The sequence below is a fragment of the Maridesulfovibrio pacificus (SeqCode) genome (assembly GCF_048612815.1).
GTDB lineage: Bacteria > Desulfobacterota > Desulfovibrionia > Desulfovibrionales > Desulfovibrionaceae > Maridesulfovibrio > Maridesulfovibrio pacificus.
The window spans coordinates 2,785,001-2,842,671 of sequence record NZ_JBLZNE010000001.1; the positions used below are offsets into that span (position 1 = coordinate 2,785,001).

The window sequence follows — 57,671 nt, forward strand, 5'->3', positions numbered from 1 at the left end:
ACCGACCACGGTTCCATGTTCGGTGCTGTTACCTTTTACATGACCGCAATGGACATGGGCATCAAGCCCATCATCGGCTGTGAGGTATATGTTGCCCCCGGAGAGATTGATGATGAACTGGCCCACACACGCAAAGATAAGAAAGTCCGCTACCACTTGGTATTACTGGCCAAAAACCAGCAGGGCTACAAAAATATCATCAAGCTTTGCTCCCTCGGTTTTCTTGAAGGTTTCCACTACAAACCGCGAGTCAGCAAATACCTGCTCAACAAATACAGCGAAGGGGTTATCGCCCTTTCGGCCTGTCTTGCAGGTGAGGTTCCCCGCGTCCTGATGAATGAAGGCCTTGATGCCGGGATTGAGATGGCTAAGACCTACGAATCCATTTTTCCCGGCAACTTCTACCTTGAGGTTCAGGCCAACGGACTTAAGGAACAGGCAGACCTTAACGAACGGATCTTCAAGTGCGCCGAACAGACCGGGCTGCCGCTTGTTGCAACCAACGACTGTCACTACCTGACCAAAGAAGACTACGAAGCACACGACCTGCTGCTCTGCATCCAGACACAGACCACGGTTGATGCGGAGAAACGTTTCCGCATGGAAACCGACCAGCTTTACTTCAAGCCGCAGGAAGAGTTTGAAGAATATTTCGCCCATGTGCCGGAAGCCATTGCCAACACCCAGAAGATTGCCGAGATGTGCAACCTCGAAATCGAGTTGGGCAACTACTATTTCCCGGAATATGAACTTCCCGAAGGCATGACCATTGAGACCGAGTTTGTAAAACTCTGCAAAGAAGGTCTGCAAAAACGCATCGAAAGCGCACCCTACGAAATTGACGAAGAAAAATACTGGGAGCGTCTTGATTACGAACTTGGCGTCATTAATGAAATGGGCTTCCCAGCATACTTCCTTATCGTTCAGGACTTCATTAACTGGGCAAAAGACAATAGGATTCCCGTTGGTCCGGGCCGAGGTTCGGCAGCGGGTTCTATCGTTGCATGGGCACTTCGAATCACCAACCTCGACCCCATCCCCTATGACCTGCTCTTTGAAAGGTTCCTTAACGTTGAGCGTGTCTCCATGCCTGATATCGATGTCGACTTCTGTGAACGACGTCGTCTCGAAGTAGTTAAATACTGCTCCGAAAAGTACGGCTGGGACCACGTAGCTCAGATCACTACCTACGGAACAATGAAAACCAAAGCGGTAATCAAGGACGTTGGTCGAGCAATGGGCATGCATTTTTCAGAGACCGACCCCATAGCCAAGCTCGTTCCCGATGACCCTGCGGTCATCGCGCAGGGACTGGGAGTCAAGAAAGCCAAGATCACCGTGCCCAACGCGGTTGAAGCTATTCCGGAACTGAGCAACATGGTTGCCACCGATCCAAAGATCGCCAAGCTCATGGATATCGCCACCCGTCTGGAAGGCATGTCCCGCCATGCGTCGACCCACGCGGCCGGAGTTGTCATCTCCGATAAGCCCATGACCGATTATCTCCCTCTTTACAAAGGTAAAAAAGGCGAAATCGTGACCCAGTACGACATGAAAAAGGTCGAAAAAGTCGGCCTGATCAAGTTCGACTTTCTGGGACTGCGTACCATGACTGTTATCGAGGACTGCCTCGATATCATCCGTCTTCAGGGCAAGGAAGCACCGGATCTCGATACCCTTACCCTTGATGATCAGGACACTTTTGATATTTTCTGTAAAGGGGACACCGACGGGGTCTTTCAGGTTGAATCTTCCGGTATGCGTAAATACCTGCGCATGCTCCGCCCCAGTTGCTTTGAAGACATCATCGCTATGCTCGCTCTGTACCGTCCGGGTCCGCTGGGTTCCGGTATGGTTGATGAATTCATTAAACGTAAGCACGGTGAAATCGAAGTAACCTACCTATGGCCGACCCTTGAACCGAGCCTTAAGCCGACTTACGGGGTTATCGTATATCAGGAACAGGTTATGGGCGCGGCAATGACCATCGCCAACTACTCACTCGGTGAGGGTGACCTGCTCCGCCGAGCCATGGGTAAAAAGATTCCCGAAGAGATGGCCAAACACAGGGTCCGCTTTGTTGACGGTGCTAAGGAAAACAACATTCCGGAGCAGACCGCCAACGATATCTTCGACCTTATGGAGCAGTTCGCGGCCTACGGTTTCAACAAATCGCACTCCGCAGCATACGCACTGATTTCATACTACACAGCTTACCTCAAAGCACATTTCCCGGTGGAATTCATGGCGGCACTCATGAGTACTGAAATGAACAACACCGAAAAGATCATCATGTACATTAACGCCTGCCGAGACATGGACGTTACTGTACGGCAGCCGGACATCAACCTCGGTGTGGCCCGTTTCTCAGTGTACGAAGGCGACATCATTTACGGTATGGCCGGGATCAAGAACGTAGGAGAAGAAGCGATTGATGAAATTGTCGCTGAACGTAGGGCTAATGGTCCTTTCAAAGATTTCATCGACTTCATTACCCGCGTAAACCTGCGCCGTGTTACCAAGCGTGTAATTGAATATTTGATCCGGGCCGGGGCATTTGATTCCATGGGCTTAACCCGTTCCGGTCTGATTGCGTCTCTTGATAAGGCTGTTTCCTACGGTCAGAAGAAAAATAAAGAGAAAGAATCCGGCATGATCAACATGCTCGACATGCTCGGCGGAGGCGGTGAAGCTGAAGAACCGGCAGTGGTCAGCTTTGAAGAATTCAACATGCCGGAAATGGATGATAAGGAAATGCAGCGTCTTGAAAAAGAAGCACTCGGCTTCTACCTGACCTGTCATCCCCTGCTTTCTTACCGTAACGAAATGAGCCGACTCGGTTTGCAGACCATTGAAAACTGCCCGAACATGGCCCACGAAGCCACGGTTAAACTGGGTGCCATCATCACCGGATACAAAGAGATCATCACCAAAAAGTCCGGTAAGAAGATGGCCTTTGCCACCATTGAAGACATGACCGGGTCCGGAGAACTTATCATTTTTCCCAAAACCTATGAAGAGGTGCACCAATACCTCGGGCAGGATATCCCCTTGCTGATCAAGGGCAAGGTGGACAACCCGCCGCCGGAAGAAGGCCAAGAAGAGGCTATGCCGGAATCCAAGGTCATGTGCGATGAAATTTCACCCTTGGAAAATGCGCAGGCAGGTTGTCAGGAAGCGGTGCCGCTTTCCGTACACCATTCCCTGTGCTCTGATGAAGGCATCGCCGAGCTGAAAGCTATCCTCGCGGGATACCCCGGTTCAGCACCGATAACCTTACAGATGTTTCTTCCCGATTCCATCTGCACCCTGCGCCTCGGACATGGTTACAACATCAAGCCCAATGGGGATTTCTGGAAAGAATTCAACCTGTGGCGCAAGAACGGAAACGGCAAGAACTCATTAATTCAATAAATTCATGGAGAATAGATATATGTCTAAAGGTAAATGGAAACTCAAGGTAAAGAAGGATTTCAGCTCCGCACACCAGCTCCGCAATTACGGTGGAAAGTGCGAAAACATGCACGGTCATAACTTCGGTGTTGAGGTAGAGATTGAGGGAGACCGCCTCGACCAGAAAGTTGAAATTCTCATGGACTTCAAAGAGCTGAAGAAAGAACTCAATGAAGTGCTGGACACTCTGGACCACAAGCACCTGAACAGCCTTGAATATTTTGAGCACCGCAACCCTTCTTCTGAGAACATTGCCCGTTACATCTATGAAGAAATGAAGAAACGCGTTGAGAACGAGCATGTACGCATGGTGTTTGCCTCAGTTTCAGAAAAAGAAAGTTCCGTAGCAACATACTTCGAGGACTAGAATGAAACTGGTCATTCAAAGAACAAGCGGCGGAAAAGTTGAAGTAGAAGGTAAAACAGTTGGCGAAATCGGCCCCGGTATCATGGTGCTGGCCGGATTCGGTAAGGAGGACACGGAACAGCTTCCTGAATCCAAAGTCTGGAATACACTGATAGATAAGATGCTCGGGCTGCGGATCTTTGAAGATGAAGAAGGCCGCATGAACCGCTCACTTGAGGACATTAAGGGCGACGTTCTTCTGGTTTCCCAGTTCACCCTTTATGCATCTTGCAAAAAAGGACGCAGACCATCATTTACCGGAGCTGCCGCGCCGCAACTGGCAAGCAACCTCTTTGACAGGCTGGTTGCGGATATTGCACAGAAGGCCCCTGCAAAAGTAGCTACAGGACAGTTCGGAGCTATGATGAATGTTGATTTCGTCAACTGGGGCCCGGTCACAATTATTCTGGATTCCAAGGATTTTGTCTAAATTTTCAGGTTTTACCTTGACTTCCTTTGCGAAAAAGGGAGGATTAGGTATATTAAAATTTATTAGTTGTGGCATCCAGAAGTTGTAACGTCGGACAGGACGACTATTTGTCTCTGACAATAAACATGGAGCAATCATGCATCGCTTTGTGCTGGAAGCAATTCCGACCCCTGAAGAAAGCAGGGAAGTAGCCCGCAAGGCAATAATCATTCTTAAGGATTTTGTAGCGGATGAAAACCTCCTCCACGACATGGATCTTGTCCTTACAGAAGGTTGCTCCAATGTGGCACGACACGCCTATGACAAAATCGAAGACTGCAACAAACTTGAACTAACCATCAAAGTACATCCCGGCGAGCATATCATCTTTGAGATTGCAGACTGGGGGAAAGGCCTCTGTTCAAAGTCTATCGATTTTTCCATGCCCTCTCCGGAAGCAGTAGGAGGGAGGGGTATGTTTATCATGTCAGAACTAATGGACTCTTTTGAATTAATTAAAGAAAATGACAAAAACATAATAAGACTGACCCGCAAGTTAAAGGAAGATCAATGGCGGAAGAAGTAATAAAAATTCAAGATGGAATTATGACCTTGAAATGTGGAAAAGAGGTCACCATTGAAACCATCTACGAATTCAAGGAACAGGTAGAAAAGGCCAGTGAATCTTCTGAAGTTGAAGTTATTGTTGCCGACCTTTCAGAAGCCCTTTTTCTTGATAGTTCAGGGATAGGCTTCCTTGTTTCACTGAATTCAAGACTTAAGAGCAATAACAAGAATATGTATCTTCTGCGCCCCAGTGAACAGATCTGCAAAACCCTTGAACTTGTAAGACTCATTTCCTTTTTCACTATCATTGAAGACGAAAGGGAAATCCCTTAACCGTCCCCGCATTTACGGAGCATCCGCATGCCCTGTCTCAAGCACTATTTTGACCCTGACTTCGATTACACAGATCTTAAACCGGTAGAAAAAAATGACGGGAGCGTAGATTATTACAATATGGGCTATGTGCAGAGCGTCATCATCGGTCAGGTCCTTGCGCAATGGGAAGAACCGGATGAAGACGGGAAATGTCCTCTGGGACAGCGCTATTACCCTGAAAAAGAATTCCCGCGCGGGCCTAACACTAAAATCAATCCCGAAAACACAAATCAACTGATTGCCACCCGCAACGGTTATGTCTTTTACAATGAAGAAGGCTTGATTACTGTAAAAGAATTGCTCAATGTACGTGGAGACGTAAACCTTTCCACCGGAAACATTTTTTTTGTCGGCGACATGGTTGTTCATGGCTCAATCAAATCCGGCTTGGATGTAAAAGCCAACAACATCAATGTCAAAGGGGTGATTGAACAGGCCAATGTGCATGCTGCCGGGTTCCTCAAGTGCGATGGAGGCATAAAAGGCAACACCAAAGGTCAGATTGAATCCAAAGAAACGCTTCGTACAACTTTTTGTGAGAACGCAACACTTGTCAGCAGCGGCAATATTATCATTGATAAGAACTGCATGCATACTACAGTGTATTGCGAAGGGAAGTTTGCGGTAAAAGGCCGCTTTGCCGGTGGCAGATGCTACAGTGGCCAAATTGTATTCATTGGTGAACAATTAGGTGGTGGCTTAAGTGCTGCTTCGCAGGTCATTGTGGGATACAACCCGCTGCTGCTTCTCCAGATAGACAAAATTTCTACTCAAATTTCTGTATTGGAACTGGACGTGAAAGACCTGCAGAAAGTCATGAGTAACGGCGCCTCAACAACTGCTGAATTCACAGGTAAAATTGAAAAATGCGAAATGAAGATTCGCTTTTTGAAAAACAAGAAGAAGCAGCTTTGGGGTAAAATCCAGCAGGCAGAAAAACTGGAAAGTTGTAGAATTATGGTTCAGGGCATTGTAAAATCGGGCGTGGAGATCAGCATCGGTCCCGCATATATGCAGGTGAATGAACCTCTGGAAAATGTTTTTTTCTACTATGAAAACAACGAAATCAAAGTGGGCTCTCCCGCATTAAAGAAATAGAGCAAGTATGGATATTGCAACTTTAATAGGAATTGTAGGCGGTTTCGGTCTGATCGCGGCAACCATTGTCATGGGTGGTAATGCAGCCGGTTTTATTGATCCTCCATCAATGGTTGTTGTTTTCGGGGGAACATTTGCCTCCTGCTTCATTATGTTTCCCATGGGAGTTGTACTTAAAGCATTCAAAATTGCTTTAAAGGGTTTCTTCGCCAAATCCGAAGACCCCAAAATCATGATCGACCAGATCGTAGCTCTCGCTGAAACAGCACGTAAAGAAAGCCTTGTTGCTCTTGAAAAAGTTGCCATTGACGATGAGTACCTTAAGAAAGGAGTCATTCTGGTAGCCGACGGTACAGACGGAGATTTAGTCCGATCCATCATGGAATTTGAAATTGACGCCATGAAAAAACGACATTTTCAAGGCCAGGCGGTCATGAAAGGGATGGGAGCCATGGCACCGGCTTTCGGAATGATCGGTACGCTGATCGGTCTGGTACAGATGCTTTCGAACCTCAGTGACCCTGACGCCATCGGCCCTGCAATGGCGGTTGCTTTGCTGACAACCCTTTACGGCTCCATCCTGGCCAACGTAATCTTTCTGCCTTTGGCTAAAAAGCTTGAAGAACGTTCCATTGAGGAAGCCTCATACATGGAAATTATGGTTGAAGGCGTTGTCGCCATTCAAAAAGGTGAACACCCCTCAATTGTTAAAGAAAAGCTGCAAGCATTCCTGTCTCCGGGTCTGCGTGATGCTACCGCATAAAGATAAGAGCGCGGCATGGCCAAAGTAGTTATCATCAAACCGAAGAATAATGATCCGCCGCCGGAAGAAGGGCTTCCGCCGTGGATGGCTACATTCGCGGATATGGTAACCCTTCTGCTCTGCTTTTTTGTCCTTCTGCTTTCTTTTGCGAACAATGACCTTGCAAAGTTCAAGGAATTGCTCGGCTCGCTCAAAGAAGCTTTCGGGGTGCAGATGGAACGCAAGGAAGAAGATAATCTTGCCCTGACTCCCTCAGACCTGAAGCGAAAAGAAGTCAAAATGGACAGCAACGATAAACGGTTGCTTGGTCTGGTCCTGCGAATCAAGGCTCTTTTGGATGAAGATGAAGCTACCCGCAAGTCATCCGGGGTAAAAGCAGATCAGGACGGTGTTCTGGTTAATACCGATTCGGCGACTCTTTTTGAGCCGGGGTCGGCAACACTCAGGCCTGAAGCGCACAAGGTGTTGGACAAAGTTATCAGTATCCTAAAGGATCACAACTATAACCTTGTGGTCCGGGGACATACGGACAATTCCGAAATACATTCCAAAAAATTTCCTACCAACTGGGAACTCTCGTCAGCAAGGGCCGCAAGTGCACTGCGTTATATTGTTGAACAAGGAGGAATAGCTCCCAAACGGCTCAAAGCCGTTGGCTATGCCGACACCCAGCCGTTGGTAAAAAACGACTCTCCTGAAAATAAGAGTAAAAACAGAAGACTTGAATTCTTCTACCATAAACCAGCCCGTGACTCGTGGTAGGTATCTTTGATGAGCACAACTTATATTGCGGAAGCCATACGAGACGGAGAGACTCTTACTGATATACGCATCACTGCTGACGGTAGGACAAAACATATGTGGGGCAAATACGGGTTGCGCCGTGAAGAAGAGCTGACCTCACAGCTTGATGACAACAAAATCCCCCTGCTGGTAGGTTCCGGCATCGGCGTGGCAGCAAAAGAACTTCTTAAACAAAATGACCGCCCCCTGCTCATCCTTGACTGCGAAAATGAGATACTCGCTGCCAGCGGTTTGAAAGACGAGCTTCGCAAAGATTCCAGAGTAATCTGGATCAATACCAGCTCCCCACAAAATGCAGCTGCGCACATTATGGAGCTGGAATCTACGTCCGGCAATAAAATCCAGCTGTTAAAAAATCCTTTCTACCTGCGCCTATCCCCCTTCTATGCCCAAACAGAAAAACTGCTCATTGAGCAGGAGGGCAAGACGGTTGAATTTCCTATCTGGCCCAAATTTCAAAATGAAAAGCCGCGAATCCTGCTCTTAACCAGCCAATATTTCCTCATGGGTGAAATCGTCGCCGCCTGCCAGCGTCAGGGTGTACCGCACATGTTTATCAACATGGACGCCAAAGAGATGGAGCTGGAGCAATTCGTGGCTAGAATTTCATCAGCTATCAACACCTTCAAGCCTGACTTTGTACTTACAGTCAACCATCTGGGAGTGGATCAGGAAGGTGTCTTGAACACCCTGCTCCATAAATTTCAATTGCCGCTGGCTTCATGGTTTGTTGACAACCCCCTATTGATTCTGCCCCTGTATCAGGCGCAGGCCAACGAGAACACAACCATTTTCACATGGGACGCAGACCGCATGGACTCCCTGCGTAAAATGGGTTTCAACAAAATCTTCCACTTACCGCTGGGCACAGACCAGACCAGATTCCTCCCCTCCAAGGGCTGCACGGAAAGTAAATGGGCGCAGGATATTTCTTTTGTGGGCAACTCTATGGTCCACAAGACCGCCAGAAGGATGGAGGCAGCCAGAATTTCCGGACTGCTGGCTGAAAAGTATCAAGAAGTCGCCCATGCATTCGGCGAAGGTAACGAACATTCAGTCGTAAATTTTCTTGAAAACAACTATCCTGAGCTTGTCCCGGAATACGAAGGGTTGGTAATTCCCCACCGTAAACTTGCCTTTGAAACTCTGGTTATCTGGCAGGCAACTCTCGAATACCGCCTTTCCTGCGTAAAACAGACTCTGGGTTTCAACCCACTGATCGTGGGTGATGACGGCTGGAAACAACTATTGGCAAACGAATCTACATGGGAATACCACAGCGAACTTTCCTATTACGATGACCTGCCCCGCTTTTATCCCTGCTCCAAAATCAACTTCAACTGTACCAGCCAGCAAATGAAAGGGGCTGTAAACCAGCGGGTCTTTGATGTCCCGGCCTGTAACGGATTTATCCTTACAGACCATCGCTACCAGATGGAAAAGTTGTTCGAACCGGGCAAAGAGTTAGCCGTTTACAATTCGTTGGAAGAAATTCCTCAGCTAATAGATAAATACTTGAACGACGAGGCTGCGCGCCTAAATATAGTGAAAGCAGCCCGTAAAAGAATACTGGCAGAGCATACCTATGACTGTCGAATCAAGACGCTTATCGGCTGCATGCGCCAAGCATACTGCTAATTTTCCAATAAAAAACAGTCCCCGATTCTTTTGAATCGGGGACTGTTTTTTATTGCTCTTCCGACCGGAAGAAATTCTTAGCCTCATGAAAAGCCGGACCCACCACAGCCTCCGGAAGGAGGAGCAGCCGGAACAGGGTCGACAAATGAAGCGCCGGAGCTGAATGAAGATAGGAGCTTTCCTGTATCCGGACTTTTGCATTCAGGGCACTCAGGATTTTCCGAACTGGATGCAAATACCAATTCCTCGAATTCATGCCCGCAAACATTGCATTTATATTCATAGATGGGCATCTGTTATTTGCCCCCGCAGCCGCCGTTTTTATCGTTGGAACCCTCACGGGGTCCCTTGCCGATCTGTCACGGAGATATTCCCATTTTGGGGATCACCACTTTCACGATGATGAGAACGACTGCGAACACCGCAATCAATCCAAGTAAATCTGACATCTGAACCTCACAGGTTGTTTTATCTACACTTCATTACCAGTTAAATCTTATATTGCCTGTGTCAATAACTAACCGCAAGAATAATCATGCGAATCAATACTTAGCGCTAAACACTGCCCAGATTTACATAAAACCGAAAAGTAGTTCCCTCTCCAACGCTACTGCATACAAAAATTTCTCCGCCCATCATGGAGACCAACTTACGAGAAATGGGCAAACCAAGTCCTGTTCCTCCATACTTGCGGGAAGTCGATGAATCCGCCTGAGTGAAACTCTCAAAAATATAGTTGATTTTATCTGCCGCGATCCCGATACCTTCATCTTTCACCGCAAAAATAAGCTTCTCGGCCTCCCAATAGACAGTGACCACGATTGTCCCTTTGCTGGTAAATTTTACTGCATTACTGATCAGATTATTCAAAACCTGCCTGATCCTGGTTGCATCACCAACAACTTTATCAGGTACGTTTTCATCAATATGACAAACCACCTTCAAGCCTTTACGAGCGGCATCCAAAGCAAAAACACTAACCACTCTTTCCACCATCTCGCGAAGTAAAAACTCATGCCTTTCTATCTGCAAATGTCCGGCTTCAATTTTCGAAATTTCAAGGACATCATTTATTATCTCAAGCAGACTTTCCCCGGCGGTCCCGGCAATATTTAAAAACTCCCGTTGTTCATCGTCAACGTTAGTTTCTTTAAGCAACTCCACCATTCCTAGAATCGAATGCATAGGAGTTCGAATCTCGTGGCTCATGTTGGCTAAAAATTCAGTTTTCACCCTGCTGGCAGTTTCTGCCTTGGCTTTTTCTTCCTGCAGCAATACCAAAATATCATTTATTGATTCAGATAAATCGCTAAGTTCGTCGTTTCCACTCAAACGAACTGTCCTTTGCTCGGGACCGGTAAAATATTCACCCCGCAGCTGCTCTTGCACTCTCTTCACCCGGGAGACAAAGTACCTGTTGAGCACGAAAGTGGCAGCAACCCCCAGCAGTAAAATGGCGGAACACATGAAAAACAGGAAAACCTTAAACATGGAACTCCCTACTTCATAAGCATCACGGTCCATGCCTAAACCTAAAAGCACCAGAGGTTTTCCGAAAACATCCCGCAGGACCATATACCCCTTAAGCTTACCCTCTCCACTTACCGGAGGATCAAAAAAAACATCCTCATCAGGAACATCTTTCAATTCCCTGAAAAAAAGATCCATCTGCAAAGCATTGCCCAGCTTTTCCAGATGTCGGTCCCCAAAATAGCGGCCCATAATCATAACTCCCGCAGGAGTTCCCTCCAGATCACTCTTTAGAATCTTTTGTACGCTGATCTGCATCAACCTGTGATCGATTCTGACAAGACCGGTCAAACCTTCATTACCGCATTTACGGATTATTTTGTTTCCCTGACAACCTTCGGTAGTAAAGCAAAGTTCTATAGAGTCAGTTCCTTCAGCAGAATGTGAGAAATAATATCCGCCCTCATTGTCAAAAAACATGATCATATCAAGATCAAGGTTGACCAGAACCTCCGGAGTTAAATTTGAAAGGACGTATTGTTCATTGAATTTTTTTAAAAATGAGTAGGTATCATCCCACCATGCCCAGTCACGGCAAAGACTTTTCAATGCTTGGGAATTTTCATTAACGGCAAATTCGGCACGGCTGAGGTTTTCTTCCACAAGCACTTTCTCAACCTTGGATATGGCGCGGCTGTTAAGCTTATATACCAGCAAGACACTGCCCGCAAAAACCAGCAGGCAAATCAAAGAGACAATCAAATAGCTTTTACCCTTCAACCCAATTCGCATGTACACCCCAAAAGAGATTAGTTTTTCTTTTATCTTACCCCTTTAACAAAAAAAAAGAAACCGGATCGAAATCCGGTTTCTTAAAAAAATGCATTTTTAAAAAATAAAGACTAAATCACGGACCAGACAGCTCCCTGCGGAGTATCCTTGACTTCCACACCGAGTTCAATCAGTTCATCCCTGATTTCATCAGAACGGGCAAAATCCTTGTTCTTGCGTGCTTCCTGACGTGCAGCAACAAGCTCTTCAACTTTTGCCACTTCAATTCCTTTACGCTCAAGCATGCAAAGCTTCAATTCTTCGAGGAATTCCTTAGGATCCCGGGTGAAAATACCGAGCACTTCACCCCATTTTTTCATGTCTTCAAGAATGCGAATCCATGCATCGCGTCCGCCTTCAGACTTACGCCATGATTTCTCTTCAGCGATACGTCCAGCCAGACGGATCAGAGTGAACATATGGCCCATTGCTCCGGCAGTGTTCATATCATCTTCCATGGCCTCGGCCCAACCCTTCTCAGCATCTTCGATTTCAGCCACTACCTCTTCGGGCAGAGCAGCCTTCGACCACTTGGCTTTGTTCAGGGCTTCACCGGTCTGCTCCAGTGCGGAGTATACGCGGCGGATACCTTTTTCCGCTTCTTCGAGAGCTTCAAATGAGAAATCGAGGGGGCTGCGGTAATGCATAGTCAGCAGGAAATAGCGCAGGGTTTCGGGCATGAACTTATCAAGAATATCCCGAATGGTGAAAAAGTTGCCCAGAGACTTGGACATTTTTTCGGAGTTGATCTGCACAAAACCGTTGTGAACCCAGAAACGAGCCATTTCCTTTCCGGTAGCTGCTTCACTCTGGGCAATTTCGTTTTCATGGTGGGGGAAACTAAGATCCTGTCCGCCACCATGAATATCGAAGGGAAGTTTGAAATATTTTTCACTCATGGCTGAACATTCAAGGTGCCAGCCGGGACGGCCCTGTCCCCAAGGGCTTTCCCAGGAAGGTTCACCGGGCTTGGCAGCTTTCCAGAGTGCGAAATCAAGAGGATCCTGCTTTTCTTCACCGGGCTGAATGCGCGCACCGGACTGCAGGTCTTCGATATTTCTGCCGGAAAGTTTCCCGTAGCCATCAAAAGAACGGACCTTGAAATAAACATCGCCGGACGGAGTAGCGTAAGCGTGATCCTTATCAATCAGAGTCTGGGTCAACTCGATCATCTCAGGAATATGCTCAGTGCATTTGGGTTCGATATCTGCGCGCAGGATATTCAGCTTATCCATGTCCACGTAAAATTCGCCGATAAATTTCTCGGCCAGTTCAGTGGCGGTGACCCCGGTTTCATTTGCCCTGTTGATGATCTTGTCATCAATATCGGTAAAGTTACGCACGAAGGTCACATCGTAACCCTTAAAGCGCAGATAACGGACCAGAATATCAAAAACAACGGAAGAGCGGGCATGGCCGATATGGCAGAGGTCGTAGGCGGTGATACCGCAGGCGTAAAGATTAACTTTGTTGCCGTTTAAAGGTACGAACTCTTCCTTCTTCCGATTGAGTGTATTGTAAAGGCGCATAGCCACTCCTTATTTTCGTGAATAAAAATTTGCCTCGACCGTAATCCCGTAAAGGTCAAGCAATTCTTCAAAACTGCGTCCCATAAACATATAAATCAGGGGCACAGGTTCGGTCGGTTCTACCCGGACAACCAACCTCTCGGGATTCTCAATAAATTTTATAAGTTCGGCATAAAAATTCTCAGCATAGCCATTCCCGAGACTTCTCGCCTCCTGCATTTCCAATTGCAGTGATTCCCGTAGCCTGTCCCGATAAGCATCAATTCCGACTCCTTCACTCTCTGCAGAAAGAGCCACAACTTTATTTGTAAGGGACATATCCTGCCAGACAAAGGAACCGTCAAGCATGCTGGTCCCGATAAATCCGCCGATCCCCGGGCCTCGCAGACTCACATCACCGAGACTGAAACCAGCACTTACCCGGCAAAGATCCGGGCCGTCAAAATTTATCGACTTAACTGAGAGCCGTTTGGTTTCGTCTTCATAGCTGTAGTCGGCAAAGAGGTCAAAATCCAGCTTTTCATAACCCATTTTCCGAAAATCACGGGCGAGAGTTCCCATATTTATGAACTCTACCGGAATGGAAACACCATGAACCCTGCCCCGGAAAAAACGAGGCGGGTTGTGTTCATGATCAAAAGAATCGACTTCCAGTTTTCGGACGGTGCATCCTGCCCCGTTGGCAAGGCGGCATTCAAGCCCCCAGACATGCAATGACTTGTCAAAAGGATTGAGTAAGGCCCGCTCGAAATCAACCCGGACCATATCAGCATGACGATCCAAGGACTCACGGACCTTGGCAGCGGACAACTCCTCCAGCTTGAAATATCCTCCGGCAGCAACAGCAACCAGCAAAACCAGTGTCAGGATTAATTTCAAAAAGAATTTTCCGCTCATGCCGGGAACCTAAATCTTTTTAAGGCCGGTTACCGCGGCCACGGCTTTAATGCCCTTTTTCTCTCCGGTAAATCCGAGCTTTTCCTCAGTGGTTGCTTTCACGTTAACCTGAGCTTTATCCAAGCCCAAAACTGAAGCAACATTCTTGCGGATCAACTCCCTGTGCGGGGAAAGTTTGGGAATCTGGCTTATCACTGTGAGATCAACATGGACGATCTCAACTTCGGCTTCTTCAGCTTTAGCCAAGACCTCTTTTACAATAATCCCGCTGGACATATTTTCGCAGGCATCGGAGGTATCTGGGAAATGGTGGCCGATATCTCCACCGCCGAAAAGTCCCAAGATGGCATCAGCCAGAGCATGGAGCAGCACATCACCGTCAGAATGAGCAATTACTTCGGGTCCGCCGGGAATGGGCACACCACCCAGAACCATCGGGCGGCCCTCGCCGAATTTATGGACATCGTAACCCCAGCCTACGCAGGGAATGGTCCGCTTATCCTCTTCGATCTTTTTCAAATCTTCGGGGTTGGTCATCTTAATGTTACCTTCTTCTCCCTCACAAATATGAACATCCTTCCCGGCCATTTCCAGCATGGAAGCATCATCAGTCACATCCCAGCCCTCTTCTTCCGCCTGCTTATGAGCAGCGTAAAGAGCAGGCAATGCAAAGCCCTGCGGAGTCTGTACCGCTTTCAAGCGGGAACGTGTCAGCGTTCTTTCAACAATCCCGGCTTCCACTTCTTTAATGGTGTCGGTCACATCAATTGCCGGGATGACAGCCTCATCGCCAGCCTGCAACCGGTCGATAATACCGCTGATCATTTTCACCGAAGCAAATGGGCGCGCGGAATCATGAACCAGCACATGGGTACACCTTGAAGGAAGTTCATTCAAGCCGTTGAATACGGAATCCTGTCTGCGTTTTCCCCCGGCTGTTACCTTGAAGCGCATGCCAAGTGAATCTGCACCGTCCAATTTGGCCACAACCTCTTTCATTTCCTCAACCTGATCAGGAGGAAAAACAAAGATTATGCCGGAGACAGCAGGGGTATTTGAAAAAGTAATTGCGGAATGCCAGAAGAGCGGAAAGCCCTTCCATTCAAGGAATTGTTTTTTGACCCCGCCAACAGCATTTGCCAGACGGGTGCCGCTGCCTGCTGCCAGCAGAACAGCCCAGACTTCACCGGATGTACTCATGATAAGAACCTTTTTGATGCGCTCCGCGCTTTTATATAAAGATTTAGCCTCCGGCGGCTTAAACCCTTTTGCAAAAGGGTTTAAGAATCCCAAAAACTTTCACTTGGGCTTCGCCTATCTGCACAACAAAACGTCATTATAACAAAAAAAGGGGCAGCCCTAAGGCTGCCCCTTTTTTAATCAAACAATAAAAGAGGAGTCGGACTATAAGCCGGGTCTTGTATCTACCTTACGGTAGACGATCATCATTCCTCTAGGATGCATGTTACCATACACCTCAAGCAACCTACCCGAAAGCTCGGCCGGGCCGGCCTCAAACACTTCCCTATTTGGTCTTGCTCCGGACGGGGTTTACCTGGCCGGATATGTCACCATACCCGCCGGTGGGCTCTTACTCCACCGTTTCACCCTTACTCCGATGAATAAACATCGGGGCGGTCTGTTTTCTGTGGCACTTTCCCGGAATCACTTCCGCTGGGAGTTACCCAGCGTCCTGCCCTTCGGAGCCCGGACTTTCCTCCCCGGCATAAAGCCGCGGCGATGATCCGTCCAACTCCTGATATTTATAGCTCGCTTTTCACGAGCCAAGCCCCGACCAAAAAGCCGGAGGCATTAAAAACTATTTTTCGTCTTTCTGAAGAGCTTTAGGCTTTGCAGCTTCGGGAATATGCTCGATCCAGTAGATGAGGCGCTGGCAGTTGGGGCAGCTAAGAATCTGCTTGCCTTCCTGAAGCACGTTGTATTCCTGCGGAGGAATCATAATGTTACAGCCGGTGCAGACTGCATCTTCAACAGGCACGATAACCGGATGAGCAAGACGAGAGCGGATGAACTCGTAACGGCCGAGAATGGGCTTGGGAACAACTTCACCTGCCTTGTTGCGGCGCTTGTTGAGTTTATCCAATTCACCGTTGGCAGCATCAAGTCTCTCCTTGAGACCGGCACGCTTTTCAGTCAGCTCTTCGTTCAGTTCCTTGATTTTACCTTCAATGTCAGCCATCAGCTCAGTCTGACGTTCGGTTTCTTCAAGAACGGTAATTTTTTCTTCTTCACGAAGTCTGTTCAGCTTTTCAAGGCTGTCCATCTCACGCATCATGGCGTGGTATTCCTTGGTGGTACCAACCAGCATCAGCTTGCTTTTGCTCTTTTTTACCTTAACGGAATCTTCTTCGATTTCGTGTTCGAGCTTTTTCTTCTGCTCTGCAAGCAGATCAAGCTTTTCAGTCAGCTGCTGTTTACGCTTTTCAAGGGATTCCTTGCGGGATTCAAGGGCAGCCACATCTTTGGGTGCCTGATCGATTTCCGCTTCAAGAAGGATGATTTCATCGTCAACCTTCTGCAAAACAACAAGCTGTTCTATCTGTTTTTCATACATTATTGGGTCCCCTTTTGCGGACAGCCTTATTAGGGCCTCCGCCACATCGATGTTCGGAAACTTAAATACAGTCCCGTAAGGCCTCTACGGAACTGTTAATTCTCTTTTGTCATGACAGCCCGTTATTTCAGGGCCTGCGTACACCTTCCCCCTGCACATGATAAGCGAAGGGATTGCGTCCGCTGAAAAATTTCACTTCTACTTCCTTTCCGAGATCTTCTCCGAGAAGGACAGAAAAACGGCGCATCATTTCTTCTTCCAAAGAAAAATGCCCCACATCAAGTACTGCGCCCACACTTTCCTGTGCAGGATGGTACTTCACATCCCCGGTAATGAATACATCCGCTCCAAGGCCGAAAGCCTTATCCATGAACGAAGATCCCGAACCGGGACACATGGCTACACAGCCTACCTTTTCAGGTTCCGGACCGCACAGGGCCACAACCCCGCAACCGGAAAGCTGCGAAACACGCTCTACAAAATCTGCGAAAACAACCGGAGTCGAATATTCTCCAATACAGCCGTATCCGAGTATATCACCGGCCTCGTTTTCCGCAACCTGATCCAGCACACGCAGATTTTCAAGCTCAAGCTCCCGCCCGAGCCATGATACAGCGCCCTTGAACTGCACATCCAAAGAGGTGTGCGAAGCAAAAAGGGTCGCATCCGCGCAAAAGACCTGCTTCATAACATCATGAAACCAGTCCAGCTTTGCAGGCAGTTTTGCTTCAATAGCCAGCGGATGGTGGGTCAGCACAAACTGCGCCCCCCATTCAAGGGCTGAGGAAACAACCTGCGGCAACGGATCAAGGGCCACTGCGACCTTGGTCACATCCCTTTCCGGTCCCGCAATTTGAACACCGCAATTATCCCACGGGGCAGCAAACCCCGAAGGAACAAGTGACTCGATCCTGCTGATAACTTCTGCTGTTTTCATAACGGCCACCATTTGCCCTGCACACGGCTGCTCTTTGCCACGCAAGGAAGATGTTCAATTATTTCCACTCGTAATCAAATTAAACACATCAAAATACAATAAAATAATATGCTCCCGCAAGGGCTGTCCCCCGGGAGCACAACAGCTTTCGAATGTTAGAAAGCAGAAAGATTCTGGATTGTATTTTGATTTGTATCCATATGAAATAAGTGGTGGGCCAACCAGGATTCGAACCTGGGACCATCCGGTTATGAGCCGGGGGCTCTGCCAACTGAGCTATTGGCCCGTTTCGCCAAGCGAGTCGAGCTTAATAGCCCAACATCCATCTACTTGTCAAGGGTAAAACAAAACACAATTCTTCAAACTTGATAATAACTTCTAGCATAAAAATAAAGTATTTAAAACCAAAGGCAGCCTGAACTATTCGATTTCATTCTCGCGAATGTGACGAATCACCCCGGTTGTGGAGTATCCGGGCAATAGCGGCAGGGAAAGCACTTCACCGCCACGACCTTCGACAATATCCCGGCCCACAATATTATCCACGGTCCAATCACCACCCTTGATCAACACATCCGGCTGAACCTTGTTGATCAGGTTGTAAGGGGTGTCTTCATCAAAGAAAATTACGTAATCAATACAGGCCAGCCCTGCGAGAACAAAAGCCCGCTGCTGCTGTCCGGTAACCGGACGTTTTTCTCCCTTAATGGAACGCACGGATTTATCGCTGTTCAGGCCCAGCACAAGCAAATCACCCTGCTCACGGGCACGGGAAAGCAGATCTACATGTCCGGCATGCAGAATATCAAAGCAGCCGTTAGTAAAAACAATTTTTCTCTCAGCCGGAAAGTCCGCTCTGATCTTTGCAAATTCACCCGCAGAGAGTATCTTGGGGCTATTCAGTTCTATATTAAGTTCTTGGGTCAAATTAAATATCTCCCATTTTCATAATGATGACCAGATGATAATCAGCAATCCTCGCTTGGCAAGGAGTAATCACCGTGATCAATAACAAAACCGCAATACTTTTTCTCGCCGCTCTGCCATTCTACCTCAATGACTTCAACAACATCTTCATTAAACACGAACTGCTCTGGCTGGCAATCGACTACGGGGCAAAAATCATCCCGCTGGGATTTCTGTTCTATCTGCTTAGGAAAGGGACACTTACCCGAGCGGACCTCGGCCTTGTGCCGCTGCCGATGAAGCAGTTCATCCTCTGGACAATAGGAATTACCGTACTTGGCCTCTGCCTTGATGAACCGGGATTTGCGCTCTGGTCCAAGCTGCTGCCGTCCATGCGGCTGGGTTCCGTTCCCATCGGAACAGACTCGCCGCTCTACATGCTGGACATGACCTTCGGATTGGCACTGGTCGCTATCTCCGAAGAAGTCATCTTTCGCGGACTTACCTTCACTGCGCTGAAGAAACGCAGCTACTCCATCCCAAGAATATTCCTGATCTCCGCAATCATCTTTGGCCTGATCCACTGGTCACAAGGCCCAGTTGCCGTAGTGGCAACAGCAATCACCGGGTCAGGCCTCATGGTCTGCATGTACTCAACAAGATCAATATACCCGACCATAATCGCGCACTACGTGATTAATTATCTATCGTTTTCTGGAAAGGCTGTGGAGTTTTGGGGATTGTGAAATGAAAACCCGCAATATTTTTAAAATATTACGGGTTAATCTAAAACTATTTATCTAGCCAAGCGGCGAAGCCTACTAAAAAGTTTAGGAGAGTCCAGAGAACCCTTTCCAAAGGGTTCTTTGGTCCCCGAAGGGCCGCCGGAGGCATAAAAACTATGCCTTAGGCGATAAATTCTCGGAAGAACCGAGCACAATCAGCTCAACCCAATCGAGGGCAAAGCTAAGACATTCTTCTTCATCATTGAGGATAGCCTGCTGACGCTCCTCGGAAATATCAAGACGGGAGAATACGTTCATGTCTTTGATAAAGTTCATGAAGTTATCCACCTGATAAAGAGCGAGAAAAGCCATATTCAACTTGCGTTCATCGAGTACTACCCCGGCCTGACGGGCGCGGTTCATGATGCGCATGTAGCGGTCATTGACTTCGTTGTACGGCTCAAGACCCTGATCTTTCAACCATTCATCGCTTGTCCAAGCCTTATCCTCTTCAAATCCACGACAGTGCGGTTCCTGCACAATGAAAAACTGCTCGATGGTCTCACCGTTCTCGTCCATACGGGAAGCACGACCAAGGGGGTAAGTGCGACAAGCACCGGGACGGTTTTCGTAGATGGAGCAACCTTCTTCTCGCACGAAAGGACAGCTGCGCTTGGCATTGTCGAGCATGCGCAGCTTGCACATGGGAAATCCGACACCGGGAGTGCGGGTGATATCCGCATGGTTGTGGATAAACTTCTTGCTGTCGTGTCCCAAGCCCTTGCGCAGACGAAGCACATCGTAAGGGGTGAGCATGAGGTTAAGGTCACCGCAGCAGGCATTAAAGCAACGCACTTCGGGATGACAGGCAAAACCGAATGTTTTACCGGGTTCCAGCTCGGGCAGGTTATTCAGAAATTCCTGAGTTTGATCGTGGTCGGACATGGCACTCTCCCTGTATTTGGCTATCCGGCCAGAATCCCCTTCCGCACCAGATACTGCATCTTTTTCTCAAGGTCGGACTGAAGAAGCCTTTCTTCATCAGCCATTATCTGCAGTATTTCGCTACGCGGATGCATGGCCTGCATCTTATATTTGTTACCCAGCGCATTGCCTTCCTGTGCGGCATTGGTATGGCTGGCAAATCCGGTCCGCTTACGGTGCAAAATGCGCAAATGCCCCTGATAAACAGGAAAATCCCCTTTCAGGCAACTGCGCAAATCATGCTCCAGATCGTCATACTGCGAGGGAGAAAGGAACAGGGAAAAGCCTCCGTTGTCAAGCAGCTTCTGTGTCCTGAAAAGATGGCAACACCCGGTAACAGAACCGCAAGGACGCATGAAATCGAAATATCCACTGTCTAAAAGATAGAGATGTAGATCCGAACACCGGAACGGGTTGGGTGCGATTTTGGTCAAATCCACCTCCGGTCCTTCACCCTCGTCACCCACGGGCTGAATGATGTGCAGGTCCACGGACTGCATGACTGAAGGAACGGAATAATCCAGAACCTTGCAACCCCAGACCCCGGCTTCGGGATAGGCTTCGACCGCTGCACCGAAACGGGAAATCCAGTCCGGTTCAACTTCCACATCGTCATCGAGGTAGACCGCAAAATCGCATTCCATAACCTGCGATTCTTTCATCAGCCAATTTCGAGCGGCAGCAGCTCCAACGTTTACGGGCAGGTCAATGCGCACCATCTGCTCTCCGAACTCATTCTGCCACTTGCTTATGACCTCGGCAGTTCCATCGGAGGAACCGTTATCGAGCATAAAAATTTTGGCCCCATGCAACTCGGAAGCGTGCAGGAAACTGAGGGTTGCATCAAGCTCTTCAGCCTTGTTAAAGCAGTAGAGCAGAATGGCCAGACTTCCGGACAACGGAGAAGTCTTTTCATCCAATCCGCAAGCCAGATCATAGATACGCAAGGCTTCGGAAGTTCTCCACGGCTGGGCATCCACAGCCCCGGCAAGGATAGAAATAGCGGTGTCACGCTCTCCAAGACTCAGGGCCACGGATGCAGCCAGATGAGCCATGTTGTTCAATCCGAAAACATCGGAAGCGGACATGAGCAGTGGGAATGCTTCTGCTGCATTCCCATTCATATAAAGTAGAAAGGCTCTGGAACAGTTAATTGCCGGAATGATTTCAGCGGGGAACTCACCTGACAATATTTCCAATCCGAATTCAAAATCGGCAAAAGCCCCGGCATGGACCATTCCCTGCTGTACCCAGAAGAGATTGCCCGGTTCTTTTTCAAGGGAAGAAAGAATGTATCTCTTAACCTTTTCAACATCACGCTTGCCGGCAATGCGCATAAAATATGAAAGATTCTCCGGCTGCTTCCAATTGGCAACGACTCCCTTAAGGCAGGAAGCTACAGAAGAAGGGAAAAGCGGCATCAGACCTTCAACCTGTCCAAGCTGGGCTGCGGTATTGCCATCCAACGGGCTGGAGCAATAGGCCGCCAGCAACAATTCAACTCCCAACTGCGGGTCTGATTCCAAAGCATTTGCCCCGGCATCAAAAAGATGTTTCGCCCCCACGGACCCCATCAAGAGCTTGCGGCGTACGAGTTCGTGCATGTCAGACCAATAAGTATCGCTGTAGAGTTTGCCCATTTATATTCCCTTCTGATTAACGGATGGATTATCACAGCACGTTAACCAAAAGGTATCCCCACCACAACACCTCTTGTAAAAACAAAAATGGAGAAGAGCTGTTCAACTCTTCTCCATAAATCTCTTGTGCTGGAACCAATGGCCAGGCCCCACAGTATGCAGAGGAGACTCCAGTTCCACAAATTGCAGGTTACCGATCAACAGACCGAATACTGCATTGGACAGGCTCGCGTAACGCAGCCTGTCTTTTAGGGATGCATTTTAAATGTTCCTGAGAATCAAAAGCCTTGTTCATGAAGAGATTGTAAGCACCTGTAAGCACAGCCATAAACAATCCTAAAGCCAAAGCCTTGCCGCCCCCGACGCCCAGCACGCGCATAGCAGTGAGCACGACAACAGGCAGCATAATCGATTCAAGCAGCAAAGAATGTAACAGCCTCAGCCCGAGACTGCGCTCATAGAGATCCCTACCTTGCCGGAGCATCATATGATCAAACACCAATGTATAAATATAGTTAACCGGGATAGTCATAAGTGAGACCATCACCATGAACCGTCCGGTAATATCGGAATTCTGCCAAAGGACTAACGACAGAATCGGCGTCATTAAAACCATCAACGAAAGATCAATCACTAAAACAAAAATAGCCCGAAATACGGGTGAACGTAATGTTGTTTGCACAGCTTCTCTCCTTTCTTGTTTTTTATTTCTTTCAATCTTTTATTCAGTTTGGTAAAGATAGAAACGATCTTAAAACAAGATAGGTGATATCAACATGAGATTTTCCATTGAACACATAGAAGCATTTGTCACGGTAGTCGATACGGGATCATTTTCCGCCGCTGCCCGGAGCCTAGGCAAAGTTCAAAGCCAGATAAGCACGGCCATTGCGAATCTGGAAGATGATCTTGGAATCACCCTTTTTGACCGGAGTGGAAAATATCCACAGATTACGCAGAAAGGAGAAGAGCTTCTTTTTAAATCCCGCAAACTTTTGCGCCAGTCAGAAAAACTGATCAAACACGCCGACCGCCTCGCCTTAGGCGAGCAGACATTGCTGCGCCTTGCACTGGACGAGTATATGCCCCTGCATATTACAACTCAGGTCCTTAATTCTTTCCAAGAAAGATTTCCGACCATTGACCTAGAAGTACTCTGGGGGGCTGTGGGCAATGTGCAAAAAAATGTAAGTTCGGGACAAGCGGACGTTGGAATAGATGTCCCAGTGGACAATATTGCATCATCCGGACTTTCTTTCAAAAAATTGTCTATTATGGAATTCTGTGCTGTGGCTGCACCAAATCATCCCTTGGCAGACATGAAAACACTGACCAAAGAGACACTGCAATCATATAGACAAGCAATGGGCATGAGCCAGCACGGTTCCCGGCTCCCGGATTCATTCAAAAAAAGCGATCAGGTATGGCTGTTTGAGGACAGCCGGTTAATCCACCGTCTCGTTCTGGCCGGAACAGTCTGGGCAGGATTGCCCCGCAATATGGTTGCGGAGGACCTTCTATCCGGTAAACTGGTAGAACTGCCCATAAAGCTAGCTGAAAATGAACTGAAAGGAATCTTCTACTACGTCTGGAATGTTGCGCATGAGCTGACCCCGGCAGAACAATGGCTCTGCGAAAATTTCGGTAAGAAACTTCGCGACGCTATTTCTTAATCAGACGGTCAATATCCGGCAGTGCTGTCTGGGGCTTATCTCCGGGCAATGAAGAGTACACAGTCAGAAGTGATTGCGCTTTTGCTGTGGTAGACATGAAAGAACGCACGATCCTGCGATTCAAGCGCCCCATTTCACTACGCAACTCACCGTCTTCGATGAGTCTTTTCATGGACTTGGCGAGAGCTTCGGTGTCTTCCACTTCGCAGAGTAAACCGTTAACCCCGTCGCGGATCAGTTCAGCAGTTCCCCCTGCCCTAGTGCAAATGGCAGCCAAGCCGCACTCGAAGGCTTCGAGCAGAGTGTTGGGCATGGATTCCTGCCGCGAGCTCATGACGTAAATATGCGAGGTCGCCAGCAGCTTAACCACTTCCTCATGGGGAATGTAACCGGGGCACTCAATCCGCTCCAGCGTCGCCGGAGAAGCAATATCCCGGTAAGCGGAAAGATCTTCCATTCCTACCGCGATGAAACGTACGCCTTCACATTTGCCTTGCGCCAGCAACCGGTCCACCGCCTTGATATACACATCAGGACCCTTGGCGTGACCCTCGTTACCTACGTAAATGATGGATGTTTCCGCAGCACGCTTGGGCTTGCGTCCTCCACCCACAAATGAATTGTAGACCACCTGCGCACGCTTGGGCAGCACAAAGTGTTTGAGCAGCACTTCACGACTCTTGGCAGAGTTGCAGATATAACCGTTGCCGATAAGCGAAAAGAGCGGTGCCAGCGGGTTCGGTTTGTAAATAACACCGCGGTTAAAGAAAAGTTTGAACTTGCGTCCGCCAAGCAGGGAAAGGCCCTTGGCAATACAGCCGATTTTGACCGCACGGTTGTGGTAGGTATGAACCACGTCCACCTGATGCTCTTCGATCACATGGGAAAGGAACCCCGCAGCAGCGAGCATATTTTTGAAGTCATCCAGAACGATCACTTCAACGCCCGTTTCTTCCAGTTCCGGAATAAGTTTGGAACCGGGTTTGAGCACAGCCACTACGCCGAGTCCGGCATGAATCATGGCTCTGGCACTGTTGATCAGCTGCCTGCTGCCGCCGGAAAGCTTTTCGGTATCGGTGATGTAGAGTACTTTGCCGACATCATTGCGCTTGGTGAAAAATTTGAAGCAAAGCATGGCTGAGGCTTCATTGGAATACATGTGCAACCGTTTCTTGACCCATGCGGCATCCTTGCTGGTGCCTACACCGATACGGTTGATACGCATAGGATCGGTGCCAAGCATGTTTGCTGAACGCTCAAGGGTAAAGGTTCCGCAAAATCCGGCTGCTGCTGCCTCCTGCATACCGAGAGCATCAAAATCCCCCCAAGGCCAACAGAAGAACTGACGGCGCGCGCCATTGATCTTCTTAATCTTCTCAAGACAGCTATTGAAATCATCGCGAATGAATTTGCGTCTTTCATCATCGGAGCGACGCTTGAAGGTTACCTTACCCTTACGGAACTGGGGCCAGAAACCATTGTAGGCGAAAGCACTGCCATAATCATAGGTAGGCAGCTCAGAATCAAATTTACGGTACACACCCCATGTAGACCAATGGGAGTCTGCAGAAAAATTGCCTTTGAAACGAAAATCCTTGAAACAGCCCTGATGACGGCAGGTATGGGCGTAAACCTCCATGCCTTTATCATGGACCAGCGATTTCAGTTCCGCCTCATTCATGAATTGGGAATTGTCGTTTTCAGAGAGAGCCTTGATAAAAGACTCGCGCATGGAAAGCATCTGCGGAATATCCGCCCTGCTCCTGATCTTTCCCTGACCGATAAAATCACTGACCGCAAAAAAGACCCCGGTCATACCCCGCTCTTCAAGCATGGGCACAACGTTGATCCAATTGCTGATGTGGCTGTCATCAAAAGTGAGGACTACATACTTATCGTCAATGGGCTTGCGACCCATGCAGATTTCATAAAGATGGTCGGCAGTGATGGTCTTGAATCCCATCTCCAGCATCATATCAAGATGGGAAGCAAAGGTAGCGGGGGAATGACCGTCCTCTTCACAGACGGCATGATAACAAAAAACAGGAACACTCTTACCGAGCATGTGACAACTCCGAAACGCTTCGATGTCAAAAGCCATCCCCCCGTAAAATTATACTTAAACGGGGGGAGGGAAATCAATTACATTTGCAGACGGAAAGTTTCGGTTGAAAGCTTCCGTTCGAGTCGTCTTGCCACGAGACTCATCAGGTAGCAACAAATAAAGTACAAAAATGCTACGGTAGTATAAATTTCAAAGGGATAGATCATAAGCCTGTTGTTAAGTCCCTGAGCAACGAAAGTCAGCTCCAGAACCCCGATAACAAAGGCAAGAGAGGTATCTTTGAAAATCGCGATGAACTGGCCCACAATAGCCGGAAGCATCTGTTTCAATGCCTGCGGAAGGATAACCTTGCGCATGGCCTGCCAGTAAGTCAGCCCGGTGGAAACCGCAGCTTCAAACTGTCCGGGAGGCAGGTTCTGGATACCTGAACGGACAATCTCAGCCAGATAAGCCCCGGTAAATACAGTCAGCGCGATGGTCGCTGACCAGAAAACGTTCATGAACTTACCGGTCAGAATCGGAATGAAGAAATAGATCCAGAAAATGACCATAATCAGCGGGTTACCGCGAATAAGCTCAATATACAAAGTGGACGGGATCAGAAAAAGCTTGTTCTTGGAAGTACGCCCGATACCCACGATCAGCCCGATGAAGAAGCTGACCGAAATAGCGATCACCGACATGATAATGGAGAAGGACAGACCGCCCAGTCCCCAGAGAATTTCATTAGGATCACCTTGAGGAAATCTCCACCAGAGCAAAGTTCCGATGTTTTCGCGGATAACGTCAAAGTTAAATTTGGATACGCCGTAAAGAGCGGATACAACCAGGAACGCCAGACAGGCCAGAAAGGTTCCCTTCCAGATAAGTCCAAACACCTTGGACAGTTTAGCCAGAAAAGCCTTGCGCGCGGCCTGTGCGCTGGAAAGGCTGAAATCATCCTGACGTCTGCGTTTTATACGACGGTGCATTTTGGAAATGAATGCAAAGGGAGCTTCAAAAGGCCAGAAAAGCAGATGCGCAAACTTGTGCCCCAGAGTGCGGTCCTTGACCGGAACAATCTGCAGCTTCCAGTTAACCAAAGTAAGGATACCGGCGATGGTCAGGGAGAGGGAAAGATAAATTACTGTGGCGGCGGTGGTGGCCTCGAATCCCTTAAAAGTCATACCTTCAATCTGCTGTGACGCCCAACAGAGTTCCGGCACACCTACAACCATTGCAAGCGATGAGTTCTTCATGTTGTTCAGAAACTCACTGCCCAGCGGGGGAATGATGGCTCTGAAAGCCAGCGGAAGAATGATCTTGGTCAGGGTCTGAAAAGGAGTCAGCCCTGAAGAATACGCCGCTTCCAGCAATCCCTTGGGAATGGACTGGATACCGGCACGGATGACCTCTGCCATAAAGGAACTGGTGTAGATACCAAGCCCCACAGTGGCGGAGAGCATTTCAAAATTCTGATCAAAGAGAAAATTACGGACCCCTTCCGGCAAGCCCATAGGCAGGGCAAAATACCAGAAGAAAAGCTGTACCAGCAGCGGGGTGTTTCTGAAAAATTCAACATAGCAGGTACAGAAATAGTAGACCGGCTTAAACTGAGAAAGCCTGCCAAGTCCAAAAAGGATACCGAGGCCCAGCGCAATCGCCGAACTCATAAGCGAAATACTGATGGTCAGGTTCAGACCGGTGACGAGCATACCGCCCAGTACTTCACCGTAAGAGGGGTCTTCTTTATATAATACCGACCAATCGAATTTGTAGCCGAAGTCGAAGACCCAGCCGAAATAGTAGACCAGTATGGCGGTCACAGTGGCGAGGCATAGATACTGAACCCAAGTTTTTTCCAGATAGCGATTGATCATTGCAGAAACTTTCTCTTTGTCTTCAATTTAAAAAGTGGCGGGGCCACGGGACCCCGCCTGTCTAGCAAATCAAATGAAGCCTAGGGCCACATTTCAATTTTTTCAGTAAGGGGGAAGTAGTACTTGGTGTCAGGACCGTACCACTTGTTGTAGATCTTTTCGTAGGAACCGTCTTTCCACATATCCTGCAGTGCAAAGTTAACGGCGTCACGAAGCTTGGAATCATCTTCAACCAGACCGATGCCGTAAGGCTCGTTGGAGAAGAAGTCACCAACCAGTTCGTATTTACCGGGGACCTGTGCAGCATAGCCGAGCAGGATGGTGGAGTCGGTGGACCATGCGTCTACGCGACCCATCTGCAGTGCCTGAAAGCACTCAGACTCTTTCTGGTAGGAAATAACTTTGGGAGCAGCATCGCCGAGGCTCTTGAGCAGGTTCTTAACGTTCAGCTCAGAGGTGGTACCCTGCATAACAGCAACTCTTTTACCTACGAAGTCCTTGAGGGTGGAGAACTTGCCTTTGGGAGCAAGCATCTTCTGACCGTCAAAGAAGTAAGTGATGGAAAAATCGATGGATTTGTCACGGGAACGCTTGTGAGTCATGTTGGAAACGGAAGCGTCAATACGGCCCTGCTGAAGAAAACCGATACGGGTTTTGTTGTTAACGGGAACCTGATCGATTTTAACGCCCAGGCGTTTTGCGATTTCGTTAGCGATATCAACGTCAAATCCAACCCATTCTTTCTTGGCGTTGTAGAAAGCGCCGGGAATGGAGTCAGTCATGATACCGACACGGATAACCTTGTCTTTCATGATTCTGTCATAGGTGGCACCTGCAAATGCAGTTGCAGCAAAAGCCATAACCAGAGCGGCTGCGAGAGCCAGAGTCATAAACCTTTTCATTCTTTCCTCCTGCGTGGAAATAGACAAAGAGTATACAAAAGAGCGATCCCCGACACCGGAAACCGCGAGCTTCCTGATACTGAGCCTGTAAAAATTAATTTACAAGCAATAACCTCACTTCACTATTTACACCCATCATATGCAGATGGGGTATTCCCTTAATGTGAAAGGATCTTGCTCAAGAAGAGCTTGGAACGTTCATGCTGCGGGTTGTGGAAAAATTCATCGGGAGTGTTTTCCTCAATGAGAGTTCCCTCATCCATAAAGATAACCCTGTCCGCAACCTCACGGGCAAAGCCCATTTCGTGGGTTACGCAAACCATGGTCATACCCTCACGGGCCAGAGCCTTCATTACGTCCAGAACCTCGTTGATCATTTCCGGATCAAGAGCGGAAGTAGGCTCGTCGAAAAGCATGATATTGGGGCGCATAGCCAGACCGCGGGCAATTGCCACACGCTGCTGCTGACCGCCGGAAAGCTGGGAGGGATAATCCCCGGCCTTGTCCGGGATGTTGACCTTGGAAAGAAGTTCCATGGCCAGATCTTCAGCATCCTTGCGTTTCATATTCCGAACCATGGTCGGGGCAAGGATGATATTTTCCAAAACCGTCATATGCGGATAGAGATTGAAAGACTGAAATACGAATCCGATCTCCGCCCGCAATAAAGGCAGGTTAACCCTAGGACCGTTTACATCCATATCTTCTACAATTATTTCACCTTCCTGAATCGGCTCAAGGCGGTTAATGCAACGGATCATGGTACTTTTACCAGACCCTGAAGGCCCGCATACAACAACCACTTCGCCTTTTTTAATATGAAGGTTAAGATCCCTCAGGGCGTGGTAGTCACCGTAGTATTTATTGACATTGTTAAATTTTATCACTTTTGTACAAATCCCGTAAAAAATTGTTCTTAGCTCGAAAAAAACGGGTACCAAATGGAACAAAATTCGGCAAGCCCACCTCTATTTTGGATGAACTCTTCTTTTTTTGGCGTTTCGCGAATTATCTATCTTATGAAAACTCATTTTTGTTAAAATCACCCCTCTTTTTTCCTGCAAAAGACAACTCCACACAATATTGTTGATTTCGTAAATCGAAATTATTTTTAACTTTCTTGCGTTTTGATCATAAATTTTCCTTTCTAATCAATATGAAAGAAAGCCCAAAAACACGCAGAGCGCAGCTTAAGCGGGTATTATACAAAAGAATTTCATACATTTTCAGCATAACCCCGCCTGTAAAAGGGGGGGATTCTGCACTCATTTTAAGATTTTCCCTTAATTAATCAGCCTTAATAATATATATGGAGTTGAAAAGGTTCTCACTTAGAGATAAGGAATCTACATGCCTGAGAGTACATTACTATTCATAGCCGAACCCCAATCCGTGACATCCGTCTTTTCCCCGCTCAAAGAAGCGGGCTTTCAAGCCGGACTGGCCGACAACCTTGCCGGGGCCATCAATTTCATCAAAAAATCAAAACCGTGCCTTATTTTCACCAGGCCGGTCATGCAGGGTTATTCTGCTCAGGCACTTCTGGCCGAAGCCGTAAATATTGAAAATTTCCCTCCGGTGGTGGTTTTTTCCCGCAACGGTTCTGCTGATGAAGCCCAGAGATTTATGGAGCTGGGGGCCCGAGATTACTGGCTGGAGCCGCTTTCATGGGAAAAGATCAAACTTATGCTTCCCGATGAAAAGCCTTCCTCCATGCCTTCTGCGGAACAACTGGACACTTCAAGCAAAGCAGCCGCGCCGGAGCAAAAAGGCACGCAGGGACGCTACCAGATTATAGGCCAGCATCCTGCCATGGCCCGCGTTCTTGGCCTTGCCAAACAGGTTGCCAAATCAAAGGCCACAGTACTTATTTCAGGTGAATCAGGGACAGGTAAGGAAATGTTCGCCCGCTTCCTGCATCACCATTCAGACCGCAACGACAAGCCTTTCGTGGCTATCAACTGCGCCGCCCTGCCCGAACATCTGCTGGAATCAGAACTTTTCGGACATGAGAAAGGCGCATTTACCGGAGCCATCAACCGCAAACTCGGTAAATTTGAACTGGCTTCCGGCGGGACCATCCTCCTTGATGAAATCACTGAGATGGAACTGGGCCTTCAGGCCAAGCTGCTCAGGGTTTTGCAGGAAGGCGAAATAGACCGCGTCGGCGGAGTGGAAACCGTAAAAGTTGACGTGCGCGTACTGGCTACGACCAACCGGGCAATTGAGGAAACTGTAAAGGAAGGCAAATTCAGGCAGGACCTTTTCTACCGCTTGAACGTCATTCCGCTCAAACTTCCCGCTCTTGCGCAGCGCGGTGAAGATATTCTGCTGCTGGCAAAATTTTTCGTTAATAAATACTGCACGGAATACGGCCTGTCCCCTCTCGCCTTTTCCGAGGAAGCAACGAACTGGCTGCTGGGTTATGAATGGCCCGGTAACGTCCGTGAACTGCAAAACCTTATGGAAAGAGCTGTGCTGCTGGCTGGTGCCGGCCCCATTGAATCCAAGCACTTCCTTAATGACCCTGATGCATGGATGCCGGATGAAGCCCACACCGAAGGTGCTGCTCCAGCTGAAGAACAAGCTGCAAATGCTGACGGCGTAGCAGCAGAATTCGCGGTCATGCCCATTTCCGAAATGGAAAAGAAACTGATCATTAAAAGTCTGGACCAGACTTCCGGCAACCGCACCAAGGCCGCTGAACTGCTTGGCATTTCAGTGCGCACCCTGCGTAACAAACTTAATGATTATAAGAAGCAGGGTTTGGATTTGTAATATTTTTACACTAAATCAAAAAGAAAAGGGGTTACCGAAATTCGGCAACCCCTTTTTTAATGACTCAATTCTGAGTTCACCCGATAAACCAGCCGTCTGTAATTTCTACTTTGATCTGTTTCCCAGGTTCCATATGGGCAAATCCGGGCAGACACAGATTCACGGGCTCGGAAAGCTCTCCGAGACAATCCACCTGCAATTCCACATTAGTCTGTCCGCCGGTATAAATACTACGTTTGGCAGTACATGAAAGTCCCTTATCCCCAGGCCTGACCCAGCCGCACTTAAGCGCGCAAGAGCCTTTCTGCCCTGCTACGGCTCCGCTGTGACGGGCCGTAAAACAATAATCGTCAATGCAAAGCTCACATTCTCCGGCACCGGCTTTTTGGACCTCAACCGGAAGGATCGATCCATTGCCCACAAATCGGGCCACTCCCACAGTTGCCGGACAATCATAAAGTTCCTGCGGAGTTGAAAACTGCACAATATGCCCATGATCCATGACTGCTATGCGGTCAGCAATTGCCATAGCCTCGGACTGGTCGTGAGTGACAAAGAGCATGGTCGCTTTGGTCTTTTCGTGAAAGGCTTTAAATTCCATGAGCATGGACTCACGCAGATGCACATCAAGGTTTGCCAGCGGTTCGTCCAGCAAAACAACGTCCGGAGCCATAATCAGACAACGGGCCAAGGCCACCCGCTGGCGCTGCCCGCCGGAAAGGTCAGCCGGATTGCGGTCCCCCATACCGGAAAGCCCCACCGATTCAAGAGCGTCACGCACAGCCAGCTTAAGAGCTTGCCCGTTACTGCCCTTGATTTTCAATGGATAACCGATGTTTTCAGCCACATTCATATGCGGCCAGAGGGCGTAGGACTGAAAAACCACCCCCACATTACGATTCTCCGGGCTGACATGAGTCGTGCCGGAAGAAAAGACATGTTCCCCGGCCCGTACAAGACCGGAGTCAATTTCCTCAAACCCGGCCATAACCCGCAGCAAAGTGGTCTTGCCGCAACCGGATGCACCAAGCACGGAAACCAGCTCTCCGTCATCTATATTCAAGGAAACATGGTCAAGGGCCACTGTTTCGCCATAACTCTTAACAATATTTTCAATTACAACTTCAGCCATTTAGTCTTCCGCAAATAGTAAAAATTTCATCAGCTCTGCCATGGGATCACGCCCTTCGGTGCCTTTCGTCCAAGAAAAGAAAGTACAGTCATTAAGAGCAGGACGGCAACAATGACCAAAATGGATACAGCCGAAGCAAGCACGGCATTGCCGCTCTCATCGAGGTTAAAGATAACCACGCCCAATGTTTCTGAGCCGGAAGTCCACAGCAGCACCGAAACAGTCAATTCATTGAATGCGGCAAGGAAAATAAACAAGCCTCCGGTGGCTGCGGCCGGCATGATCAAAGGTACAATAATGTCCTTCATGCGCCGGAAGAATCCTGCCCCGCACATCTGGGCGGCTTCTTCCAATACCCTGTCGGTCTGGGTGAAACCGCCGATTACCGGACGAAGTCCCATGGGTAGAAAACGAGCCAGATAAGCCACAAGGATGATCCAGACCGTACCATAAATACTGATCCCGAAGACCGGTTTGAGGAAAAGCAGAATACAGCCGATAGCCAGCACCACGCCGGGAAGTGCGTACGGCAACTCCATAAGCGGGCTCATAAACCGGAGCAAAGAATTCTTCTGCCAAACCAGAAAATAGCCTAAAGGGATACCGACCAGACAGAGGATCAGAGCAGCTCCCCCGGCAAGGGAAAAGCTGTTGATGAACGCCCTTGCGGTTGCGTCATGCTTGAAAAGCACGTCGGCATAGTTGGAAAAGGTCATAGTTTCAGCGTTTAACTCCACCCCGAAGGAAGGAATCAGAGAGGAAAAAAACAATGCACACAGCGGAATAACCAGCACCAGCAGGATAACCAACCAACTCGCGGACTCTGCCAGTGAACGGAATTTACCAAGACGGTATTTGAGCAATTCAGAAGGAGCCCCCACCAAACGGTAATCCCTTCGATTAAGCATATAGGACTGAAGCAGGATGCCGAATAAGGCAAGCATGCTGATCAATACAGAAAGAGATGCAGCCTCAGCAATGACCTCCGGACCAAACATGGCCAGCCGCTGATATATTAATGTGGTTAGTACCGTGTACCCTGCTGGAATACCGAGCATGGCCGGGATACCGAAATTACCAATACAGGAGACAAAAGCGAGTGCCATCCCGGCTGTCAGGGCCGGAGTCATCAAAGGCAGCACGATATCGCGCAGCACACGGCCATTACCTGCACCGCAAACCCGCGCGGCCTCGACCATTTCACGAGGCATAGCCGCGAGTCCTGCCTTGAGGGAAAGAAATATAAGCGGAGCCTGCTGGATTCCCAAAAGAAGAATTATCCCAAATGGAGAATACATGGGGTGAGGCGTTCCCGGAGCCGGGGCAATGCCCAAAAAATTCAACAGCACGCTGGAAGGCCCGAAAAGCTGAATCCACGACAAAGCCGTAATCTGCGGCGGGATCATCATAGGCATCATGAAACAAAACGTCAGAGCCTTGCGGAAACGGATGTCAGTCAATCCCACCAGCAACCCCATGGCAGAACCTAACATGGTCGCCAGCATGGTGGCGCAGCCCCCTACAAAAATGGTATGCCGAAAAGCTTTCCAAGTACCGGATTCATCCATGATTTCGCGCAATATCTCAAGGCTGAATGTTCCATCCGGAACCACGGACTCCAACAGCAAGCGAATGGTAGGCATCAAGGAAAGAATGCACACCGAAAGAAAAACCGGAAGAAAAATTGCGAGACCGCTATCCCGGGCCGGGAGAACCCCGGCCCGGGCGGCTTTATTTAAAAACATAAATTAACCGCCGAAAACCTTGACGAATTTTCTTTTGCTCTTCTTATCCTGAGCAAGCGCCTTGGAGGTATCAAGGTGCATAAGCTTTATCTTTGCGGGAAAGCCCTCGGGCGGAGTAATGCCGGCTTTAGCAGGCATGAAACCCTGAGCGGAAGCAAGATTCTGTCCCTCATCAGAGAGCAGGAAATCTACAAATTTTTTCGCACCGGAAGGATTCTTGGCTGTGGAAAGGATAGCCACAGGTTCCGTTACCGCACTAGCACCCTCTTCAGGAATGATGAAAGTTACAGGAGAACCTTTAAGTTTGTTACGGATGGGCAGGTAGTCGATGCAAAAACCGTAAAGTTTTTCACCACTGGCTACAGCCTTGAAAGTACCACCGTTACCTTTACTGTTTACAGCACCATTCTCTGCCAGTTTTTTATATACATCCCAGCCGAGAGCGGAATCCTGGGTCAATGTATGCATGTGCACAGCAGCAGCGCCGGAATAGAGGGGACTGGGCATAATCAAGAGGTTCTTTGCTTCAGGACGTTCAAGATCCTTGATGGATTTAGGCTTGAAAGGAGCCTTGTCGTTGTAAATGATTCCGGTACTGATGATCTTTGTGCTGAAGAAGTTTCCGTCCTTATCGTAAAGATTCTGATCATAACCTTTAACCGGAGCAGCTTTGTAAGCCATGAGGCGTCCTTCTTTCTTCAACCCTTCCATGGTCACCATATCAGCAATGAGAACGACATCAGGACGAGGATTGCCAGCTGCAAATTCAGCACGCAATTTATTCATCAGTGCGGTAGTACCCGTTCTGGTCCATTCGACATCTATGCCGGGGTTGGATTTCTTGAAAGCTTCTATAGTCTGCTGGGCATCCTGCTCAAGCTGAGAAGTATAAATTACGATTTTTTCATCCGCATGTACAAAAGAACAAACGCAAAATACGGCAACAAGAGCCATTAGTACGATTTTCTTCATTACTCACTCCTAAAACTGAATTTTAAAAATATAAAAAATGCATCTCATCTAGATCAGAGTTTGCCACAGCGAGTGTCACGATATAGAAGCATTACTGAAACATCAACGTGTCATCTTGATAATAAAAACAATAAAATAATTCAGACCTCACAAAGGGGATATTAATAAGGACAGCTCATCCTGGAATAAGATGGAACATTGCCGTCCAATTTTTTTCTTTGTTCAATTCGCACATAAAATTAACATTATGTCATATAAAAGTATGATGCTTTTCACTATGCAGGTGTTAATTTCATTCAACGCCTAATTTTATCAGTCTGGAATTATTTCACGGCTACGTGTTGATACTGATAATTTTTTGCAATAACGCTTAAGTCTAACAAGCTAATTTCTCTTTGCGATATCCCCCCAAAAAAAACTTCCAATCGAAAGAGACTAAGACCCACTCATCATATTAGGGAGAGGTACAGTGAACAAACTTTCCATCCGCGGCAAACTTGCCGTACTTTTCTGCATTGCAATTTTTACCTTGCTGATCACCATAGGACTCAGCGCATATTCTTCATACGAACTCACCGAACTTGAGGCTCAAAAGGCACAGGAAATCATGCTCGATGCCCAGAAAGAGAAACTCAAGTCAGCAGTATCATCAATGGCAGCCGCGCTTTCCGGCGCAGTTGCCAACCTGGATGACGAGCAGAAACAACTTAAACTGATGCGCACCATGATCAAAGACGCATTCTATGAAGACGATTCATCCGGCTACTACTTCATCTACAAAGACACGATTAATGTTGCCCATCCGGTAAAGCCCTCACTGCACGGCAAGAACCTCGACAATCTTGTAGGCAAGGACGGTATTTATTCCGTTCGGGAACTGGCCCGCGCAGCCCGCAACGGTGGAGATTTCGTTCATTTCACATGGGATAAACCCGGATATGAAGAACCCATGCCAAAGCTCGGCTACGCAGCAATGATTCCGGGCACCGACTTCTGGATCGGAACCGGAGTATACATCGACAACATTAAACTTCAGGCTGCAGTCATAAGGGCTGAAATGGAAGAACAGAACTTCACTGCCATCCTGATCCAAAGCGGAATTTCCGCCGGCCTTTTCCTGCTCATCCTGCTTCCGGCAGGAATCATTATGAGTAAAGGGATCATCAAACCCATAGTTGAAATCAAGGAAGAAGCCCGGAAAATTGCATCTGGAAACTTCGACACCAACCTGACCGTCACCAGTAAAGACGAGATTGGCGAACTGCAGGCAGCTCTTTCCGAAATGGCTGAATCATTGCAGGAAAATATTACTGAAATTACCCGCAAGGAGCAGGAAGCCGCACAAAAAGCAGATGAAGCCCTACGGGCAAGTGCTGAGGCCAAAGCCGCCAACGAACTGGCCGAGACCAAGGCCGCAGAACTTCTCGAAGCCGCGGTTCAGCTTGATAATGTAGTCGAATCCGTATCCGCCGCATCCGAAAACCTGATGGTACAGATTGAACAATCCAGCGCCGGAGCCACTGAACAGGCCGGTCGCGTTGAAGAGACCGCCAGCGCCATGGAAGAGATGAATGCCACGGTGATGGAAGTGGCCCGAAACGCTGCCAGCGCAGCAGAGGCCGTAGATACGGCCCGCAACATGGCCGAAGAAGGTGCAGAGGTTGTTTTCCGCGCAGTAGGCGGTATCGAAACAGTGTCCACACAATCCAAAATTCTCATGGAGGACATGACCACCCTCGGCAATCAGGCTGAAGGCATCGGCGAAGTAATCAACGTAATTAACGACATTGCGGACCAGACCAACCTGCTGGCACTCAACGCAGCTATCGAAGCGGCAAGGGCCGGAGAAGCAGGCCGAGGCTTTGCCGTCGTTGCGGATGAAGTGCGCAAACTGGCTGAAAAAACCATGGCCGCCACCAACGATGTTTCAAATGCGGTAAAGAGTATTCAGGACGAAGCACGCAAGAATATCGATAACACCGTGAAATCTGTGGAGACAATCACCGAAGTAACTGAACTTGCTACCGCTTCCGGCGAATCTCTGCGTGAAATAGTCACACTGGTCAATGCCGCTACCGCTCAGGTACAGTCTATTGCCACCGCAGCAGACCAGCAGAGTGCTGCCAGTGACGAGATCAACCGCTCCATCACCGGAATCAGCGAGATTTCCACTGAAACCTCTGATGCCATGACCCTGTCCAAAAACGTAGTCAGCGACCTTTCCGTACAGATCAAAACCCTGAACAGCATGACCGAGCGCATGAAAGGTTAAAACCCACCCCGCTTAGACAAAACAAAAAAAGGGCAGTCCGGTGACGGACTGCCCTTTTCTATTTCATTTCTATCTGTAATTACTCAGCGGTAATTACTTCCAATCCGCCCATGTAAGGACGCAGTGCTTCGGGAATTACGATAGAACCGTCTTTCTGCTGGTAGTTCTCAACCACAGCAACAAAAGTACGACCAACAGCAAGACCGGAGCCGTTCAGTGTGTGTACGAACTGTTTCTTCTTGCTATCCTTGGGCTGGAACTTAATGTTGGCACGGCGGGCCTGAAAGTCCCCGCAGTTGGAGCAGGAAGAAATCTCACGGTATTTATCCTGTCCGGGCAGCCAGACTTCGATATCGTAAGTTTTAGCGGAACCAAAGCCCATATCACCGGTGCACAGGGTAATGACCCGATAGTGCAGACCGAGACGTTTGAGGATTTCCTCAGCATGTCCGGTCATTTTTTCGAGGTCTTCGAAACTTCTATCCGGGTGTGCAAAGCGAACCATCTCCACTTTATGAAACTGATGCTGGCGGATAAGGCCTTTGGTGTCCTTACCGTAAGAACCGGCTTCGGAACGGAAGCAGGGAGTAGGTGCGCAGTAGGCAATGGAAAGATCTTCTTCGCTGAGCACTTCATCACGGTGCAGGTTGGTCAGCGGAACTTCCGCAGTTGGAATCATGTAGTATTCCCAGTTCTCCAATTTGAACAGGTCCTCTTCAAACTTGGGGAGCTGACCGGTTCCAAACAGGGAATCGCGGTTTACGATATAAGGGGGAATTACTTCGGTATAACCGTGATCCATGGTCTGAACATCAACCATGAAAGAAGTCAGTGCACGCTCCAGACGTGCGCCCCATTTCTTGAGTACAGCAAAACGCGCACCGGTGAGCTTGGCTGCACGTTCGAAATCAACACCGCCGAGTTCAACTGCCAGATCCCAGTGTTCACGGGGAGTGAAATCAAACTCAGGCTTCTCTCCCCAGTGACGGATTACCGGGTTATCGTCCTCGGTTTTACCGAAAGGTACGGACTCGTCAGGCATGTTGGGAACGGAGCTGAGCCATTCGCGCTCTGCGGATTCAATATCTTTAAGGTCTTCATCAAGGGCCTTGATTTTGCCTGAGACTTCACCCATGCGAGCGATGATCTCGGAAGCATCGCCCCCTTCTCTCTTTATCTTTGCAACCTCGCCGGAGGTGGAGTTACGCTCGGCCTTGAGGGATTCCACTTCCTGCAGCAGGGACTTGCGGCGGGAATCCAAGTCGCTGAATTCATTAACATCAAGTTTAGAACCTCTTTTTTCGAGGCTTTCGCGAACTACATCCAGATTGTTCTGTACAAATTTCAAATCGAGCATTTCATTCTCCTGATATCATCTATATAAAAAGGCTAATCTCAAGCCACTGCAATGCTAGTAGCGAATCTAAGCGCACTAATAAAGGGTATTCTTGCATCAATTTACATAAAATACCTACAAATCATCAATTCCCATGCGTTTATTTCCATAAACACAGGCGATATTGGCATAAATCCCAATCAAAAGCAGCAAAGCCATAAGACTCTCCAACCAGCAGGCGAAAAAAACATATACCACGCTGGCGGACATGCCGAAACCCTGCAAACCTTTTTTCCATCCCCAAGGCGATTCCAGCCAATTGCGTTCATGCTTAAGAACTTTATCAATCAAGGCAAAAGGCGGCGTAGGCTCAGGCAATTCCATCATGGAAGCCCCGACCCCGGCAATAAAAGCCAAGCCCAGAAAAACAGATTTCGTCCACAAGGCCATAAACAACACACACAGGGAACCGAGCATCATAATCCAGTTCCAATGATTCTGGTGTCTTTTCCAGATAAGATCGCTGATATTCTTAAGAGCCATAGCGGAAGAGTATCATTTCACTCTGCAGTAAACAATATGCTGCAACTGCCCCTTTAAATATTGCTTGAATCGGTATACCGTACCTGCATGATTGAAAACATTGTACCATCTATCGGAAAAATTCTCGTGGAAAAAGGCTGGACCATGTCCACTGCAGAATCCTGCACCGGAGGCCTTGTCGCCGCAACCCTGACCGACTTCTCCGGCAGTTCCGCATGGTTCTCCGGCGCTGTGGTTGCATATTCCAATGAAGTGAAAATGTCTCAGCTGCATGTTCCTGAGCAGGATATCATAGATCACGGCGCGGTCAGTGAACCTGTTGTCAGGGCCATGGCGGAAGGCGTCTGCAAGACTCTTAACGTGGAGGTAGGATTATCCCTCTCCGGAATTGCCGGACCAACAGGCGGCACCAAGGACAAACCCGTGGGCACAGTCTGGATGGGCTGGCATGTAAATGGAAAAACCTATGCTGAAAAATTTCTCTTCAGCGGTGACCGCAAGAGCGTGAAAGATCAAAGCCTGCACACCGTATTGGAAAAGCTGCACCAATTTCTTAGAGAGAGTTAATCCCCCATGAAAAAGACGCTGTCCCTGCTTATCCTCTTTGTTCTCTGCTGTGCGACAAACGGAATCTGCCGCGACTCCCTGCGCAAATCACTGAACCTGCATGGACAGACAGCAGATCAGCAATCTGTTTTGTTGCAGGATTTCCAGCAGTCTTGGGATGAAGTGCAGAATACCACCGGACCTCTGACCATTGAAGGGGACGTGCTCGGCTATATTCAGGCATACGGGGACAGCAAGATTGATGGGGAGACTCAGGACGGCAACGAATATGGAGCATTCAAAGCCCGCGTCAGGCTGCACTGGGAGCCGATTGAGGACGGAAAATTCTTTTTTCAATTTCAGGGCGGCGTTTCAGACAAACACAGCAACCCTTCAAGCCGCGGAATGGTTCTCTCACCCCTGAACTCTCAGGCATCCCGGACCAGCCCCGGCGGGCAGGCATCCATTTCAGATGTGCTTTACACCCAGCACCTTGCAGACAAAAAAATGTTTGTATCCTTCGGCTGGACCGACCCTGAATCCTTTATGGATGAAAACCGCTTTGCCGGAAACGGCCGTATCCAGTTCGTTAACTCCATGTTCAACAATGAGCCTATCTTTGACGGAATTGATACCAACCTGCCAATCGTGGCTGTCGGTTTCAACCCGGAAGAGCAATTTAAATTCACCATGCTGGCTCAGGCCTCAACTTATGCAGGGCGGCCGGGCGACCAACGCAAAGGTGACTTTGAAGACATCGCCGACAGTCCGCTTATCGGAGGACAGCTGACATATTCACCCAGCTTTGGTAAGCTGAAGGGTAACTACCGCATCTTCGGCTGGACTAACACATATGACCAGCCGCGCATTGATGGAAGTGAAGAATCAATCAACTGGGGTATCGCCTTTAACATGGATCAGGACATCACCGAAAATTTCGGGATATTCGCAAGGCTGGGAAAAGGTAACGGCGCGATAAATGACATCAGCTGGACATGGTCGACCGGTACCCACTGGCAAGGCCCGATACCCGGAAGGGAGCAGGATGTCTGGGGTGTTGCCGCAGGTGGTGTACAGGGAAACAAACATACGGACAACAAGGACATGGAGTTCCATTACGAGACTTACTATCAGGTCAAGCTGACTGACAATTTTTCAATTGTCCCGGACCTGACCTACGTAAACAACTCTAACGCGAACAGTAATAATGATGATATAATGTTCGGAATGTTGAAATTCTTCTTCACTTTTTCCACACCCGGTTCATAAACACCTTAACAGGTTGGGATAATATGAAAAAGATACGCACATTTATCGCACACCCCGTACCCGAAGAATGGAAAGAAAGAATCGGAGAAGCATACGGCAGCCTGCGCGAAGGCCTGGAATCAAAAATTGCATGGGTTAAGCCTGAGAATATGCACTTCACCCTGAAATTTCTCGGCCCTATTGAGGAGTCCACACTTGCCGAGGTGCAGGGAGTACTGAAAAATATCCCCGTTGTAAACTTTAAAATTTCAACATCAGGAGCCGGATTCTTTCCGGCACATGAAAAGCCTCATGTAATCTGGATCGGCCTTGAACAGGGGGCCAAGGATTTCTGCGCAACCGCTACAACAATTGAATCAGAAATGGTAAAACTGGGATTTAAGGAAAACCGCAAATCCTGCCATGCCCATCTCACTCTGGGACGGGTCAAAAAAAATGCTAAGGATGATTGGAGCGCACTGGCAGAAAAGATAAACAGTATTAAATTGCCAGAAACAGAAATAAACGGATTCACGCTTTACAAAAGTGAGCTCACACCTGACGGACCGATTTATTCCGTGCTTGAAGAGTATATGTAAAAAAAAGGCGGGCAATCCACTTCGGACTGCCCGCCTTTAATCTTACATCCAAAACTGCTCTAGCTATTCAACTTAACGTAATAAAAATTACGTCCACGCTGAACCTTGAGCATGACTTTGTTGTTCATACGGTAGCGCAGGAAGGAATCAAGGAAATCCTTTTGCGAATCCACCCGATGGTTCCCGATCTGATGAATCTTGTCGCCGGGTTGCAGGCCGAGCCTTGCTGCTGCACTGTTTGTGCGCACCTTGCTGACCAGCATGCCGCGCCCGCGTGAATCCTTATCCACAACCATGCCCCAACGGGACCATGCCTGAGACCTGACCTGCTGCGACTCTAAAGATTGCGGACGGACCACAATATTGCGCACCTTGCCATCGTGAAGCACTTCAAGATCAACATCCTCACTGCGGGTCTGCACCCGGAGTAAAGCAAGGTATCCGGACTTATCTTCAACCTCGATACCGTTAATCTTCAGGATAACATCACCGGGCTTCAAGCCCGCATAGGCTGCCGGGGTATCCTTATGGACATCGGTGACCAGCATTCCGTAAACACGTGACATTCCGAAATAGCTTGCCGACCCCTGATCAAGATCCTGACCGCTCAGCCCGAGCCATACCGGAGAAACCTTGCCGGATTCAAGCAGTTCCTTCACCACCCGTTTGGCACGATTGATGGGAATGGCAAAACCGATCCCCTCGGCACGGGCCTGAATGGCTGTATTTATACCAATCAGATCACCCATAATATTAAGCAGCGGGCCGCCGCTGTTACCGGGGTTAATGGCTGCATCGGTCTGGATGAAATCCGTATAGGCGCCCTCTTTTGACTTAACGGTACGCTTAAGCGCGGAAACCACTCCGGTAGTAACCGTATGGGTGTAACCAAAAGGGTTGCCGATAGCGATGACCGTCTCACCGATATAAATATCCGAGGAGTCTCCCATAGCAACCTGCGGCAGATTACCAGCGCCTTTAATCTTAAGCACTGCAATATCAAAATCTGCATCAGAACCGACAATCTCGGCCGGATATTCCTCGCCGTTAATCATCCTGACTTTGATATCACTTCCGCCGGAAAGAACGTGGGCATTGGTCAGCACCAAACCGCGACGACCATTGATAATTACCCCGGAACCGGTGGACTGTGAACGGTATCTGCGTTTCTGGGTCGGGAAGTTGTCAAAGAACAGCTCAAAGCCCTGCCCTCCGAACATCTCTCCAAAGGGAGAAACGCCACGTTCCACTATGCGGGTAACACTGATATTCACAACCGCCGGAGCAGTTTTCTGCACCGCCCGCACAACAGGTGTCACGCGCAAAGAATTATCCCTTGCCGCAAAGGCCGGCTGAGCCATTGTGACTACCAGTAAAGCAGTAAATAGAATTTTAGACACACAATTCATAATCTATTCCAGCATCAACTAGCTAAGGATTCCAAAAGGGATTATCCCCTTTGGCCGCCGGAGGCGAAATCAAATCTATCTTCCAGCCATGGACATGAGTCTGGCAATGCGGTCCTCGGTAGAGGGATGAGTGCTGAACCATTTAGCCATGTTCCCGCCGCTGAAGGGGTTAACGATGAACATGTTTTCAGTTGCCGGGTTGGCATCCATCGGAATGTTCCGCGCACTTGCATCCAGCTTGTAAAGGGCAGACGCCAAGGCCTTGGGGTCATTCGAAATCTGCGCTCCGGTGGAATCTGCAAGATATTCACGGGAACGGGAGATTGCCATTTGAATCAGGGAAGCGGCAATAGGTGCGAGGATTGCCACAAGAATGGCAGCAAAGGGGTTGGTTCCGCCTTCCTCGTCATCACCGCCGAAACCGAAAATTGCAGCCCACTGCATCATGTTGGCAACCATCATAATCACTCCCGCCAGAACAGCGGCAACAGACTGAATCAGGATATCGCGGTTGGCAATATGCCCAATTTCATGAGCAATAACACCGCGCAATTCTTCCGGAGTCAGGATACGCATGATCCCGCTGGTCACTGCTACAACGGCATTTTCAGGGTTACGTCCGGTAGCGAATGCGTTAGGGGAATCCTGATCAACAACGTAAAGTCGCGGGGTGGGAATTCCGGCATTGGCAGCCAGCTCTTCAACCATTGCGTGCACCTGAGGTGCATCGTTGGGAGAAAGCTGACGGGCTTTATACATGGAAAGAACGATTTTATCGGAATACCAGTAGCTGCCCACGTTCATGAACATGGCAAATACAAATGCAATGACAAGCCCGGTCCGTCCCCCCATCAATCCTCCAAGAAAGAGAACGATAGCCGTAAGCGCGGCGAGCAGGAAAAAAGTCTTGATCTGACTGGTCATATTAAAATCTCCTGTGTTTTATCTTGATAGAAAAATACCGCATCGGAAACGATGCGGTATATGAAAGATAGGATTTATTACCATTCAGTCAAGAGATCGTAAATCAATAAAATCAGTCTTCAACAATAGTATCCTTGGGCAGAATAATAGTAAAAGCAGTACCCTGACCTTCAACACTGGAGCAATTGATAGTGCCCCCCAACCGAGTGTTGACCAGATTATAAACGATGCTCATGCCCAATCCTGTTCCACCTGCTCCACGCTTTGTGGTGAAAAAGGGTTCAAAAATTTTATTAACATTGGTCTCGCTCATTCCCCGTCCGTCGTCAGTGTAACGGATAACAATACCATCATCGGAGACCTCTACTCCGATATCAATATTCCCAGCCTCAACGCCCTCAAATCCATGAATCAGGGTATTTATGATAAGGTTGGAAAAAATCTGCATAAAAGCGCCGGGATAAGTGTTCAAAATCAGATCCTCGGCACAATGGACATTGATCTTATGTTTAGTCCGCTTGTATTTGGAGCGCAAGCTAAGCAGAATTTCATCAATATACTCACGAAAATTAATAGTCCTTTTCTGACCGGAAGCCTGATCCGCTGCCACCTGCTTGAAAGTTCCAATAAGTTCTGCCGCCCTGTGCAGATTAAGCATACTGGACTGGGTAGCTTCCCGTGCAACAGATATGAACTTATCAAAATCAGACTTACGCAGCTGTCCTGATTCCATTTTCTTTGAGATCTCCTTCAGCTTCTCTTCCATAAAGCTGATGCTGGTAACACTGATACCAACAGGAGTATTGATCTCATGAGCAACTCCGGCCACAAGGTCACCCAGAGCTGCCATTTTTTCAGACTGAATAAGCTGATTCTGGGCACTCTCAAGACGTTCCACGGAACTACGCAGTTCGGCTGTCCGCTCCTCAACCTTCTGTTCAAGATCTCGGTTCAACGTACTCAACTGGTCCTGAACAGAACGCAATTCAGAAATGTCCTTGCCCTCAGCAAGCAGAAAGAGCATTTTCCCCTCGGAATCAAAGGCAGGCTTCAATGAAAAATCCACATACCGGGTACCGCCATCAGGAAGATTTGTCTTCACTTCCCTGCGGATAATATGCCCGTTTGCAGCATTTTTAATATCTTCTTTCAAGTCTTTCTGCAGTGAAGGCGGATCCTGCCACCATGGACCTTCCCAGAAGGGACGTTCCAGCACATCCTCGCCAGAAACATCTCTTATATTAAGAGCAGCCTTATTCACTTCCCTGAGAGTTCCATCCAGATCAACTACCCCCATAAACTGGAGAGACTGGCTAAACACCCCTCTGAACATGGCCTCACTCAGGGCAATCTTCTCCTGCGCTTCTTTAAGCTCTGTGACGTTGTGACCTTCTACAATCAGAAATAAGACTTTCCCATTGTCATCGAACACCGGTTTTGCGGAAAAATCAACATAGATAAACTTGCCATCAAGCCCTTCATGTCTAAAAATACCCTTACCTACGCCACCGAATGAAGCAACCTGAATCAACTCCTTGAGTTCTCGCTGTGCTGCCAGAGAATCTTCCCACCACGGGGTTTCCCAAAAATAATGCCCAATGACCTTGTCATTTTCGCTACCTATAAAATCCAATGAAGCCTGATTTGCAAGCAACAGAACGCCTTCAGGACTGAGCACTCCCATAAACTGCTGGCTGTGGTTAAAAATCCCCTTGAAGAGGGCTTCGCTTTCCTGAATATCCTTCCCGGCTCTTCTGCTCTGGATGATGGTGTAAAAAGAAAGCAGGGAAATCAGCCCCAGAATACCGATAGTCATCATGATCAATTCACGATTCCGGGCGGTAGCCTCGGACTCGATATCTTCAAGATACAACCCGGTCCCCACAATCCACTTCCATGGATGAAACCTCTGCACATAGGAAACTTTAGGGACTACTTTATTGGGCTGATCCTGCCATTGCCAGTAATAGTCAACAAATGCGGAACCATCTTTTCCCGTAGCGTTGATCATATCAAGGATAAGCAGCTTGCCCTTAAAGTCGGCAAACTTAGACATATCCCGACCATCCAACTCCGGCATATACGGATGCATTATCATTTTGGCATTTAAATCATTAATCCAAAAGTAATCCTTATTATCCCGGCCGAAACGCATCAATCCGATAATTTCAGCACCTTTCCTGCGTGCTTCATCGGAAGAAAGAATGCCTTTAAGCTCCTGATCCCGCAGGTGATCAAGAACCCCGATGGCAACTTGAGTCATATGTTTTAAAGATTCTTTACGCTGGGCAAGCAGAGCGTCTCGGACCGCAGGCATATGAATGGCAAAGATAACAACGATAAAAAGCAATAAAGAAGCAACCGTAGGGACGGCAACCCTTAGCCAGACAGGACTTCTTCGTCCTATTCCTTTGCTTTTTTCAAAAACACCCATGCATTTCTCCGGACTGTACGAGGAATATATATTAGTTCTGCTAAGTTAAGTGTACACTATATAACTGATAGAATACAACTTCTAAATTAGTCGAAGAAACAACTCAGTGCAGCCCCTGATCAGCGGCAAAGAGTTACTCCTGATATCACTTGCTCGTGTTGCATTTTTATTTTAAAAATACAAATTCTTGCTTTTACTAATATATAAAATAAATCAATTTTCACAAATAATACATAAACAACAAAGAGCCCAATGCCTGTTGAACAAATCAATCCTCATGAAATCGGAGTTGTCACCGGTCTGTCCGGTGAAGCATACGCTCAAACCGCTTCCGGAACACGTATCCTTGAACCGGGAAGCCCTATCTTTCAGGGCGAAGAACTGGTCACCGGAGGAAACGGTAATGTTGAGGTACGTTTTGTTGATGACACCCTGATCTCACAGGGTTCGAACTCCCGCATTGCCCTTGATGACTACGTCTATGATCCTGACGGCGGGGAATCCAGTTTTCTGGGTGATATTGCAGAAGGAACCTTCCGTACAGTTACAGGTAAAATAGCCGAACAGAACCCGGATCGTTTCAAGCTGGGCTCACCGCTGGCAACAATCGGTATCCGTGGTACCATCATTCTCAGCGAAGTTACCGGTGACGGCGAAAAACACGGAGTTGAAGAAATTCATGCCGGTAAAGCCATGCTCCTGCAAAGTAAAGCAACAGGAGATATACGCCAGCTTTTCTCCGGCCAGATGGTCGACGTAGGCAGTTCCGGACTACTCAGCCCAGTCCGTTCTCTCTCCGCTCAGGAACGGGACAATTTCCGTAATATAGCCTCCCAGAACATCAGGCAGGAACAGGAAATCCGCGAGCAGCAGGATGACGACCAGAAAGAGGATGATCAGGTCGATGAACAAAGCGATGATCAGCAGAACGACGAGCAGCAACAGGGCGAACAGCAGGACGGCCCCAAAGAAGAACTTCCCGGAGATGTAAATCCCGGTGGCGGAGACCTACTCGGACCGGGTGGAGTTCTGCCCGGTGGAGAAGTTGACGGCGGAGAAAAACTCTTAGTGCCGCCGATCGATCCACAACCGAAAGACAATGATCATCAAGGGCCTAAACAGATCATTGTGCCCGAACCTCAGCCTATACCTCGACATGAACCTAAGCCTGAACCAGTTCTTCTTGATCCTATTGAAGAACAAGAGACCACCGAACAATCCGACGACTCCGACAATTCAGGAGACTCTGGATCAAACCCGCACGACATACACGGCAGCGGGCTGATCAAAGGAACTGCTGCGAATGAAACTATTACCGGTAGCTCTTCCCAAGACACTATTTATGGTGAAGGCGGCAACGATACCCTCTACGGCGAAGCCGGGGATGATGAACTTTTCGGCGGTGCCGGAAATGACTCCATGTACGGCGGCGCGGGCGAAGACATGCTCAACGGCGGGTCTGGAAACAACTACCTTGATGGCGGGTCAGGCGAAGACCATGAAACAGATTTCGCATCATTTGACGGGCTGGAGCATGGAGTCACCGTAGACCTCAGCAACAAAAATGACGCCGGCGAAGTCACTGTTATAACTGATGACGACGCCAACACACAGGATGTGCTGGTCAATATTGAAGGTGTGATCGGGACCAATTATGCCGATACACTCGTAGGTGATGAAGGGGTCAATAGGTTCAACCCCCTGATCAATTCTGATTATGACGGCAGCAACATGGAATCCATCGATGGTGGTGACGGAAGTGACTGGATTCAATTCGAAAATATTGACTACGGCGTGAACATAACGCTCGACCACACAAGTTCCACCTATGCCGAACTCAAAGATGGCTCAACAGTAAAAAGTAAGATTAAGCTTTCCAACATTGAAAACGTGCAAGGTTCCAGTCAAGCTGACAGAATTATCGGCTCGGATGAAGCCAATACTTTGCTGGGCGGAGAGGGCAATGACTTCATCTCCGGAGGTAAAGGCGAAGACAGTATTGATGGCGGCGAAGGCACAGACTCCCTGAGCTATGACTACATTACCGCCGGAAGTGATTACGGCATAGATATTACCCTTTCTGCTTCTGGTACCGGGACAGCCAAAACAATCGGTGCATCTGATCCTGAAGACACATTCACTAGTATCGAAAAAATATTCGGTAGTGGAACCCATGACACCTTCACCGGCAGTGATGCAGCTGACACCTTCGATGGAAATGAAGGTAACGACATAATTTACGGAAACAGCGGCGACGACGTTCTGGCAGGCGGCGCAGGTAATGACCAAATCTACGGTGGCGCAGGAGCAGACTCAATCTCCGGTGGTAGTGGAGCCGATACCATCTACGGTGGTGACGGCGATGATGTCGTCAGCGGGGGAGCAGGAAACAACGCCCTTTACGGCGGAAGTTCAGATGGAAGTTCCGGTGCAGACACAGTTTCCTATGCCGACCACACACAGGTAAGTATTGTGCTTAGTGATACGACCTCCCACACTATAGGCGGCAACACTTATAGCGACTTTCTTGATGGCTTCAGCACCTACATAGGTTCTGACGGAAACGATGAATTCATAGGCGATGTAGACGGAGACACCTTTGTAGGCGGCAAAGGGAACGACACCTTCAATGGTGGTGAAGGCACCAACCTGTTCATAGGCGGAGAAGGCATCGACACCATTTCCTTTGCTAATTCCAGTACCGCAGTGTCAGTTACTGTTCAGGAAACTGGCAATACCACAGTTACGCAATCCGGCGGGAAAGACGTTTTTAGCGGCGTAGAATCCTTCATTGGTTCCGAGCAGTCAGACACCTTCAACGGCAGCAGTAATGATGAAACTTTTTCCGGAGGCGATGGAGATGACATCGTTTACGCCGGAGCAGGCAACGACACCTTGATAGGCGGTGCGGGAGTTAACCGTCTTGACGGTCAGGGCGGCACAAAGGACTTCGTGTCCTTTGCCAATGCAAGTTCAGGCATGACTGTTACTTTGGAAGGTGCCAACGAAGTCACAATCGGCACTGGAATAGGTGCTGATATTATCAAAAATATCGAAGGTATAATCGGTTCCGGATATACCGATAACCTTACGGGAGACGATAACGCCAACTACTTTAAAGTAGGCTCGAACGATAATTTTAATATAGGAACTTCCTCCACCTATGAATCAGTGACCGGAGGCGGAGGTTCAGACTGGGTCCAGTTCGATGATCTTTCCAGCCAATATTACGTTGTTGCTGAAATGGGTAGTGACCATGTTTATATTAAGGACTCCAGCAATTCAGATGTGACTATAAACAAGGTTATGCTCTCCAGCATTGAAAATGTACTCGGATCATCAGGTAATGATATCATGACCGGAGCCGGGGGAAATATACTGGATGGAGCGGAAGGTACCGACCTCCTCACTTATGCAGCTTCAAGCTACGGTGTAACTTTTAACATAAACGATTCCGATGGGTCGGTAGTGCATCATGACGGTACGGACCAATTCAGTAATTTTGAAATTTTCCAAGGTACACACTTAGCCGACACCTTCAACGGCAGTGACAACGGCGAAACCATGATCGGTGGAGAAGGAGACGACACTTTCACTGCAGGGGGAGGCGACGACCACATTATTGCAGGACTGGGCAATGACTCTATAGACGGCGGCGACGGTATTGATACCCTCGATTACAGCGGCCAAGGCGATGCCGTGACAATAGTAGCTGATATCGGAAGCGGTAATGGAACTGCTGTCTACGAAGACAGTGGAACGACATTAACCGATACCTTCACGGGAATTGATCATTTTATAGGGTCTACGTGCGATGATTTCTTCACTGGCTCCGATGCTTCAGAAACATTTGAAGGCGGCACCGGCACCGATAATATTAACGGTGGAGGCGGTACAGACTTTATCAGCTTTGCAGGACTTGGGACAGGTATAACGATTGATCTCAGCAACAATGCAGAAGGATCAGGAAATCTTTGCACGGTCACATTAGGCGGCGGGAATGACACCTTTAAAAATATTGAGGGTGTTATCGGGTCCAACTATTCGGACACCATCACTGCAAGTTCGATCGGCTCCTCCACCATAATGGGCGGCCAAGGAGCGGACACTATCAATCTGTTCGGCGGGGAATCCGCAAAATTAATTTACACTTCCCTATCCGAAGGCGGGGATACCATAGACAACTTTACGAGTGGTGAAGACAAATTATGGTTCAATTCCGAGGAGTTTAGCAACTCGGCCGAATTGCACAAGGTTTCAACCTACGTCAGTGGAGAAAGTTCTGAATTCAGCGATAACAGCGCCTGTTTTGTGTATGACACAACCAACCACCAACTCTGGTATGACTCAAACGGTGATGCCACAGATGGAAACACGCTCATTGCGGACTTCACTAACACCAGCGATATAAACAGCGGAGACTTTGATTTTTCCTCTTAATAAAAATGCGCCCTATCTTCAAAAAAAGATAGGGCGCTTAACTTTTATCCATTTAAATTCTGTTCGCCGCCTTTCATCTGCGCATCCCCAACCATATTCTCATAGGTGGTTATCTGATTCTTGACCCTGCGCAACTTAATCAAAGCTTTCTTCTGCTCCGCCATGGCCCTTTCGTGACGGCTTCGTAAACTAGCCTCTTCAACCTTGAAAGCTTTAATTGTATCTTTATGCCAGCTGGTAATCATCCTGTTTACGATCAGTGCAGAGAGCATAATCGCTGCGCATATACCCAACATCAGAATCATTTTTTGCTCCTTGCATCATTCAAACTGCTCTTCAGGTCATCAAGACTTCTGGTGGCATCTGCAATTTCCCGGTTAATCTGGGCTGTGCCCTTTTTTAACCTGCCGACCTTGAACTCAACTTCATCACGTAAATTATCAATTTGAATTCTTCGTTGACCTATATTTCCGCTAACATTCATATAGCGACCATAAAGAATCATAAAGATGAGAAACCCAAAGACAAGTGCGATTAAAAAATACATGAACTTTCCTGATAATAACTGAAGAGTCAGACTAGCCCTGCGGCGGTTCACTCTTTTTAAGTAGAGTCTTCAACTTGTCATCGTCCGGGAATTCAGTAAGAGCTTCCCCAAGGACAACACGGGCTTCGTCATTCATACCGACCTTGAGAAAAATTCCGGCAATGTTTCGAGCCACGGACACCGCGGTTTTATGGATCATTCCATCAGAGCGCACCGCCCGCTTAAAATACTTTGCACACTTGGCATATTCTTTACCATCACTATAGGCCAGGCCGATATTATAAAAAAGTCCCGGCTCATTCGGAGCAACTTTAAGCGCAGACTGATAGTTTTCCACAGCCTGCTGCCATTTTCCCTGTTTACGCAGGGCAATGCCAAGCTTGTTGTATGTTTCCAAATCGTCAGCACTCAAACTTGAAGACTTAACTTTCAACAGCTTGGAATAATATTTCTCGGCTTTATCCGGTGCTACCTCAAAAAGAGATTCAGCAATTCCGCTCATTACCTGTGACAAATAATTATGAGCTTCCTTTACTGCACACTTAACAGCATCATCGAAATATACTTCAGCCTCTTCTAGCTCTTCTCTCTCAAGATGAACCCGTCCGATCTCGCACTTACGCTCTGTATTAAGGGGACTGATGGAATCAAGCTTTTTCAAATAATGCAGATACTGATCGTTGTCATTACCCTTATAGAACTCGGCCAGCTTCTTAATCGGCTCCATGAAGACCTTGGACTGCTCATGGGCCTGCAAATATGATTTCAGGGCCTCTTCACGCTGGCCCATGCCGGACTGTGCGTCACCCTGCAACATCAAAGCAGCAGGACTGTCAGGCTTAATTTCCAGGATCTTTGCACTGACCACCAAGACTTTATCCAATTCCCCTTTACGCAGAAAGGTCTTCCCGGCTTCAACCAATTGAGCAAGCTTACCTTGCGGCTTGATAGTAAAGGCCAGCTTCTGGACCAGACTGTCCACGGAAACAGGCTTGGTGATTATGTTGTTTGCCCCGAGTTCATGGAGAAAAATGAGCTCTTCCTGACTGGTTTCATCAGTAAGGACCACTACCTTGATTTCAGGAAACAACCTGCGGATGTTCAGAATAAAATCAGCAGTAGGCTTACCTCTGACCAGCCTTTCCACAAAAACGAGCACGGGCTGTTTAGCTCCGATCTTATCCTTGATCTCAGATAAACACGGAGCCTGTTCCTGATAATAGGCCAGACAATCCCGGCGGATAGCCAGAATTTTATGCAGGGTGCCGCGCAACAGTTTGTAGAACGAAGGTTCATCACTGAGCAGAACAGTAAAACCAGCCTGTTCTTCATAAAATTCGCGTACTATCTTATCATATTTTGTTGCCACTTTAGCCTCACTGCGATGCAATAATACGGTCGAACTCATTAAAGTTCGACACAACACCCTTCTTTAGGCACATACATTTTACACTCATCAACCGATGCGATCATATCCATAATATCTATACTACAATAGGTTCGCACGAAAGGCTCCAAGTGCACAAGAGCTACTTTTCCCATTCCTGCTGAATAAGCAAACTCAATACATTCAGCAACGCTGGAATGACCTTTGACAGATTCATCCAATCCATAGGATTCGAGTATTCCAAGATCAACATTTCGCCCAATATTCCGGCAATCTTCAGTCAGACTTCCGTCGCCACTGTAAAAGACCGCTTTACCGGCACACTCTAACCGCAATCCCTGAGCGGACTCAGAATGATCCATAGCGCAGGTTCGCAGATTGAAACCAGCAGCACAGTCCTCTTCCCCGGGACAAAATTCATGGAAGACAACATCGAACCCAAGCTTCGCCCGCATGGAGGGATAGGCCAAGTCTATAAGCTGAACAACCTTACCCTCAATCCCCTGCGGACCGCAAATATGGATTTCTTTTGAACGCCCAGCCGTAAAGCAGGAACCAAAAATAAAGGGCAGCCCGAAAAAATGATCACCATGAAAATGGGAAATCCAGACCGCATCAAGCAGGGATGGGTCTTGGAGCGCCCGTATGCACTTATGACCGGCATTGAAGCCGCAATCGAGCAAAATGTTTTGTCCTTCAGCATTCACCAAAACAGAAACATTGGTCTGCTTTGCGTCAAATGCGGAGCCTACGCCCAGAAAAGTGCACTTCATGAATTCTGCTGCCCTATGTAATTAATATGAAAAGATCAGCCCGTCCCCGGTAGCGGAACCTTCAGGGACAATTCCCAAATACCCCAGAATTTCCTTAAGCAACGGCTTTTCCTCTTCCGGACCTTCTATGACCTTTACATCACCTTCAATGTTGCAAAGAGCCTTGAGAACTGTCACAGAATCTTCAAAACCGCCGATGCGATCAACTAATCCGAGTTCCTTGGCTTCACGTCCGGTGATGGCACGCCCATCAGCAATTTTCTCGACCTGTTCACGGTCCAGCTTGCGAGCAGAAGCGACATCGTCCACAAACTGATTATGCATATCCATAATCAACGCGGTCAGATATTCACGCTGTTCCGGAGTCAACTCAGCAAAAGGGGAACCGGCAGCCTTCATCTTACCGCTGGTGATAATGACCGGTTTGACTCCGATCTTCTCCATAAGCTGGTGGAAATTGGCGTATTCGGCCTTAACTCCGATGGAGCCGGTTATAGAACCGGAGCTGGCCATAATCTTGGTTGCCGGAGCCGCAGCGTAGTACCCGCCGGAAGCCGCAACTGTGCCGAATGAGGCAACAATAGGTTTAACCTCGGCAAGCCGTTTAACGGCATGGTAGAGCTCCTGAGAAGGAGCAATAGTACCGCCCGGGGAATTAACCCGCAGCAGAACACCCTTCACAGAATCATCCCGGCGCAGATCACGCAGAAATTTTACCGTAGGCAATGAATTGGTTATGGTTCCCTGTACATTAACCACCCCGATCTTCCCGGCACTGAACAAGTCCACTTTTCCATGAAAAAAGGCTGCGGCTCCCCATAGGAGAGCCACAGCCATTAATAGCAGACTGAAACCGAATAGAAACGGATGTCTGACAGAGAAACCTTTCTTAGGATTCTTCATCCTCAGTCTCTGCTGCAGCTGCATCAGCTGCGTCAGCAAGTTTCTGCTTCAGCAGTTCGCCCAGAGTGTTACCGCTGTCGGCAGGACCGGAACGGAATTCTTTGGGCTGACGTTTTTCAGTGTCTTCCTTGAGCTGCTTGATGGAGAGGCCGAGGCGACGCTCATCAGCAGATACGTGGATGACTTTAGCCTGGATGGTAACGCCTTCTTTAAACATCTCGGAAGGATTCTTGATCTTCTTGTGAGAGATTTCAGAAACGTGAACCAGACCTTCAATACCTTCTTCAACTTCTACGAAGAGGCCGAAGTCGGTGATGTTGGTAACGAGACCTTCGAGGGTGCAGCCAACGGGGTACTTAGTAGGTACCTGAGACCAAGGGTCTTCGGAAAGCTGTTTAACACCGAGGGTGAACTTCTCGTTTTCTTTATCAACAGTGAGGACTTTAGCCTGTACGGAGTCACCCACAGCGTATACTTCTGAAGGATGGCGAACCTTGCGGGTCCAGGAGATATCGGAAACGTGAATCAGGCCGTCAATGCCGTCTTCGATGCCGATGAACACACCGAATTCGGTGATGTTTTTGATCTGGCCTTCAAGGATAGTACCTTCGGGGAATTTCTCAGCAACAACATCCCAGGGGTTAGGCTTAACCTGTTTCATACCGAGGGAGATGCGCTTCTTGTCGGGGTCAACACCCAGAACAACTACGTCGACTTCATCGCCAACGCGTACCATCTGGGAGGGGTGACGCAGCTTGCGGGTCCAGGACATTTCAGAAATGTGAACCAGACCTTCAACGCCAGCTTCCAACTCAACGAATGCACCGTAGTCAGCGAGGTTGGTAACCTTACCGGTGTACTTAGCACCTTCGGGGTATTTGCCGGAGATATCTTCCCACGGATCGGGAACGAGCTGTTTGAGACCGAGAGAAACTTTCTGGCCTTCTTTATCGAAGTTCAGAACTTTCAGTTCAAGCTCATCACCGAGTGCGACCATTTCCTTAGGATGCTTGATGCGCTTCCAGGACATGTCTGTGATATGCAGAAGTCCGTCGAGACCGCCGAGGTCAATGAATACACCGTATTCGGTGATGTTCTTGACTTTACCTTTAACGGTCTGCTCTTCTTCAAGAGTTTCAAGCAGCTGGGAACGCATTTCGTTGCGCTGTTCTTCGAGAAGAACGCGGCGGGAAACGATAACGTTGCTGCGACGACGGTTGATTTTGAGGATCTTGAATTCGTAAGTCTGATCCACGAGAGCGTCCATATCGGGAACGGGGCGCAGATCGACGTGAGAACCGGGCAGGAATGCTTCAACGCCACCGAGATCAACGGTGTAACCACCTTTGATGCGGCGGATGATTCTGCCTTCGACAACGCCTTCTTTTTCCTGCACTTCTTCGAGTTTGTCGAAGAGCTGCATGCGTTTGGCTTTGTCACGGGAAAGGTGAATGGTGCCTTCATTTTCGTTTTTGTTTGCAACAAAAACGTCTACTTTGTCACCAACTGCAACAGTTACTTCACCGTCAGCATCCAGAAATTCAGATACTGCAATCTGGCCTTCAGACTTGAAGTTAACGTCGATAAGAACGAAGTCCTTGTCGACTTTAACTACTTCACCGGAAACGATGCTTCCTTCGTCCAGATTTCCGAAATCGGCATTAAGATAGTCTTCAAGAGCAGCCTCGAAGTCCATATCCATTTCCATTTCGGCGTTCATGTTTTCATTGTTTTCCATGGGTTACCTCCAACAACGGTGTCCTCGGACAAAATTTCGGCATATATATTATGGGATAAGTGCATTGGAATCAATCTGCTCACGCGTTCCGAGGCAGCCGATGCCCAGATTGTCCGTTGACCCAAGCGGGCCACACTTCAATCCCTCATGCCCGTTCAGGGACAATTCCCAGCGGGGATTAAACCCTACTGAGATTAAGAGAACTGCTTCTATCCTAAAAAAGGACTTATGTAAACCTCATTCAATTGGGCTGCGGCAGAATGTCCCTCCTGAGTATAAGCAGACCTCTCACAAAAGTAAGCACACACCCTTTGGCGACCCAAGAGAACCACCTAAACAATTACAAAAAATCTATTGACCCTACAATAACTTATCGCTAAATGAATATCAACAAAACTTTATTTAAGGAGATATTATGAAAAGGACTATCAAGCTGCTGCTTTGCCTCGTTTTTGTCCTGGGGCTCGCTACAGGTGCACAAGCCTCTGCCATTGACGCTGCAGCTAAAGTTGCTGGTGAAGTTGCAAAAGCAGTTATGGGCAAGGATGAAGGTTCTCAAAAAGTTGAAGTCAAAAACTCTGAACTTTCCAACAAAGTCAACATTGAACAAGGCGCAAGCATTGGTAACTCCGGTATCAAAGCGTCAGGTAAGACTGTCAGCATCAAAAACTCTAAAATCAAAAATGACGTCAACATTAAACAAGGGCTCAGTGTCGGCAACTCTGGTATTGAATTGGGAAATTAACGAAACTGCAACAACTGGCTGGCCCGCATAAAGGGTCGGCCATAGACATGGATTATACTATGAAATTGTTGTTATGCACTTTCTTGGTCACAATATTAATGCACGTTTCAAATGCTGGAGCTTATGATTTCAAACGCTCTGTTGCAAAGACTAATCCTAACTCTGATGCTCAGTATGTCGACATCATAAATGGTCGGATTTATGAAAATGGTAAACGTGTTAAAGACAAAACAACCAAAGAAGTATTGGAAAATAAAAACACTGGACGTAAAAATAAGGTCAAACGAGAAATAACCATTGTTAATTCACATGTTGATTCTTCCAGCAGTAGAAGATCAAGGTTTAGCGACAAAATAGTTTCAGGAATAAAGGCAGCATCCAATACTCCAAAATATCTTCGCAAGAAGAATAATTCTGTAAATATTGGATATAAAACTGACAAAAAAATCACGTCTAAAAGTGTTGAAAATACTGTTGTTATCAAGAAATCTACAACGAATCTTGGGGTTGGGGTCACTACAGGAGTCAAAGCTAAAGGAATAGCTAGGGGTTCTACTATTAACAACAAAGTCAGAATTGAAAAGAGTTATGTCCAATAAAACAGTTTCCACTATCGTTTGTTTTCTTCTTATATCATCACTTTCGCTCCTTCAGGGGTGCCTTGGAGCAAAAGGGACCAGAGCCTTTGCGCTAA

49 protein-coding genes, 1 tRNA gene and 1 other RNA gene (2 of these 51 running past the window's edge) are annotated in these 57,671 nt (G+C 48.1%); 20 read left to right on the forward strand and 31 right to left on the reverse strand.

The features are described from left to right. The 9 genes from dnaE to ACNI23_RS12990 form a co-directional block, all read left to right on the forward strand. On the forward strand, window positions 1-3,414 hold the 3' portion of the coding sequence (gene dnaE / locus ACNI23_RS12950) for a DNA polymerase III subunit alpha (protein ID WP_420249242.1). The gene continues 117 nt to the left of window position 1, outside the view; the window shows 3,414 of its 3,531 coding nt (coding positions 118-3,531); its start codon lies beyond the left edge, outside the window; its stop codon occupies window positions 3,412-3,414. Between the two features lie 19 nt (window positions 3,415-3,433). Then, complete coding sequence (queD, locus tag ACNI23_RS12955) at window positions 3,434-3,820, forward strand: 6-carboxytetrahydropterin synthase QueD (RefSeq protein WP_420249244.1); 387 nt, start codon at window positions 3,434-3,436, stop codon at window positions 3,818-3,820. 1 nt (window position 3,821) lies between these two features. Further along, entirely contained in the window at window positions 3,822-4,289 is a 468-nt protein-coding gene (gene dtd / locus ACNI23_RS12960; protein ID WP_420249246.1) for a D-aminoacyl-tRNA deacylase, read from the forward strand. A gap of 136 nt (window positions 4,290-4,425) precedes the next feature. Beyond that, window positions 4,426-4,854 (forward strand): ATP-binding protein, encoded by a 429-nt coding sequence (locus tag ACNI23_RS12965; RefSeq protein WP_420249248.1) that lies wholly within the window; start codon window positions 4,426-4,428, stop codon window positions 4,852-4,854. Next, window positions 4,839-5,168 carry an STAS domain-containing protein gene (locus ACNI23_RS12970; RefSeq protein ID WP_015853215.1) on the forward strand — a complete coding sequence of 110 codons (330 nt, stop codon included), beginning with the start codon at window positions 4,839-4,841 and terminating at the stop codon, window positions 5,166-5,168. The genes ACNI23_RS12965 and ACNI23_RS12970 overlap by 16 nt, the downstream gene beginning before the upstream one ends. Window positions 5,169-5,195: 27 nt before the next feature. Next, a complete protein-coding gene (locus ACNI23_RS12975) occupies window positions 5,196-6,308 on the forward strand; it encodes a FapA family protein (RefSeq protein WP_420249250.1) in 1,113 nt (370 codons plus the stop codon). 7 nt (window positions 6,309-6,315) lie between these two features. Then, window positions 6,316-7,071 carry a motility protein A gene (locus tag ACNI23_RS12980; RefSeq protein WP_420249252.1) on the forward strand — a complete coding sequence of 252 codons (756 nt, stop codon included), beginning with the start codon at window positions 6,316-6,318 and terminating at the stop codon, window positions 7,069-7,071. A 15-nt stretch (window positions 7,072-7,086) separates the two neighbouring features. Beyond that, on the forward strand, window positions 7,087-7,833 hold the full coding sequence (locus ACNI23_RS12985) for an OmpA family protein (RefSeq protein WP_420249254.1): 747 nt from the start codon (window positions 7,087-7,089) through the stop codon (window positions 7,831-7,833). A 9-nt stretch (window positions 7,834-7,842) separates the two neighbouring features. Continuing rightward, window positions 7,843-9,513, forward strand: a complete 1,671-nt coding sequence (locus tag ACNI23_RS12990; RefSeq protein ID WP_420249256.1) for a CgeB family protein — start codon at window positions 7,843-7,845, stop codon at window positions 9,511-9,513. An 83-nt stretch (window positions 9,514-9,596) separates the two neighbouring features. On the opposite strand, the gene ACNI23_RS12995 is transcribed toward ACNI23_RS12990, so the two are convergent. The 10 genes from ACNI23_RS12995 to rfaE2 all read right to left on the reverse strand — a co-directional run bounded on the left by ACNI23_RS12995 (window position 9,597) and on the right by rfaE2 (window position 18,679). Further along, window positions 9,597-9,806, reverse strand: a complete 210-nt coding sequence (locus ACNI23_RS12995; RefSeq protein WP_420249258.1) for an FmdB family zinc ribbon protein — start codon at window positions 9,804-9,806, stop codon at window positions 9,597-9,599. Window positions 9,807-10,068: 262 nt separating this feature from the next. Continuing rightward, entirely contained in the window at window positions 10,069-11,775 is a 1,707-nt protein-coding gene (locus ACNI23_RS13000) for a sensor histidine kinase (RefSeq protein WP_420249259.1), read from the reverse strand. A gap of 110 nt (window positions 11,776-11,885) precedes the next feature. Then, entirely contained in the window at window positions 11,886-13,343 is a 1,458-nt protein-coding gene (gene cysS / locus ACNI23_RS13005; RefSeq protein ID WP_420249261.1) for a cysteine--tRNA ligase, read from the reverse strand. Window positions 13,344-13,352: 9 nt separating this feature from the next. Continuing rightward, a complete protein-coding gene (locus ACNI23_RS13010; protein ID WP_420249262.1) occupies window positions 13,353-14,240 on the reverse strand; it encodes an aq_1923 C-terminal domain in 888 nt (295 codons plus the stop codon). Between the two features lie 9 nt (window positions 14,241-14,249). Then, window positions 14,250-15,440 (reverse strand): 2-C-methyl-D-erythritol 4-phosphate cytidylyltransferase, encoded by a 1,191-nt coding sequence (ispD, locus tag ACNI23_RS13015; protein WP_420249264.1) that lies wholly within the window; start codon window positions 15,438-15,440, stop codon window positions 14,250-14,252. Window positions 15,441-15,631: 191 nt separating this feature from the next. Further along, window positions 15,632-15,997: RNase P RNA component class A (rnpB, locus tag ACNI23_RS13020), an RNA gene on the reverse strand. 62 nt (window positions 15,998-16,059) lie between these two features. Then, window positions 16,060-16,815 carry a zinc ribbon domain-containing protein gene (locus ACNI23_RS13025; protein ID WP_420249266.1) on the reverse strand — a complete coding sequence of 252 codons (756 nt, stop codon included), beginning with the start codon at window positions 16,813-16,815 and terminating at the stop codon, window positions 16,060-16,062. Window positions 16,816-16,942: 127 nt separating this feature from the next. Beyond that, window positions 16,943-17,752 carry a Nif3-like dinuclear metal center hexameric protein gene (locus tag ACNI23_RS13030; RefSeq protein WP_420249268.1) on the reverse strand — a complete coding sequence of 270 codons (810 nt, stop codon included), beginning with the start codon at window positions 17,750-17,752 and terminating at the stop codon, window positions 16,943-16,945. 210 nt (window positions 17,753-17,962) lie between these two features. Continuing rightward, window positions 17,963-18,038 (reverse strand) — tRNA-Ile (locus ACNI23_RS13035). A 134-nt stretch (window positions 18,039-18,172) separates the two neighbouring features. Then, entirely contained in the window at window positions 18,173-18,679 is a 507-nt protein-coding gene (gene rfaE2, locus ACNI23_RS13040) for a D-glycero-beta-D-manno-heptose 1-phosphate adenylyltransferase (protein ID WP_420249271.1), read from the reverse strand. A 74-nt stretch (window positions 18,680-18,753) separates the two neighbouring features. Between rfaE2 and ACNI23_RS13045 the strand changes: the two genes are divergently transcribed. Then, window positions 18,754-19,404: a CPBP family intramembrane glutamic endopeptidase gene (locus ACNI23_RS13045; RefSeq protein WP_420249272.1), complete on the forward strand. Its 651-nt coding sequence runs from the start codon at window positions 18,754-18,756 to the stop codon at window positions 19,402-19,404. 153 nt (window positions 19,405-19,557) lie between these two features. Here the strand turns inward: ACNI23_RS13045 and ACNI23_RS13050 are convergent, their stop codons facing one another. The 3 genes from ACNI23_RS13050 to ACNI23_RS13060 form a co-directional block, all read right to left on the reverse strand. Next, window positions 19,558-20,328 carry a YkgJ family cysteine cluster protein gene (locus tag ACNI23_RS13050; protein WP_420249273.1) on the reverse strand — a complete coding sequence of 257 codons (771 nt, stop codon included), beginning with the start codon at window positions 20,326-20,328 and terminating at the stop codon, window positions 19,558-19,560. A 20-nt stretch (window positions 20,329-20,348) separates the two neighbouring features. Further along, window positions 20,349-22,007 (reverse strand): glycosyltransferase family A protein, encoded by a 1,659-nt coding sequence (locus ACNI23_RS13055; RefSeq protein ID WP_420249275.1) that lies wholly within the window; start codon window positions 22,005-22,007, stop codon window positions 20,349-20,351. Between the two features lie 190 nt (window positions 22,008-22,197). Next, window positions 22,198-22,689 carry a PACE efflux transporter gene (locus tag ACNI23_RS13060; RefSeq protein ID WP_420249276.1) on the reverse strand — a complete coding sequence of 164 codons (492 nt, stop codon included), beginning with the start codon at window positions 22,687-22,689 and terminating at the stop codon, window positions 22,198-22,200. Between the two features lie 94 nt (window positions 22,690-22,783). On the opposite strand from ACNI23_RS13060, the gene ACNI23_RS13065 reads away from it, so the two are divergent. Further along, on the forward strand, window positions 22,784-23,680 hold the full coding sequence (locus tag ACNI23_RS13065; RefSeq protein WP_420249278.1) for a LysR family transcriptional regulator: 897 nt from the start codon (window positions 22,784-22,786) through the stop codon (window positions 23,678-23,680). Here ACNI23_RS13065 and ACNI23_RS13070 read toward each other — a convergent pair. From ACNI23_RS13070 to ACNI23_RS13085, 4 genes are all read right to left on the reverse strand, one after another. Continuing rightward, window positions 23,670-25,745: a glycosyltransferase gene (locus ACNI23_RS13070; RefSeq protein WP_420249279.1), complete on the reverse strand. Its 2,076-nt coding sequence runs from the start codon at window positions 25,743-25,745 to the stop codon at window positions 23,670-23,672. The genes ACNI23_RS13065 and ACNI23_RS13070 overlap by 11 nt on opposite strands. Before the next feature lie 77 nt (window positions 25,746-25,822). After that, the gene (locus tag ACNI23_RS13075) at window positions 25,823-27,604 is read right to left on the reverse strand and encodes an amino acid ABC transporter permease (protein ID WP_420249281.1); all 1,782 of its coding nucleotides are present in this window, start codon (window positions 27,602-27,604) and stop codon (window positions 25,823-25,825) included. An 80-nt stretch (window positions 27,605-27,684) separates the two neighbouring features. Then, complete coding sequence (locus ACNI23_RS13080) at window positions 27,685-28,506, reverse strand: transporter substrate-binding domain-containing protein (RefSeq protein ID WP_420249283.1); 822 nt, start codon at window positions 28,504-28,506, stop codon at window positions 27,685-27,687. Between the two features lie 158 nt (window positions 28,507-28,664). Continuing rightward, a complete protein-coding gene (locus ACNI23_RS13085) occupies window positions 28,665-29,393 on the reverse strand; it encodes an amino acid ABC transporter ATP-binding protein (RefSeq protein WP_015853236.1) in 729 nt (242 codons plus the stop codon). A 463-nt stretch (window positions 29,394-29,856) separates the two neighbouring features. Here ACNI23_RS13085 and ACNI23_RS13090 point away from each other — a divergent pair, with 463 nt between their 5' ends. Continuing rightward, the gene (locus tag ACNI23_RS13090; protein ID WP_420249284.1) at window positions 29,857-31,284 is read left to right on the forward strand and encodes a sigma 54-interacting transcriptional regulator; all 1,428 of its coding nucleotides are present in this window, start codon (window positions 29,857-29,859) and stop codon (window positions 31,282-31,284) included. A 76-nt stretch (window positions 31,285-31,360) separates the two neighbouring features. Here ACNI23_RS13090 and ACNI23_RS13095 read toward each other — a convergent pair whose 3' ends face one another. Genes ACNI23_RS13095 through ACNI23_RS13105 form a run of 3 tightly spaced genes read right to left on the reverse strand, consistent with a single transcriptional unit; the run spans window position 31,361 to window position 35,133 of the window. Beyond that, window positions 31,361-32,416, reverse strand: a complete 1,056-nt coding sequence (locus ACNI23_RS13095; RefSeq protein ID WP_420249286.1) for an ABC transporter ATP-binding protein — start codon at window positions 32,414-32,416, stop codon at window positions 31,361-31,363. A gap of 29 nt (window positions 32,417-32,445) precedes the next feature. After that, window positions 32,446-34,161 carry an ABC transporter permease gene (locus tag ACNI23_RS13100; RefSeq protein ID WP_420249287.1) on the reverse strand — a complete coding sequence of 572 codons (1,716 nt, stop codon included), beginning with the start codon at window positions 34,159-34,161 and terminating at the stop codon, window positions 32,446-32,448. A 3-nt stretch (window positions 34,162-34,164) separates the two neighbouring features. Beyond that, window positions 34,165-35,133, reverse strand: a complete 969-nt coding sequence (locus ACNI23_RS13105; RefSeq protein WP_420249289.1) for an ABC transporter substrate-binding protein — start codon at window positions 35,131-35,133, stop codon at window positions 34,165-34,167. 469 nt (window positions 35,134-35,602) lie between these two features. Between ACNI23_RS13105 and ACNI23_RS13110 the strand changes: the two genes are divergently transcribed. Further along, complete coding sequence (locus ACNI23_RS13110; protein ID WP_420249291.1) at window positions 35,603-37,405, forward strand: methyl-accepting chemotaxis protein; 1,803 nt, start codon at window positions 35,603-35,605, stop codon at window positions 37,403-37,405. Window positions 37,406-37,484: 79 nt separating this feature from the next. Here the strand turns inward: ACNI23_RS13110 and serS are convergent, their stop codons facing one another. Together serS and ACNI23_RS13120 are read right to left on the reverse strand one after the other, a co-directional pair. Next, window positions 37,485-38,762 carry a serine--tRNA ligase gene (serS, locus tag ACNI23_RS13115; protein WP_420249293.1) on the reverse strand — a complete coding sequence of 426 codons (1,278 nt, stop codon included), beginning with the start codon at window positions 38,760-38,762 and terminating at the stop codon, window positions 37,485-37,487. Window positions 38,763-38,876: 114 nt separating this feature from the next. Continuing rightward, window positions 38,877-39,284, reverse strand: coding sequence for a hypothetical protein (locus ACNI23_RS13120; RefSeq protein WP_420249295.1), 408 nt, complete (start codon window positions 39,282-39,284; stop codon window positions 38,877-38,879). A gap of 87 nt (window positions 39,285-39,371) precedes the next feature. Here ACNI23_RS13120 and ACNI23_RS13125 point away from each other — a divergent pair, with 87 nt between their 5' ends. The 3 genes from ACNI23_RS13125 to thpR are packed head-to-tail and all read left to right on the forward strand — an operon-like array spanning window position 39,372 to window position 41,677. Further along, entirely contained in the window at window positions 39,372-39,851 is a 480-nt protein-coding gene (locus ACNI23_RS13125; protein ID WP_420249297.1) for a CinA family protein, read from the forward strand. Window positions 39,852-39,857: 6 nt separating this feature from the next. Continuing rightward, a complete protein-coding gene (locus tag ACNI23_RS13130) occupies window positions 39,858-41,099 on the forward strand; it encodes a carbohydrate porin (protein WP_420249299.1) in 1,242 nt (413 codons plus the stop codon). Window positions 41,100-41,122: 23 nt separating this feature from the next. Continuing rightward, a complete protein-coding gene (gene thpR, locus ACNI23_RS13135) occupies window positions 41,123-41,677 on the forward strand; it encodes an RNA 2',3'-cyclic phosphodiesterase (RefSeq protein ID WP_420249302.1) in 555 nt (184 codons plus the stop codon). Window positions 41,678-41,736: 59 nt separating this feature from the next. Here thpR and ACNI23_RS13140 read toward each other — a convergent pair whose 3' ends face one another. The 3 genes from ACNI23_RS13140 to ACNI23_RS13150 all read right to left on the reverse strand — a co-directional run bounded on the left by ACNI23_RS13140 (window position 41,737) and on the right by ACNI23_RS13150 (window position 46,444). Then, on the reverse strand, window positions 41,737-43,086 hold the full coding sequence (locus tag ACNI23_RS13140; protein ID WP_420249305.1) for a trypsin-like peptidase domain-containing protein: 1,350 nt from the start codon (window positions 43,084-43,086) through the stop codon (window positions 41,737-41,739). Between the two features lie 75 nt (window positions 43,087-43,161). Continuing rightward, on the reverse strand, window positions 43,162-44,010 hold the full coding sequence (gene htpX, locus ACNI23_RS13145) for a zinc metalloprotease HtpX (protein WP_420249306.1): 849 nt from the start codon (window positions 44,008-44,010) through the stop codon (window positions 43,162-43,164). Between the two features lie 112 nt (window positions 44,011-44,122). Continuing rightward, entirely contained in the window at window positions 44,123-46,444 is a 2,322-nt protein-coding gene (locus ACNI23_RS13150) for a cache domain-containing protein (protein WP_420249308.1), read from the reverse strand. Between the two features lie 252 nt (window positions 46,445-46,696). Between ACNI23_RS13150 and ACNI23_RS13155 the strand changes: the two genes are divergently transcribed. After that, window positions 46,697-50,884: a FecR domain-containing protein gene (locus ACNI23_RS13155; protein ID WP_420249309.1), complete on the forward strand. Its 4,188-nt coding sequence runs from the start codon at window positions 46,697-46,699 to the stop codon at window positions 50,882-50,884. 44 nt (window positions 50,885-50,928) lie between these two features. On the opposite strand, the gene ACNI23_RS13160 is transcribed toward ACNI23_RS13155, so the two are convergent. From ACNI23_RS13160 to ACNI23_RS13185, 6 genes are read right to left on the reverse strand one after another with little or no spacing between them, the layout of a single operon-like run. Further along, on the reverse strand, window positions 50,929-51,189 hold the full coding sequence (locus tag ACNI23_RS13160; protein WP_420249311.1) for a hypothetical protein: 261 nt from the start codon (window positions 51,187-51,189) through the stop codon (window positions 50,929-50,931). Continuing rightward, on the reverse strand, window positions 51,186-51,431 hold the full coding sequence (locus tag ACNI23_RS13165) for a hypothetical protein (RefSeq protein ID WP_420249313.1): 246 nt from the start codon (window positions 51,429-51,431) through the stop codon (window positions 51,186-51,188). Before ACNI23_RS13165 ends, ACNI23_RS13160 begins: the two co-directional genes overlap by 4 nt. A 31-nt stretch (window positions 51,432-51,462) precedes the next feature. After that, window positions 51,463-52,839, reverse strand: a complete 1,377-nt coding sequence (locus ACNI23_RS13170; protein ID WP_420249315.1) for a tetratricopeptide repeat protein — start codon at window positions 52,837-52,839, stop codon at window positions 51,463-51,465. Continuing rightward, on the reverse strand, window positions 52,839-53,591 hold the full coding sequence (locus tag ACNI23_RS13175; RefSeq protein WP_420249316.1) for an MBL fold metallo-hydrolase: 753 nt from the start codon (window positions 53,589-53,591) through the stop codon (window positions 52,839-52,841). Before ACNI23_RS13175 ends, ACNI23_RS13170 begins: the two co-directional genes overlap by 1 nt. Window positions 53,592-53,612: 21 nt before the next feature. Then, on the reverse strand, window positions 53,613-54,494 hold the full coding sequence (gene sppA / locus ACNI23_RS13180; RefSeq protein WP_420249318.1) for a signal peptide peptidase SppA: 882 nt from the start codon (window positions 54,492-54,494) through the stop codon (window positions 53,613-53,615). Continuing rightward, window positions 54,481-56,232 (reverse strand): 30S ribosomal protein S1, encoded by a 1,752-nt coding sequence (locus ACNI23_RS13185; protein WP_420249319.1) that lies wholly within the window; start codon window positions 56,230-56,232, stop codon window positions 54,481-54,483. The genes sppA and ACNI23_RS13185 overlap by 14 nt, the downstream gene beginning before the upstream one ends. A 415-nt stretch (window positions 56,233-56,647) precedes the next feature. On the opposite strand from ACNI23_RS13185, the gene ACNI23_RS13190 reads away from it, so the two are divergent. The 3 genes in view from ACNI23_RS13190 to ACNI23_RS13200 are tightly spaced (at most 59 nt apart) and all read left to right on the forward strand, a layout consistent with a single transcriptional unit that may run on beyond the window. Continuing rightward, window positions 56,648-56,977: a hypothetical protein gene (locus tag ACNI23_RS13190; RefSeq protein WP_420249321.1), complete on the forward strand. Its 330-nt coding sequence runs from the start codon at window positions 56,648-56,650 to the stop codon at window positions 56,975-56,977. A gap of 59 nt (window positions 56,978-57,036) precedes the next feature. Continuing rightward, entirely contained in the window at window positions 57,037-57,576 is a 540-nt protein-coding gene (locus ACNI23_RS13195; protein ID WP_420249323.1) for a hypothetical protein, read from the forward strand. Then, window positions 57,566-57,671: the beginning of a peptidoglycan-binding domain-containing protein gene (locus tag ACNI23_RS13200; RefSeq protein WP_420249324.1), read on the forward strand. Its footprint extends 983 nt past the window's final position; only the first 106 of its 1,089 coding nucleotides appear in the window; the start codon lies at window positions 57,566-57,568; its stop codon lies off the right edge, out of view. Before ACNI23_RS13195 ends, ACNI23_RS13200 begins: the two co-directional genes overlap by 11 nt.

Excerpts from the sequence above, each read along its gene's own strand:
- ACNI23_RS13000 (WP_420249259.1), bottom strand. The coding sequence starts at position 11,775 with ATGCGAATTGGGTTGAAGGGTAAAAGCTATTTGATTGTCTCTTTGATT.
- ACNI23_RS13175 (WP_420249316.1), bottom strand. The coding sequence starts at position 53,591 with ATGAAGTGCACTTTTCTGGGCGTAGGCTCCGCATTTGACGCAAAGCAG.
- sppA (WP_420249318.1), bottom strand. The coding sequence starts at position 54,494 with ATGAAGAATCCTAAGAAAGGTTTCTCTGTCAGACATCCGTTTCTATTC.
- ACNI23_RS12995 (WP_420249258.1), bottom strand. The coding sequence starts at position 9,806 with ATGCCCATCTATGAATATAAATGCAATGTTTGCGGGCATGAATTCGAG.
- queD (WP_420249244.1), top strand. The coding sequence starts at position 3,434 with ATGTCTAAAGGTAAATGGAAACTCAAGGTAAAGAAGGATTTCAGCTCC.
- ACNI23_RS12990 (WP_420249256.1), top strand. The coding sequence starts at position 7,843 with ATGAGCACAACTTATATTGCGGAAGCCATACGAGACGGAGAGACTCTT.
- ACNI23_RS13090 (WP_420249284.1), top strand. The coding sequence starts at position 29,857 with ATGCCTGAGAGTACATTACTATTCATAGCCGAACCCCAATCCGTGACA.
- ACNI23_RS13025 (WP_420249266.1), bottom strand. The coding sequence starts at position 16,815 with ATGTATGAAAAACAGATAGAACAGCTTGTTGTTTTGCAGAAGGTTGAC.
- serS (WP_420249293.1), bottom strand. The coding sequence starts at position 38,762 with ATGCTCGATTTGAAATTTGTACAGAACAATCTGGATGTAGTTCGCGAA.
- dtd (WP_420249246.1), top strand. The coding sequence starts at position 3,822 with ATGAAACTGGTCATTCAAAGAACAAGCGGCGGAAAAGTTGAAGTAGAA.
- ACNI23_RS13170 (WP_420249315.1), bottom strand. The coding sequence starts at position 52,839 with ATGAGTTCGACCGTATTATTGCATCGCAGTGAGGCTAAAGTGGCAACA.
- ACNI23_RS13185 (WP_420249319.1), bottom strand. The coding sequence starts at position 56,232 with ATGGAAAACAATGAAAACATGAACGCCGAAATGGAAATGGATATGGAC.
- ACNI23_RS13055 (WP_420249275.1), bottom strand. The coding sequence starts at position 22,007 with ATGGGCAAACTCTACAGCGATACTTATTGGTCTGACATGCACGAACTC.
- ACNI23_RS13080 (WP_420249283.1), bottom strand. The coding sequence starts at position 28,506 with ATGAAAAGGTTTATGACTCTGGCTCTCGCAGCCGCTCTGGTTATGGCT.
- ACNI23_RS12975 (WP_420249250.1), top strand. The coding sequence starts at position 5,196 with ATGCCCTGTCTCAAGCACTATTTTGACCCTGACTTCGATTACACAGAT.
- ACNI23_RS13125 (WP_420249297.1), top strand. The coding sequence starts at position 39,372 with ATGATTGAAAACATTGTACCATCTATCGGAAAAATTCTCGTGGAAAAA.
- htpX (WP_420249306.1), bottom strand. The coding sequence starts at position 44,010 with ATGACCAGTCAGATCAAGACTTTTTTCCTGCTCGCCGCGCTTACGGCT.
- ACNI23_RS12980 (WP_420249252.1), top strand. The coding sequence starts at position 6,316 with ATGGATATTGCAACTTTAATAGGAATTGTAGGCGGTTTCGGTCTGATC.
- ACNI23_RS13070 (WP_420249279.1), bottom strand. The coding sequence starts at position 25,745 with ATGCTCGGTAAGAGTGTTCCTGTTTTTTGTTATCATGCCGTCTGTGAA.
- ACNI23_RS13150 (WP_420249308.1), bottom strand. The coding sequence starts at position 46,444 with ATGGGTGTTTTTGAAAAAAGCAAAGGAATAGGACGAAGAAGTCCTGTC.
- ACNI23_RS13030 (WP_420249268.1), bottom strand. The coding sequence starts at position 17,752 with ATGAAAACAGCAGAAGTTATCAGCAGGATCGAGTCACTTGTTCCTTCG.
- ACNI23_RS13095 (WP_420249286.1), bottom strand. The coding sequence starts at position 32,416 with ATGGCTGAAGTTGTAATTGAAAATATTGTTAAGAGTTATGGCGAAACA.
- ACNI23_RS13130 (WP_420249299.1), top strand. The coding sequence starts at position 39,858 with ATGAAAAAGACGCTGTCCCTGCTTATCCTCTTTGTTCTCTGCTGTGCG.
- cysS (WP_420249261.1), bottom strand. The coding sequence starts at position 13,343 with ATGCGCCTTTACAATACACTCAATCGGAAGAAGGAAGAGTTCGTACCT.
- ACNI23_RS13140 (WP_420249305.1), bottom strand. The coding sequence starts at position 43,086 with ATGAATTGTGTGTCTAAAATTCTATTTACTGCTTTACTGGTAGTCACA.
- ACNI23_RS13120 (WP_420249295.1), bottom strand. The coding sequence starts at position 39,284 with ATGGCTCTTAAGAATATCAGCGATCTTATCTGGAAAAGACACCAGAAT.
- ispD (WP_420249264.1), bottom strand. The coding sequence starts at position 15,440 with ATGAGTACATCCGGTGAAGTCTGGGCTGTTCTGCTGGCAGCAGGCAGC.
- ACNI23_RS13010 (WP_420249262.1), bottom strand. The coding sequence starts at position 14,240 with ATGAGCGGAAAATTCTTTTTGAAATTAATCCTGACACTGGTTTTGCTG.
- ACNI23_RS13065 (WP_420249278.1), top strand. The coding sequence starts at position 22,784 with ATGAGATTTTCCATTGAACACATAGAAGCATTTGTCACGGTAGTCGAT.
- ACNI23_RS12970 (WP_015853215.1), top strand. The coding sequence starts at position 4,839 with ATGGCGGAAGAAGTAATAAAAATTCAAGATGGAATTATGACCTTGAAA.
- ACNI23_RS13195 (WP_420249323.1), top strand. The coding sequence starts at position 57,037 with ATGAAATTGTTGTTATGCACTTTCTTGGTCACAATATTAATGCACGTT.
- ACNI23_RS13050 (WP_420249273.1), bottom strand. The coding sequence starts at position 20,328 with ATGTCCGACCACGATCAAACTCAGGAATTTCTGAATAACCTGCCCGAG.
- ACNI23_RS13105 (WP_420249289.1), bottom strand. The coding sequence starts at position 35,133 with ATGAAGAAAATCGTACTAATGGCTCTTGTTGCCGTATTTTGCGTTTGT.
- ACNI23_RS12985 (WP_420249254.1), top strand. The coding sequence starts at position 7,087 with ATGGCCAAAGTAGTTATCATCAAACCGAAGAATAATGATCCGCCGCCG.
- ACNI23_RS13165 (WP_420249313.1), bottom strand. The coding sequence starts at position 51,431 with ATGTATTTTTTAATCGCACTTGTCTTTGGGTTTCTCATCTTTATGATT.
- ACNI23_RS13155 (WP_420249309.1), top strand. The coding sequence starts at position 46,697 with ATGCCTGTTGAACAAATCAATCCTCATGAAATCGGAGTTGTCACCGGT.
- ACNI23_RS13160 (WP_420249311.1), bottom strand. The coding sequence starts at position 51,189 with ATGATTCTGATGTTGGGTATATGCGCAGCGATTATGCTCTCTGCACTG.
- ACNI23_RS13100 (WP_420249287.1), bottom strand. The coding sequence starts at position 34,161 with ATGTTTTTAAATAAAGCCGCCCGGGCCGGGGTTCTCCCGGCCCGGGAT.
- ACNI23_RS12965 (WP_420249248.1), top strand. The coding sequence starts at position 4,426 with ATGCATCGCTTTGTGCTGGAAGCAATTCCGACCCCTGAAGAAAGCAGG.
- ACNI23_RS13075 (WP_420249281.1), bottom strand. The coding sequence starts at position 27,604 with ATGATCAATCGCTATCTGGAAAAAACTTGGGTTCAGTATCTATGCCTC.
- thpR (WP_420249302.1), top strand. The coding sequence starts at position 41,123 with ATGAAAAAGATACGCACATTTATCGCACACCCCGTACCCGAAGAATGG.
- ACNI23_RS13190 (WP_420249321.1), top strand. The coding sequence starts at position 56,648 with ATGAAAAGGACTATCAAGCTGCTGCTTTGCCTCGTTTTTGTCCTGGGG.